Annotated in this window: 51 protein-coding genes (2 of these 51 running past the window's edge); 47 read left to right on the forward strand and 4 right to left on the reverse strand. The window is 47.9% G+C overall.

Features of this window, described 5'->3' with window-relative positions; all coding sequences use genetic code 11:
• From ACLU9Q_RS04765 to ACLU9Q_RS04790, 6 genes are all read left to right on the forward strand, one after another.
• Positions 1–1002, forward strand: partial view of a sugar ABC transporter ATP-binding protein gene (locus tag ACLU9Q_RS04765; RefSeq protein ID WP_296831026.1) — the 3' portion only. Its footprint begins 498 nt before the window's first position; only the last 1002 of its 1500 coding nucleotides appear in the window; its start codon lies off the left edge, out of view; it ends in the stop codon at positions 1000–1002.
• Between the two features lie 12 nt (positions 1003–1014).
• Positions 1015–1983: an ABC transporter permease gene (locus ACLU9Q_RS04770; RefSeq protein WP_296831028.1), complete on the forward strand. Its 969-nt coding sequence runs from the start codon at positions 1015–1017 to the stop codon at positions 1981–1983.
• A gap of 10 nt (positions 1984–1993) precedes the next feature.
• Positions 1994–4669, forward strand: a complete 2676-nt coding sequence (locus ACLU9Q_RS04775; RefSeq protein WP_296831030.1) for an alpha-L-rhamnosidase — start codon at positions 1994–1996, stop codon at positions 4667–4669.
• A complete protein-coding gene (locus ACLU9Q_RS04780) occupies positions 4666–5583 on the forward strand; it encodes a ribokinase (RefSeq protein WP_296831031.1) in 918 nt (305 codons plus the stop codon). Before ACLU9Q_RS04775 ends, ACLU9Q_RS04780 begins: the two co-directional genes overlap by 4 nt.
• Before the next feature lie 167 nt (positions 5584–5750).
• Positions 5751–7478, forward strand: a complete 1728-nt coding sequence (locus tag ACLU9Q_RS04785) for an ABC transporter ATP-binding protein (protein ID WP_296831033.1) — start codon at positions 5751–5753, stop codon at positions 7476–7478.
• 3 nt (positions 7479–7481) lie between these two features.
• Positions 7482–9365: an ABC transporter ATP-binding protein gene (locus ACLU9Q_RS04790; protein ID WP_412624689.1), complete on the forward strand. Its 1884-nt coding sequence runs from the start codon at positions 7482–7484 to the stop codon at positions 9363–9365.
• On the opposite strand, the gene ACLU9Q_RS04795 is transcribed toward ACLU9Q_RS04790, so the two are convergent.
• Positions 9362–10258 (reverse strand): LysR family transcriptional regulator, encoded by an 897-nt coding sequence (locus ACLU9Q_RS04795; protein ID WP_296831037.1) that lies wholly within the window; start codon positions 10256–10258, stop codon positions 9362–9364. The two genes, ACLU9Q_RS04790 and ACLU9Q_RS04795, sit on opposite strands and share 4 nt — an antisense overlap.
• A 248-nt stretch (positions 10259–10506) precedes the next feature.
• Between ACLU9Q_RS04795 and ACLU9Q_RS04800 the strand changes: the two genes are divergently transcribed.
• The 23 genes from ACLU9Q_RS04800 to ACLU9Q_RS04910 all read left to right on the forward strand — a co-directional run bounded on the left by ACLU9Q_RS04800 (position 10507) and on the right by ACLU9Q_RS04910 (position 34025).
• Positions 10507–11547: a LacI family DNA-binding transcriptional regulator gene (locus tag ACLU9Q_RS04800; protein ID WP_296831039.1), complete on the forward strand. Its 1041-nt coding sequence runs from the start codon at positions 10507–10509 to the stop codon at positions 11545–11547.
• A 3-nt stretch (positions 11548–11550) separates the two neighbouring features.
• A complete protein-coding gene (locus ACLU9Q_RS04805; RefSeq protein ID WP_302225668.1) occupies positions 11551–12336 on the forward strand; it encodes an SDR family NAD(P)-dependent oxidoreductase in 786 nt (261 codons plus the stop codon).
• A 15-nt stretch (positions 12337–12351) separates the two neighbouring features.
• Complete coding sequence (locus ACLU9Q_RS04810; RefSeq protein ID WP_302225670.1) at positions 12352–13458, forward strand: aminotransferase class V-fold PLP-dependent enzyme; 1107 nt, start codon at positions 12352–12354, stop codon at positions 13456–13458.
• A gap of 98 nt (positions 13459–13556) precedes the next feature.
• Positions 13557–14801 (forward strand): AGE family epimerase/isomerase, encoded by a 1245-nt coding sequence (locus ACLU9Q_RS04815; protein ID WP_296831045.1) that lies wholly within the window; start codon positions 13557–13559, stop codon positions 14799–14801.
• Between the two features lie 46 nt (positions 14802–14847).
• The gene (locus ACLU9Q_RS04820; protein ID WP_302225672.1) at positions 14848–16089 is read left to right on the forward strand and encodes an ABC transporter substrate-binding protein; all 1242 of its coding nucleotides are present in this window, start codon (positions 14848–14850) and stop codon (positions 16087–16089) included.
• A 75-nt stretch (positions 16090–16164) separates the two neighbouring features.
• Complete coding sequence (locus ACLU9Q_RS04825; protein ID WP_412624690.1) at positions 16165–17034, forward strand: carbohydrate ABC transporter permease; 870 nt, start codon at positions 16165–16167, stop codon at positions 17032–17034.
• Between the two features lie 2 nt (positions 17035–17036).
• The gene (locus tag ACLU9Q_RS04830) at positions 17037–17879 is read left to right on the forward strand and encodes a carbohydrate ABC transporter permease (RefSeq protein ID WP_302225676.1); all 843 of its coding nucleotides are present in this window, start codon (positions 17037–17039) and stop codon (positions 17877–17879) included.
• A 47-nt stretch (positions 17880–17926) separates the two neighbouring features.
• Positions 17927–18394 (forward strand): RidA family protein, encoded by a 468-nt coding sequence (locus ACLU9Q_RS04835; RefSeq protein ID WP_302225678.1) that lies wholly within the window; start codon positions 17927–17929, stop codon positions 18392–18394.
• A 39-nt stretch (positions 18395–18433) separates the two neighbouring features.
• A complete protein-coding gene (locus ACLU9Q_RS04840; RefSeq protein ID WP_296831053.1) occupies positions 18434–18898 on the forward strand; it encodes a RidA family protein in 465 nt (154 codons plus the stop codon).
• Between the two features lie 42 nt (positions 18899–18940).
• Positions 18941–19969: a lactonase family protein gene (locus ACLU9Q_RS04845; RefSeq protein ID WP_302225680.1), complete on the forward strand. Its 1029-nt coding sequence runs from the start codon at positions 18941–18943 to the stop codon at positions 19967–19969.
• Between the two features lie 20 nt (positions 19970–19989).
• Entirely contained in the window at positions 19990–21243 is a 1254-nt protein-coding gene (locus tag ACLU9Q_RS04850) for an amidohydrolase/deacetylase family metallohydrolase (protein ID WP_302225711.1), read from the forward strand.
• Between the two features lie 198 nt (positions 21244–21441).
• The gene (locus ACLU9Q_RS04855; RefSeq protein WP_296831059.1) at positions 21442–22350 is read left to right on the forward strand and encodes an RraA family protein; all 909 of its coding nucleotides are present in this window, start codon (positions 21442–21444) and stop codon (positions 22348–22350) included.
• Between the two features lie 153 nt (positions 22351–22503).
• Entirely contained in the window at positions 22504–23016 is a 513-nt protein-coding gene (locus tag ACLU9Q_RS04860; protein ID WP_298512245.1) for a MarR family winged helix-turn-helix transcriptional regulator, read from the forward strand.
• Positions 23013–23492, forward strand: a complete 480-nt coding sequence (locus tag ACLU9Q_RS04865; protein ID WP_296831063.1) for a hypothetical protein — start codon at positions 23013–23015, stop codon at positions 23490–23492. Before ACLU9Q_RS04860 ends, ACLU9Q_RS04865 begins: the two co-directional genes overlap by 4 nt.
• A 199-nt stretch (positions 23493–23691) precedes the next feature.
• Positions 23692–24240 (forward strand): FUSC family protein, encoded by a 549-nt coding sequence (locus tag ACLU9Q_RS04870; protein ID WP_296831065.1) that lies wholly within the window; start codon positions 23692–23694, stop codon positions 24238–24240.
• Between the two features lie 180 nt (positions 24241–24420).
• Positions 24421–25329 carry an alpha/beta hydrolase gene (locus ACLU9Q_RS04875; RefSeq protein ID WP_296831067.1) on the forward strand — a complete coding sequence of 303 codons (909 nt, stop codon included), beginning with the start codon at positions 24421–24423 and terminating at the stop codon, positions 25327–25329.
• An 81-nt stretch (positions 25330–25410) separates the two neighbouring features.
• Entirely contained in the window at positions 25411–26982 is a 1572-nt protein-coding gene (locus ACLU9Q_RS04880; RefSeq protein WP_296831069.1) for an ABC transporter substrate-binding protein, read from the forward strand.
• 86 nt (positions 26983–27068) lie between these two features.
• A complete protein-coding gene (locus tag ACLU9Q_RS04885; protein WP_296834426.1) occupies positions 27069–28037 on the forward strand; it encodes an ABC transporter permease in 969 nt (322 codons plus the stop codon).
• Positions 28030–28926, forward strand: coding sequence for an ABC transporter permease (locus tag ACLU9Q_RS04890; protein WP_296834424.1), 897 nt, complete (start codon positions 28030–28032; stop codon positions 28924–28926). The genes ACLU9Q_RS04885 and ACLU9Q_RS04890 overlap by 8 nt, the downstream gene beginning before the upstream one ends.
• 12 nt (positions 28927–28938) lie before the next feature.
• Positions 28939–29928, forward strand: coding sequence for an ABC transporter ATP-binding protein (locus ACLU9Q_RS04895; RefSeq protein ID WP_296834422.1), 990 nt, complete (start codon positions 28939–28941; stop codon positions 29926–29928).
• Position 29929: 1 nt separating this feature from the next.
• Complete coding sequence (locus ACLU9Q_RS04900; protein WP_296834419.1) at positions 29930–30886, forward strand: ABC transporter ATP-binding protein; 957 nt, start codon at positions 29930–29932, stop codon at positions 30884–30886.
• Between the two features lie 48 nt (positions 30887–30934).
• Positions 30935–32650, forward strand: a complete 1716-nt coding sequence (locus ACLU9Q_RS04905; protein WP_296834416.1) for an MBL fold metallo-hydrolase — start codon at positions 30935–30937, stop codon at positions 32648–32650.
• A 31-nt stretch (positions 32651–32681) separates the two neighbouring features.
• Complete coding sequence (locus tag ACLU9Q_RS04910; protein WP_296834413.1) at positions 32682–34025, forward strand: hypothetical protein; 1344 nt, start codon at positions 32682–32684, stop codon at positions 34023–34025.
• 59 nt (positions 34026–34084) lie between these two features.
• On the opposite strand, the gene ACLU9Q_RS04915 is transcribed toward ACLU9Q_RS04910, so the two are convergent.
• Complete coding sequence (locus ACLU9Q_RS04915) at positions 34085–34327, reverse strand: hypothetical protein (protein ID WP_296834410.1); 243 nt, start codon at positions 34325–34327, stop codon at positions 34085–34087.
• A 241-nt stretch (positions 34328–34568) separates the two neighbouring features.
• Here ACLU9Q_RS04915 and pepF point away from each other — a divergent pair, with 241 nt between their 5' ends.
• Positions 34569–36362 carry an oligoendopeptidase F gene (gene pepF / locus ACLU9Q_RS04920; protein WP_296834407.1) on the forward strand — a complete coding sequence of 598 codons (1794 nt, stop codon included), beginning with the start codon at positions 34569–34571 and terminating at the stop codon, positions 36360–36362.
• Between the two features lie 506 nt (positions 36363–36868).
• Here pepF and ACLU9Q_RS04925 read toward each other — a convergent pair.
• Both ACLU9Q_RS04925 and ACLU9Q_RS04930 read right to left on the reverse strand, forming a co-directional pair.
• Positions 36869–37108 carry a hypothetical protein gene (locus ACLU9Q_RS04925; RefSeq protein WP_412624486.1) on the reverse strand — a complete coding sequence of 80 codons (240 nt, stop codon included), beginning with the start codon at positions 37106–37108 and terminating at the stop codon, positions 36869–36871.
• Between the two features lie 51 nt (positions 37109–37159).
• Entirely contained in the window at positions 37160–38542 is a 1383-nt protein-coding gene (locus tag ACLU9Q_RS04930; protein WP_412624485.1) for an ISNCY family transposase, read from the reverse strand.
• A gap of 272 nt (positions 38543–38814) precedes the next feature.
• Here ACLU9Q_RS04930 and ACLU9Q_RS04935 point away from each other — a divergent pair, with 272 nt between their 5' ends.
• The 17 genes from ACLU9Q_RS04935 to ACLU9Q_RS05015 all read left to right on the forward strand — a co-directional run.
• The gene (locus tag ACLU9Q_RS04935) at positions 38815–39363 is read left to right on the forward strand and encodes a D-lyxose/D-mannose family sugar isomerase (RefSeq protein WP_296834404.1); all 549 of its coding nucleotides are present in this window, start codon (positions 38815–38817) and stop codon (positions 39361–39363) included.
• 18 nt (positions 39364–39381) lie between these two features.
• Entirely contained in the window at positions 39382–41883 is a 2502-nt protein-coding gene (locus ACLU9Q_RS04940) for a beta-mannosidase (protein ID WP_296834398.1), read from the forward strand.
• 18 nt (positions 41884–41901) lie between these two features.
• The gene (locus ACLU9Q_RS04945) at positions 41902–43230 is read left to right on the forward strand and encodes an ABC transporter substrate-binding protein (RefSeq protein ID WP_296834394.1); all 1329 of its coding nucleotides are present in this window, start codon (positions 41902–41904) and stop codon (positions 43228–43230) included.
• A gap of 207 nt (positions 43231–43437) precedes the next feature.
• Complete coding sequence (locus ACLU9Q_RS04950; protein ID WP_296834389.1) at positions 43438–44187, forward strand: carbohydrate ABC transporter permease; 750 nt, start codon at positions 43438–43440, stop codon at positions 44185–44187.
• Positions 44180–45022, forward strand: coding sequence for a carbohydrate ABC transporter permease (locus ACLU9Q_RS04955; RefSeq protein ID WP_296834386.1), 843 nt, complete (start codon positions 44180–44182; stop codon positions 45020–45022). Before ACLU9Q_RS04950 ends, ACLU9Q_RS04955 begins: the two co-directional genes overlap by 8 nt.
• Before the next feature lie 9 nt (positions 45023–45031).
• Positions 45032–45985, forward strand: coding sequence for a sugar-binding transcriptional regulator (locus ACLU9Q_RS04960; RefSeq protein WP_296834384.1), 954 nt, complete (start codon positions 45032–45034; stop codon positions 45983–45985).
• Between the two features lie 38 nt (positions 45986–46023).
• Positions 46024–46128, forward strand: a complete 105-nt coding sequence (locus tag ACLU9Q_RS04965; protein ID WP_412624714.1) for a glycoside hydrolase family 2 protein — start codon at positions 46024–46026, stop codon at positions 46126–46128.
• A 12-nt stretch (positions 46129–46140) separates the two neighbouring features.
• Positions 46141–48339, forward strand: a complete 2199-nt coding sequence (locus ACLU9Q_RS04970) for a beta-galactosidase (protein ID WP_296834381.1) — start codon at positions 46141–46143, stop codon at positions 48337–48339.
• Between the two features lie 18 nt (positions 48340–48357).
• The gene (locus tag ACLU9Q_RS04975; RefSeq protein WP_296834378.1) at positions 48358–49410 is read left to right on the forward strand and encodes a galactitol-1-phosphate 5-dehydrogenase; all 1053 of its coding nucleotides are present in this window, start codon (positions 48358–48360) and stop codon (positions 49408–49410) included.
• A 20-nt stretch (positions 49411–49430) separates the two neighbouring features.
• A complete protein-coding gene (deoC, locus tag ACLU9Q_RS04980; protein ID WP_334295195.1) occupies positions 49431–50075 on the forward strand; it encodes a deoxyribose-phosphate aldolase in 645 nt (214 codons plus the stop codon).
• Between the two features lie 27 nt (positions 50076–50102).
• Positions 50103–51146 carry an alcohol dehydrogenase catalytic domain-containing protein gene (locus ACLU9Q_RS04985; RefSeq protein WP_296834372.1) on the forward strand — a complete coding sequence of 348 codons (1044 nt, stop codon included), beginning with the start codon at positions 50103–50105 and terminating at the stop codon, positions 51144–51146.
• A gap of 57 nt (positions 51147–51203) precedes the next feature.
• Entirely contained in the window at positions 51204–52721 is a 1518-nt protein-coding gene (locus tag ACLU9Q_RS04990) for a xylulokinase (protein WP_296834370.1), read from the forward strand.
• A gap of 286 nt (positions 52722–53007) precedes the next feature.
• On the forward strand, positions 53008–54318 hold the full coding sequence (locus ACLU9Q_RS04995) for an IS4 family transposase (RefSeq protein ID WP_412624502.1): 1311 nt from the start codon (positions 53008–53010) through the stop codon (positions 54316–54318).
• A gap of 366 nt (positions 54319–54684) precedes the next feature.
• On the forward strand, positions 54685–54840 hold the full coding sequence (locus ACLU9Q_RS05000) for a hypothetical protein (RefSeq protein ID WP_296834366.1): 156 nt from the start codon (positions 54685–54687) through the stop codon (positions 54838–54840).
• Positions 54841–54921: 81 nt separating this feature from the next.
• Positions 54922–55683: a helix-turn-helix domain-containing protein gene (locus ACLU9Q_RS05005; protein WP_296834362.1), complete on the forward strand. Its 762-nt coding sequence runs from the start codon at positions 54922–54924 to the stop codon at positions 55681–55683.
• A gap of 278 nt (positions 55684–55961) precedes the next feature.
• The gene (locus ACLU9Q_RS05010; RefSeq protein ID WP_330490493.1) at positions 55962–56960 is read left to right on the forward strand and encodes an ABC transporter permease; all 999 of its coding nucleotides are present in this window, start codon (positions 55962–55964) and stop codon (positions 56958–56960) included.
• A protein-coding gene (locus tag ACLU9Q_RS05015) for an iron chelate uptake ABC transporter family permease subunit (RefSeq protein ID WP_296834360.1) crosses the window boundary here: on the forward strand, positions 56960–57671 show its 5' portion. The gene runs 263 nt beyond the window's last position; 712 of the gene's 975 nt are visible here — the first part of the coding sequence; it begins with the start codon at positions 56960–56962; its stop codon lies beyond the right edge, outside the window. Before ACLU9Q_RS05010 ends, ACLU9Q_RS05015 begins: the two co-directional genes overlap by 1 nt.

Here is a 57671-nt window from a genome sequence, read left to right on the forward strand (position 1 = left end):
ATCATTATGGATGAACCGACCAGTGCGCTTACTGATGAGGAAGTGGACAAGCTATATGATATTATTTCGTCGCTCTCAAAGTCGGGGAAAGCGGTTATCTATATTTCTCATAAATTTGATGAGGTTTTTCACATATGTGATCGGGCAACAGTCTTCCGTGACGGAGAGTTCATTAGTGAAAAAATGATAGCAGATGTCACGGAAGAGATGTTGGTAAATCAGATGGTTGGCCGGGAAATGAATGATATGTTTCCAAAAGCAAAGGTTGAAATCGGGGAACCCGTTTTAGAAGTAAGTCATTTGCAGAGAGGAAATATTGTAAATGATGTCAGTTTTACTGTGCGGAGAGGAGAAATTCTGGGCTTTGCCGGGCTTCTTGGAGCAGGAAGAACAGAAATTATGGAAACGTTATTTGGGATTACGCCGAAAGAATCGGGGACTGTTAAACTGCACGGAAAAGAGATCAATATTGCAAATGCAAAGCAGGCAATTGAGCAAAAGATGGTTATGATTACAGAGGACAGAAGACATACAGGACTTATCCCCATGCAGTCTGTGCGTGCGAATGAATCACTTGCTTATTTACAGAAAATAACAAAATATGGTTTTTATAACCGCAAAAAAGAAGTAAATGATACAGATGATTATGCGAAACGGCTGTCTATTAAGTTTCCTTCCATGAACAGTGAAATTGCGCTATTGTCGGGAGGAAATCAGCAGAAAGTGATTATAGCAAGATGTCTTCTGACAGAACCGGATGTTTTGATCCTGGATGAACCTACACGCGGAATTGATGTCGGTGCAAAGGCAGAGATATATAAATTGATCGGAGAGCTTGCAAAACAGGGTAAGGCCATTCTGCTGATTTCATCTGAGCTTCCGGAGGTGTGTGGTATTTCAGACCGGATTATGGTAGTGAGACAGGGAGCTATTGCAGGGGAATTTCAGAGAGAGGATTTTAATTCAGATGATATTATGAAATGCGCATTTGGAGTTAAATAGCAGGAGGATGACATGAAAAAGAAAACATATAGAAATACAATGATGTGGGTACTAAATAATAAAGCGGTCATTTTAACAATAATCATGCTGATGGTATCTGTTATCCTGACATCTGGAACGGCGCTTGGCAGCCATAATATTACTGGCGTAATGAGACAGATTTCTGTACTTGCTATTATCAGTATTGGCTATACCATAATTCTGGCGGGCGGTATGATGGATTTGTCTGTTGGAAGCATTGTCGGGTTATGCGGAATCTGCTATGGGCTGGCATCCAGGGTGATGCCGCTCTGGGCGGCATTGCTGTTGTCGCTGCTTATTGGATGTATATGCGAGTTGTTTAACGGGGCGATGGGGCGTATATTTTCTCTTCCCAATTTTGTACTGACACTGGCTTCTGGTGAGATATTTAAAGGAATTGCTTATATTATCACAGATGGAAAATCTGTCGGAGGCTTAAGTGACAGCGTAAAATTCCTTGGCCAGGGAAGAATTTTCGGGTTTTTGCCAATGCCGTTTTTTATTATGATTATTGTGGTAATATTGATGGCGATTCTTCTTGGAAAGACCACCTATGGCAGACATGTACTTGCAGTGGGAGGAAATGCGGCAGCGGCAGAAATATCCGGAATCCGTGTTGGGTTCACTAAGATCAGTACAATGATGATTGGCGGCTTGTGTTTTGGTCTTGGCGCGGCAGTACTGACCGGAAGAGTGGCATCGGCAATTCCGGGGGCAGGAGATAATTATTTGATGGATTCTATTGCAGCGGTGGTAATTGGCGGTACGCCGATGCATGGAGGCAAGGCAAAGGTAGTAGGGACTTTGTTTGGCGTGGCGCTTATTGGAGTCATTAATAATATGCTGAATTTGCTGAATGTTTCTTCTTATTGGCAGTGGGTATGCAAAGGCGTTATCATCATTATTGCAATTATTCTGGATTCTGTGACGGATCGTGTGTTCCAATCACAGAAAGCATAGGGGGCAATGCATGAACAGTCAGACAGAGATTTTATGCTTGTGTGAATTGATGGAAAATCCGGTGGGGATAGACTGTGTGGCGCCAAGGTTTTCCTGGGGGTCAAATGTAATCCGGGGAACACAGCAGGGGTATCGGATCGTGGTCTGTGATTCGGAATGCTTTTGCTCTCCGGTCTGGGATAGCGGTTATGTAGCATCGGAAGAAAGTAATCTGGTGTATTATGACGGACAGAAATTAAAAAGTGGGACAAAATATTATTATTATGTAGAGGTATTTTGTGAAAACAGGCAATATAGGAGTTCCGTGTTTACGTTTTTTACTGGAATACTGGAAGATAGAACGCGAGAGTGGGAGGAGAGCTGGATAGGCGGAGCAGGAATCCGTAACCATTCTTATCTGATTCGTTTTCCGTTTCAGGTAAAAAAAGATATAAAAACTGCGGCAGTATTTGTGGCGAGTCCGAATTATTACCAGCTTACCCTGGATGGAAATGCAGTCAGGGACACGAGGCTGAATAATGCCTGCACAGATTATACGAAAACCATATTGTATGAGACTTATCCGCTGAAGCTTTCTGAAGGAGAGCATGTTCTGGGAATGGAAATCGGAAATGGCTGGTTTGCCATGGAGCTGGGAGAACGTGGGATTGCAAAAAATGAGCATCTTATAGCATTTCAGATCCGTATAGAGTATCTGGATGGGGAAGAGGAATGGCTGTTGGGAAATTGTGATAATTGTTTTTGCTCCGCACTTGCACCTTCTGTCCGGAACAGCATTTATCACGGAGAGACATACGACGCCCGTCTGGAACAACCAGGATTTGATACGGCAGACTTTATCATGCGCACTGATAAGGACTGGAAAAAAGTCTTCTGGCAGGATTCTCCGGGCGGAGATGTCCGTGCGCAGATGATGGAGCCGATCCGGGTCATGGAGGAACGGGAGCCGGTATCCATCTGGCAGTGTGCAGACGGAAGTTTTACAGTGGACTTTGGACAAAACTTTGCAGGCTGGGTTCGACTATGCGTATGCGGGCACATTGGACAGAAGATTACTATGCGATTTGCGGAGCTGATAAATGAAGATCATACAATTAATGACAGTTCTTTAAACGGTCTTCATGCAACGGATACTTTTATTTTAAAAGGGAATGGCACAGAGGTGTTTGAACCCCGGTTTACTTATCATGGATTCCGCTATGTACAGATTGAGGGAATGGAAACGAAACCGGAAAAGAAGGATGTCATTGGCTGCGTGGTACATAGCTCTGTTAAGCAGATCAGCAGTTTTCAGACAGATAACGAACTGCTGAACCGATTTTATCAGTGTATGTTATGGACAGAGCGAAGTAATTTATATGGTTTGCCCACAGACTGTCCGCAGAGAGCTGAGCGGGTGGGGTGGTTGAATGACATGACTGTTCGGAATGAGTGCGCACTCTACAATTATCGCCTGCCGATGCTGTATCGGAAGTGGATGGGCGATATCCGGGACACGCAGGGGAAAACTACCGGAGCAATCAGTGATACAGCTCCGTTTCTGCGGATGGGGCAGAAACCGGCAGATCCGGTCAGCAGCAGTTTTTTGTTGGTGCCGTGGAATGTATATTGTTTTTACGGGGATACAAAGATTTTAGAGGAAAACTATGATAGCTGCAGGCGCTGGGCGGAATATCTTGAACGGCATTCGGAAGGCGGAATCGTCCGGTATTCCCCCATGGGAGACTGGGCGAGCCCTTCGCAATGGTGTGACCATTCCAGCATTGGATCCGGGGCGGTTTCGGCTATTACACCAACGGTATTTATGGCGACCGGATATCAGTATTATAATTATCGTCTTTTAGAAAAGATGGCACATGTCCTGGAAAAGGAAGAGGACAGGATATGTTTTGAAAGGAAGGCTGAAAAGATTAAAGAGGCTTTTCTAACCCGGTATTTTAATAAAGAAAACGGATATTTTTGTGAAAACAGTCAGGCGTGTAATGCGTTTCCGATTTATCTGGGAATGCTTGACGGGAAAGAAAAGGCAGATGTTCTTAGAAATTTGAAGGAAGATATTGAAAAAAAAGAATATCATCTGACTACCGGAAATCTGGGAAGTAAATATGTATTAGAAGTGCTGTTTCAGAATGGCTTTGTACAGGAAGCATATTCCCTTTTGACGCAGGAAACTTATCCAAGCTGGGGCTATATGTTGAAAAATGGCGCAACCACATTGTGGGAACGATGGGAAAAAGTAGAAGATTATCGGGGGATATCACGGATGGCATCTCATAATCATCCGATGTCCGGAGCGGCCGCAGTTTGTTTTCATAAGTATCTGGCAGGCCTGCGGGTGGATGAACGGCGGCCGGGATTTCAAAATGCGATTGTCCGGCCTCTTATTCCGAAAGGTCTTAATAGTGCAGAGGGAAGCATAGAGACAATTTATGGTAAGCTGTTATGTGCGTGGCATGTAGCAGAAGAAAAGCTTGATATGACGGTTCAGATTCCTTTTAATTGCACAGCAGATGTATATCTGCCGGTTATTTGGGAGAATGAAACCAGTGTCTGGTGCAATGGGCAGAAAGGCGTTATGAAAGAATATCAGGAGGAGTTTCTCCCGGAAGGTAAATTTTTACATCGGAAAATGAAGGGAGGGATATGGAAGTTTGAAATGCAAAAAGTCTGGGAGGAAAAAGGATGAGGATACTTAATTTCGGGTCGCTGAATATAGATAAGGTATATAATGTAAAAGATTTTGTGCGGCCGGGAGAAACGGTGCTTGCATTGGAATATCAGGAGTTCCCTGGAGGAAAAGGGTTGAATCAGTCTGTTGCATTAGCAAAAGCAGGGGCAGAAACTTATCATGCGGGAATCATTGGATGCGATGGCGCGGGGTTAAAAGCAGCGCTTGATGCGGCAGGTGTACATACGGAATTGCTGAAGGAATTACCGGAGCCAAGCGGACATGCAATCATTGAAATTAATGAAGAAGGGCAGAACCGGATTATTGTAAACTCCGGGACAAATGCGAGGATAGACGAGGACTATATTTTACAGGTATTAGCGCTTTTTTGCAGAGACGATATTTTATTGATACAAAATGAAATATCGGGCATGGCAAGTATTATGGAACATGCCTGTGAAAAAGGAATGAAGATTATTTTAAATCCTTCGCCAGTGAATGAGGCCTTGTTTACTTATCCGCTGGATAAAGTAGATATATTTGTCTTAAACGAAACGGAAGGATTGGCGCTTGCTGGTATGCAGACGGGTACACCAGAAGATATTTTGCGAAGACTGCGGGAAAAATATCAGAACGCAGAGTTCGTACTCACTCTGGGAGAACAGGGAGCCTGCTATTTGGGAAAAGATACCTGCCCGGATATTTGTTATCAGTCCGCTTTTATAACGAAGACGGTTGACACTACAGCGGCCGGAGATACCTTTTGCGGGTACTTTATACGGGCATACGCTGAAGGAAAAACACCTGGGGAAGCTCTTTATATGGCGGCAAAAGCGAGTGCACTTGCAGTAAGCAGGCATGGGGCTTCGCCGAGTATTCCATTAGCAGAAGAAGTTAGAGCACTGACTAATTTTGCTGAGGCTTTTCAGTAAGCACGCTTATAAAAAACAGAGTAGAAACTGTAAAAAAGGAAGAGGCTGGAAATTCATGAATTTTCAGCCTCTTCCTTAATGCAAAACATTAGGTACCTTGACAAATAAAAAACAAAATGGTATGATAAGGAAAAACAGACGGAGATTTTAAGTGGCAGAGGTAGTACATGAAGAAGTATGGAAATGCAATCCGAAAGAATTTATATTGTTTTATTTTAGGTCCTTTTTTTATGATTATCGAGGCGTGCGGCGAGTTTATTCTGCCGTATCTGAATGCAAATATCATTGATAAGGGAGCGGCGAACGGAGACATTCCGTATATTTTGCGCAATGGCGGCTATATGATCCTGCTGGCGCTTGTGATGCTGGCGGCTGGCGTGCTGGGCGCTCATTTTGCGATCAAGGGGGCGGCGCGCGTCGCCGCGGATGTGCGGATGCAGACGTTTGTGCGCATCCAGAAATTTTCGTTTGCCAACATTGACGATTTTTCCACCGGTTCGCTGATCACGCGCATCACCAACGATATTACGCAGATCCAGAATTTCATTCAGACGCTGATGCGCGGCTGTTTCCGCAGTCCGGTCATGCTGATCGGCGGCGTCTGCATGTCCTTTGCCTTAAATCCGCTTCTGGCAGCCGTGATCTGCGTCGTAATTCCGCTTCTGGCGATCGCTATTTTTGCAATCATCAAAACGGCGTCCCCGCGCTACACGGTCATGCAGAACCGGCTGGACGCTATGAACAACCGGATCAACGAGACGATCACAAACGAGCGGGTAATCAAATCGTTTGTCCGCGAGGAATATGAAAAAGAAAAATTCTCCGGCGTGAACGAAGAGCTGATGGAAAAGAGCATCCGCGCGCTGAAGATGATGATCCTGATGCAGCCGGTTTCCGCACTGGCGGTTAATGTGACGACGCTTGCTGTGGTATGGATCGCGGGCAGGCAGATTATGATCGGGAATATGCAGGTCGGCACGCTGACGGCATTTATCACCTATCTGTCGCAGATTCTGACGGCGCTGAATTTCCTGGCAAATATCATTCTGCAGGGAACGCGTGCGGCGGCGTCTGACCGGCGTATCACGGAGGTGCTGGAGGCGGAAATCACGTTGAATGATGCTCAGGCTTCTCAGAAGGAGAAGACGCTTCAGCGCGGAGACATTGAGTTTCGCGATGTATCGTTCCGCTATTTTAAACAGAACCGTGAGAATGTGCTGAAAAATATAAATCTGAAGATCCGTCATGGGGAACTGGTCGGCATCATCGGTTCCACAGGCAGCGGAAAGACTACATTGATCTCGTTAATTCCGCGTCTATACGATGCGGACAGGGGAAGCGTGCTGGTGGACGGCACGGACGTGCGCGAATGGTCGATGGAAAAGCTGCGCGCGGGCGTAGCGGTGGTGCTGCAGAAAAACACGCTGTTTTCCGGCAGCATTGCGGAAAACCTGCGCTGGGGAAACGAGGACGCCAGCCAGGAGGAGCTTGTGTGGGCGTGCAGAACCGCTCATGCGGAGGAATTTATTAAAATCTTCCCGGAACAATATGAGACGATGCTGGAGCAGGGCGGCAGCAATCTTTCGGGCGGACAGCGGCAGCGCCTCTGCATTGCACGTGCGCTCTTAAAGCATCCGAAAATACTGATACTGGACGATTCCACCAGCGCGGTGGATACGGCGACGGACGCCTGCATCCGCAGATCCTTCCGGGAAGAACTGAGGGATACGACAAAGATCATCATTGCGCAGCGCATCCAATCTGTGATGGACGCAGATAAATTAATTGTCATGGACGACGGAAAAATCGTGGACGCCGGCACGCACAAAGAACTGCTTGCGCGCTGTCGGGAGTATCAGGAAATCTATTATTCACAGGTAAGTAAGGAGGAGTGACGGATGGATGCAGAAAAAGCCGCGCGCTTACAGAAGAAATATGGTCATTCCCAGGCGGAGGGCAATAAAAAAGAACTGAACGTAGGACCGCATGCCGCCCGCGGGCAGGCGCTTGGAGCGGTCGGCAAACCGAAAAATCTGAAAAGCACCGTTGTGCGTCTGTTCCGCTATCTCGGAAAGGAGCGCAGGCAGCTTATACTCGCGATGGTCACGGCGGTTGTTTTCTCTGTCTCGTCGCTGGCGGCGTCGTATCTGCTGCGCCCGGCGATCAATCAGTTCATTTATTACGATCCGGCGGACGCGGACATTTCCATGCGGCTTTCCGGGCTTTTTGGCGCGCTTGCCGTGCTGGGACTGGTCTATGCGATCAATGTTTTCTCACAGTGGGCGCAGCAGCGGCTGATGCTCAATGTTTCGCAGCGCTCGCTCCGCCGTATGCGAGGAGAATTGTACGCAAAGCTGCAGACGCTGCCGATTTCTTATTTTGACAATCATGCGGCGGGAGATGTGATGAGCCGCTTTACAAATGACGTGGATGCGGTCGGGGAAATGCTGAACACGACGCTGATCCAGATCGTTTCCGGGATCATTACGATCATCGGAACGGTTGCGCTGATGCTGTACACCAATGTGCTCCTTGGGATGCTGACGATTATTCTGACGCCGCTTTTGGTATTCGCAAGCAAGTGGATCGTCAAAAGAGGAAGAAAATCTTATGTTGCACAGCAGCAGAATCTCGGCGTTCTGAACGGCTATGCGCAGGAAATGATAACCGGGCAGAAGATCATTAAGGTGTTTAATCACGAGCAGACAGCAGTTGAGGAATTCGGATATCTGAATGAGCAGCTGATGAAGACGCAGATAAGGGCACAGTTCCAGGCGGGCATCATGGGGCCGGTGACGCATCAGCTCTGTAACGTCATCTATGCTGTGACGGCGTGCGTGGGCGCCGTGCTGGTGGTAAAGCGGGGCTTCGACCTTGGCGGACTGACGGTTTCGGTTAATTACACCCGTCATTTTAACCGCCCGATCAATGAGATTTCCATGCAGATGAATAACGTATTTTCTGCGCTTGCAGGCGCAGAGCGCGTGTTCCAGGTGCTTGATGAGGAGCCGGAAAAAGAGGAAACAGAGACGGTGCAGCCTGCATCCATCCGGGGCGATGTGGTGCTTTCGCACGTGAATTTCGGCTATCGTCCGGGAGAGCCGATCCTGCACGATATCTCGCTGTACGCAAAGCCGGGACAGAAGATTGCGTTTGTCGGTTCTACCGGAGCAGGAAAGACGACCGTCACCAATCTGCTTTCGCGATTTTACGATATTGAGGATGGAAGCATTACGATCGATGGGATTCCGATCGAGAAAATCGAGCGCTCCTTTTTGCGGCAAAATATCGCAATGGTGCTGCAGGACACGCATCTTTTTACGGGGACGGTACGGGAAAATATTCGTTATGGACGTCTGGATGCGACGGATGAAGAGGTGGAACAGGCGGCGAAGGTTGCCTCCGCGCATTCTTTTATTATGCATCTGGAAAACGGATATGATACGCTGCTGGAGCATGACGGCGCCAACCTCTCGCAGGGGCAGCGCCAGCTTCTGAACATTGCCAGAGCTGCGATTTCAAAAGCGCCGATCCTGATTCTTGACGAGGCGACCAGCTCTGTCGATACCAGAACGGAGCGCCACATTGAGGAGGGCATGGATGCGATCATGAAAGACCGCACTACCTTTGTGATCGCACATCGGCTTTCCACGGTCCGCAAATCCAACGCAATCATGGTGCTGGAGAAGGGACGGATCCTGGAGCGGGGAACTCACGAAGAACTGCTTGCCCAAAGCGGAAGATACGCCGACCTGTATCATGAAATTGCGCAGCTTGACTAGGCTTCGTCTGTGGACTGCGGGAAAGCAGAGATCATTTCGATAAACTGCTGTGCCGCTTTGTTCAGCCGTTTTTCTTTTAAGTAGGCGAGCATGATGGTGGAGGTGATCGGCGGTTCGATGTCCACGATCCTTACATCGGAGTTTACCAGACGCTGCGCCGGATTTTTCATCAGCATGGCAACGCCGAGGTCGCGCCCGGCGTGATAGACGATATTGTCACCATTGCGGCTGGTGAAAACGACATTTGGCTCCAGACCGGCTTTTTCGAATGCTTTCCGGCAGAGACTGTGCAGATAGGTGTTTTTGGAAAGCCAGAGCAGAGGTTCCTCGGCAAGCTCCTCGATGGTCACGGAGGACTTCTCTGCAGAGGGATGATCCGCACAGAAAATAGCTGCAAGCCGGTCGGTCAGCACCGGAATTTTGCAGAATTCTCCCTTTTCATCCTCAATATTTCGCAGAAATGCGAGGTCACATTCTTTTTTTCGCAGCATTTCATCAAGCTGCAGGGAATCCGCTTCGATCACGTTGATATGATAGGCAGGATGCTTGCGGCGGAAAAGCTCCAGAGCCTCGGCGACCGCTCCCTGCGTCATGCTCGGAATGGTGCCAATGATGAGATTTCTCTGCGAATTGTGCGTCTCCTCGTAGAGAAAATGCTGATATTCGTCCTGCATTGCGGCGATCCTGCGGGCATATGGAAGAAACCCCTCTCCGATCTGCGTGAGCCGGATCTTTCGCGTGGTCCGGTCGAACAGCAGGACGCCCAGCTCCTCCTCCATGGATTTGATGTGGCGGGAGAGCGCGGACTGCGAGATGAAAAGCTTGTCTGCCGCTTCCATGTAATTTCCGTTTTCGCTCAATACGATAAATTCTCTGAAGTAGTTAATATCCATGTATATTCCTCTGCATTATCATGAATGAAAGCTGGTTAGTATCTTTCATAGTATTATAGATAGTTTTGGTAAAAAAGTCAAATTATTCGTCGAAAGGGGGTCAAAAAAAGTCAAAATGTTCACCAAAAGGGTTGACAGACCTTGCAGATATGTGTTATAAGTATAGTGTAAACGTTTGCAGAGATTACGAACGCTTTCTTTTTTCGAAGAAAATGAAAACGTTTACATTTTGGAGAGGAATGAGGAAAGTGAAGAACCGAAAGGGAGTAAGTATTGTGGATGTGGCGCGGGAGGCAAATGTTTCTGCTGCCACTGTATCAAGAGTAGTAAATAACATTGACAAAGTAAAACCAGAGGTACGGCAGAAGGTACTGGATACGATCCGCGACATGGGATACAGTCCGAATCATGCAGCAAGGGCGCTTGTGAAAAAGAAATCAAACTGCATAGGCATTATTGTAAATAATCTGCATGACCCGTTCTTCCATGATCTGATCAAGGGCTTCGAGATGTCTGCACAGCAGACAAGCTATGCGGTGATGTTCTGCAGTGTTCTCGGCGGGGATGTTGCGAGCAAGGAACAGTATGTGCGCTATCTGACAAACGGCGTGGTGGACGCGGTGATCCTTTATGGCTCCTATCTCAGCGACCAGAGTGTGATTCGTTATCTGAAGGATATCCGGGATGTTGATTATGTGATGATAGAGGATGATGTGCCGGAGCTGGAATGCAACAAACTCCTGATAGATAACTTTGGCGGGGCAAAGAAAGCGGTCGAGTATCTTGTGAAGAAGGGACATCGGAGGATCGCTCATATTTGCGGAAGTCCGAATAAAAAAGTTACCAAGGAACGTATGGACGGTTATCAGGAAGCAATGAGAAATGCCGGATTGGAAATAAGCGAGGGTTATGTCCAATATACGTCCACGGATTACCGGAGCGGGTATGCCTGTGCAAATGCGCTTTTGGATCTTCAGCAGCCTCCGACTGCCGTATTCTGTTCGGACGATGCGATTGCCAGCTTTGCCGTCCGCGCAGCGCTGGACAGAGGCCTGCGTGTTCCGGAAGATATTTCTGTGATGGGATTTGATAATCAGACGATTTTACCGGATCATTATCGTGGCCCGGATATTACTTCGGTGAATCAGCCGCTGTATAAAATCGGTATGGATAGTGTGAAGCTTTTAAGTGAGCGCTTGAACAGTGAGGAGCCGATGAAGCCGGTGAGAAAAGTTTACCAGACGGAAATTGTAGAAAAGGAAACGGTCAGTGAATGTAAGGTGGGGTAGCACATGGATTACAACAATATGCTGAAACAAAAGCGGGCGTTTATTACTACCGGGGCACGGGGAATCGGGCGGGAGATCGCGCTGCTGTTTGCAAGACAGGGGGCTGCGGTGGCCGTCGGCGGAAAAAATCTGCCGAAGCTTGCAGAGACAATGGAAGAAATCCGCAGTGTTTCCCCGCAGTCGAAGGGATACGCATGCAATCTGTCGGACGAAAAGGAAATTACCGCTGTCTGCGATCAGATTCTGGAGGATTTTGCCGGCATTGATATTCTGGTAAATACGGTGGGGATAAACCGTCATGGCGAGATTACGGAATACAGTATGGAAATGATCGATACGATGTTCAACACCAATTATAAAAGCGGATTGATCTGTGCGCAGAAATTTTTACCGGGGATGGTTGAACGCGGATATGGAAATATTATCAATATTTCTTCGATCCATGGAAGTATGACAATGCCAGGGTTTGGCATTTATGCAGGAACGAAGGGCGCGGTCAATGCGACGGCACGGGCAATGGCGCTGGATTATGCGAAAAAAGGCATTCGGGTAAATAATATTTCGCCGGGATTGATCCTGAGCGACAATATGCAGGATGAGATTTTAGATTATCCGGAGGGAGAACAGCGCGAGCGTTTTATGGAAATGCTGCGGAACATGCAGCCGCTGCCGCCCGGAAAGATGGAGGATATTGCAAATGCCGCCCTTTTTCTGGCAAGCGATATGTCTGCTTATATTACCGGACAAACAATATTTGCAGACGGCGGAGCAAGCATTAAGGCACACTGAAGGGAGGCAAAAGGGATGGATTTTTTCGAAGAACACGGACTTACCCCGTACATCAATGCTCACGATACATATACGGTATACGGCGGAAGCCGGATGGCAGAAAACACGCTGGAGGCAATGCGGCAGGTTTCGCGTCATTTTGTAGATATGGAGCAGCTGCAAAAAAGGCTTGGGGAAGAGCTGGCGCAGCTGACGAAAAATGAAGGGGCCTATATTACGAACGGTGCGGCGGGAGCATTGCAGCTTGCGGCAAGCGTCTGCATGGTGCGCGGAAGCATGTATCATTACCGAAAGCTTCCGGATACGAAGGGAATAAAGTCGGAGATTATCGTGCTGCGGGCGCAGAGAAATGCATATGACGAAGCAATCTGGGGGACGGGCGCAGAGATGGTGGAAATCGGCGATGCGGATGAGACTCTGGAGTTTGAACTGGAGGGAAGCATCAGCGAAAATACGGCAGCCGTTTTCTATTTCCTGTCGTCGCTGTATGAGAGAGGTTCCATGGAGCTTTCAAAAGTGATCGCGATCGCGCACAGGCATCAGATCCCTGTGGTGGTGGATGCAGCAGCGCAGCTTCCACCGGTGGAGAATTTATGGACGATTACGGGAGCAGGCGCAGATCTTGTGATTTTCAGCGGCGGCAAAACACTTTGCGGACCGGCGGACAGCGGGTTGATCGTCGGGAAGAAAGAATGGATAGAGGATTGCAGACGCTTTGGGGCGCCGGTTCATGGCATCTGCCGCTCCAGTAAAACATCGCGGGAGAGTATGGCGGGATTGTATGTGGCAGTAAAAAATTATCTGGAATTGGATCCGCAAAAAAATGCGGCTGCACTCCGGCACAGAAATGAAATTGTTGCGGGGTATGTAAAGGACGTTCCTGGAATTGCAAAAATAGAGACAGTAGAAAAAGGACCGGTAGGACAGACGTATCCGCGCTTGTTTATCTATCCGGAGAAAAAGGAAAGAGGCGAACATATTGTGCAGAAAATGTATGAGCAGGGAATTTATATCGGCTATGAAAAGAACTGCGGTGCGGTTTATATCAGTCCACTGAATTTGACGGATGAGGAAGCGGATATTGTGGGAAACATGCTCAGAGTCATTCTATTGGCAGAATAAAAATTTTTACCAGAAAATGTAAACGTTTGCACGGGAAAATATGCCGGAAGAAAGTGTTTTGAAATAAATTTGTTATTATAGGCAGAATGGAGAGATACATGGAGAAAAAGTCAGAGTTTTACAGAAGGCATGAAAAACAATTGCGGCAGCTTCTGAAGCAGATCCAGGAGGAGCTTCTGCAGGAAAATATCCCGTTTTGGCAGGAGCGGATATTGGATGAAACGTATCCGGGATATCTGAATTGCTTCGATCGTCGGGGAAGGCTGGAGGATGACAGAAAGCCGGGATGGTTTGTCGGGAGGACGATGTATTTGTTTGCGGCATTGTACAACCATATTGAACCAAAAGAGGAGTGGCGGGAGATTGCAAAGGCCGGACGGGACTTTATGAAAGGCAGTTTTTATCTCGGAGACGGGCGTTTTGCGCATATGATGTCGCGCAGCGGCAAAGTCCTGGAGGGAGCAACGTCCATTTTCACTGATCATTTTGCAGTAAAGGGTTTGTATGAGTACATAGCCTCCTGCAAAGAACAGGCGGCGGAGCAGGACATAGCGTTTGCTCGTTTGCTGAGTGAAACATTATTTGGAAATGTGCGCAGGCCGGACGTATTGCAGGCGGAAGGAATTGAGCCTGGATGGCAGAAGCATGCAATAAATTTTATGACGCTTTTAGCAGCGCTTGAGAGTCGGGCTGTTTTTGGGAATCTGTACGATGATATCCTGCAGGATTGCGTAAAAAAATCATTGTATGAATTCGCGAGCGATGAATATAAAGCACCATTTGAATATATAGGAGCGGATGGAAAACCAAAACCGGAGGGAGAAGGGAGGTTGATTGATGCCGGTCATACGATGGAATCTCTGTGGTTTTCCATGAGAGCAGGCAGGGAGTGCGGACATATGACTTATATAAAACGCGCAGAAACCATACTGGACTGGGTAATTGCCCGCTGCTACGATGAAACGTATGGAGGATTTTATCAGCATGTGGATGTGGAAAAGACAATTCCGCAGCAGAGATTTCTGGTAAATGATTACGCAGGAATTCCGGCGGCATGGGACGATAAGATCTGGTGGGTGCAGGCAGAGGGGCTGAATGCGCTTGCAATGAGTGCTTTATATAATGAAAACGAGAGACACTATACATATTTCCTGAAGCTGTATGATTATGTGCAGAATTATTTCAGGGATCGGGAATTTGGGGAATGGTACAGTATTTTGAAGAGAGATGGAGCAGTACGGTCTGACAAAAAGGGATTTGAATTAAAGGGACCATATCATGTACCGAGGTGTCTGATGCAATTGACGGTAGTGCTAAAGGACTATCTTTCCCAGGCACAGTAAGAGATTTCCGGAAGAAAAGAAGCGGAGTAAAAAGGAGGAAAAACAGATGAAAAACTGGAAATGGACGGCAAAAAAAGCAGCGGCAGGCGTGTTTACGGCGGCAATGCTGACAGGACTTATCGGGATCGGAGCAGCTGCAGAGCAGACAACGATTGAATGGTGGACGCCAAACTGGGATGAGACAGAGAGCCGGGAGATGGCAGCGGAGTTTGAGGCCGAAAATCCGGACATTAAAGTGGAAATCGTTGTGACAGATTGGGATACCTATAAAAGCAAGATCACAACAGCGATCAGTGCGAAGAATGCACCGGAGTTGTTTACGATCCTGCTGACGGATGTGGCGCCGTTCGCAAAAAAGGATCTGCTGGAGACGCTGAAAGAGTCTGGCAGCGCGGCGGGGATTAACTTTGATGATATTCTGGAGCCTGCGCTGGAGATTACGTCGGTGGAGGATGAGATATACGGGGTTCCGTTCCGCTATGATGGATCCGGTATCTATTACAATGTTGATCTGCTGAGTGCAGCAGGGTATGAGGAGTTCCCGACCGACTGGGAGGAAATGGTGGAGATGAGCAAAGCGCTTGCGCAGGATGGTGTGTATGCGTTTGCATGGCCGCTTGGCAATCAGGCAAATGCGGCAACCAGACTGGTGCAGCAGCTTTACACTTATGGCGGCGATATTTTAAATGAAGATGAGACAAAGTGTCTGTTAGACAGCGATGCAGCCAAAAAGGCGCTGAATAATATTGTCAGCTCCATCCAGGAGGGATACGCTTCGCCGAGCAGCGCAGAGATCGACAACACAAAAATGAGAGACATGTTTGGCTCAGGTCAGCTTGCGTTTAACTTTACCGGACCATTTGATGTGGATACCTTAAAGACGGATTATCCGGATCTTAACTTTAAAACGGCAGTTATTCCGGGCGACGGCGGCATGGGCTGTACGACCGCAAACGGATGGTGCGTATCCATGGCAAAGAACAGCGAAAATAAAGAGGCGGCGGCAAAATTCCTTGCCTATATCACAACGCCGGAAAACCAGGCGCGGCTGACAGATTCTTTCCCGGCAAGCAAGACAGCAATGGAATATGAGCAGTTTGCAAGCGAGGAATTAAAACCGTTTACCGAGCAGTTGAATAATTCCAAGGCGGAACCGACTTACGAGAACTGGGCGGAAATGGAACCGATCATTTACGGCTATATTCAGAGCGCTGTTTCAGGAAGTATGACAGTGGATGAGGCATGCGAGGCTATGACAGCGGATATCGACGCGCTGCTTGCATGGTAAAAAGTGCTGCACGGCATTTGCCCTGACGGTAAAGTGTACGAAGCACGGAACTACTCTCGGAAGAGAAAGGAGCATATGATGAAAAGACAGATATTAACCAGAGATGAGAAAAAAGCACTTCCTTTTATTCTTCCGGGAGTAATTGTGACAATGCTGCTGATCGCTTATCCATTGTTTTATATTTTTCGGATGAGCTTTACAGATCAATCCGCGGGAGGGGCATTTGCCGGTTTCTATAATTATCAACGGCTATTCCATAATCCACAGTTTATAAAAGCGGTTTTGAATACTGTAAAGTGGACGCTGAGCACCGTGATCTTTTCATTTGGACTTGGCACATTGTACGCAATGCTGATTCACAGAAAGGGGATCCGTTTTAAAGGCTTCTGGAGAAGCGGGATCTTTATCGCCTGGATCATTCCGGGGGTAGTGAAGGCAACGGCGTGGAAATGGCTGCTGACAACAGACGGCGGAATGGCAAATCATATTCTGCAGAGTCTGGGTTTGATCAAAGAACCGATTCCATGGCTGACGACGCCGCAGTTTGCGCTGCTTTCCCTGATCATCGTTCAGATATGGGCGTGTTCGCCCTATGTAATGCTGATGATGACGGCTGGCCTGCAGCAGCTTCCGGCGGATCTGTATGAGAGCGCCGACCTGGATGGGGCAAGCTGGTGGCAGAAAATGCGGTATATCACGATGCCTCTTTTGAAGGATATCAGTTTTATCTGTATACTGATGCTGCTGGTGTGGGCGATCAATGAATTTTCGCTGATCTGGATCATGACGTCGGGCGGTCAGAATACAACGACATTATCGCTGCTGGTCTATAACCAGTTTAAGATACTGAACCTTAACGGCGCTTCTGCCAGCGCGGTGATGCAGCTGCTTACCACCATGATATTTGCCGTATTATATGTGAAGTTTGTGATAAAGGAGGAGTGAGGATGAGCCGGAAAAGATTCTATGAAAAAGTACTGAATATTTTGGCATATCTTGTATTGATCCTGGCGCTGCTGCTTACGATCCTCCCGATCGGATGGGTGTTGTCCACATCTATAAAGCCGACGACGGAGATTTTTGCAAATCCGCCGCGCTGGATACCGCTGGATCCAACCCTGTCAAATTATCATAATGTACTGTTTGACAGCTCTATTCCAAATGCGTTTAAAAACAGCGTTCTGGTGGGCGTAATGACAACCTTTATCGCTTTGCTTCTGGGCGGCAGTGCGGGTTATGCATTTGCGAGGTTTTCTTTTCGGGGAAACAGAGTGCTTTCCCTGTTTATGCTGATCAGTCAGATGCTGCCGCTGACGGTACTGATGATACCGCTTTACTACATGGAAAATGAAGTGGGATTGGTAGATACAAAGCTGGGGCTGGCGATCGCGCATCTGGTGATCAGCCTTCCGCTGGTCACATGGATGGCGAAGGGATATTTTAAAGGCATCCCAAAAGAAATAGAGGAAGCAGCGATCATGGATGGCTGTTCTACAATGCAGACAATTATCAGGGTCGTGCTTCCGCTTTTGAAACCGGCATTGGCGGCAACCGGGATTTATGCTTTTATCTCTTCCTGGAATGAATTTGCACTTGCAAATGTTCTGACGCGAAGCACGGCAAGCATTACGGTTCCGATAGCCTTAAATGAGTTTTCATCTTTTTTTAAAGTGGACTGGGGCAGCACAATGGCAGCGGCTATGGTGATCACCGTTCCGATCATAGCGATATTTATGATGGTACAAAAGCAATTTGTGGAGGGGTTAGCGGCAGGGGCCGTAAAGGGGTAGGTTACATTTATCAGAAAGCTATTAAATTGACTAGGAGGAAGAAAAACATGGGTGAAACAGGAAAAAGAATAGAACAGCTTGGAATCTCGCTGCCGGTACGCGACCGAAAGGGAAAGGGAGCTGTTGATGCGGTACTCAAGGACGATATGCTGTATTTGTCGGCACATCTGCCGGTGGATGCAGAGGGAAAGCCGGTTTATACGGGAAAGGTTGGAGCAGATGTCGATGTGGATACGGCATATCAGGCGGCGCGTCTCTGCGGGCTGAACATGCTTGCCACTATTAAGGATTACATTGGAGAACTGGATCGGGTGGACTATTTTGTGAAAGCGCTTGGGCTCGTAAACAGCGCCGGAGATTTTTCCAGTCAGCCTGCAGTTATGAACGGATTTTCTGATCTGATGGTAGAGGTTTTTGGAAGACGCGGGCAGCATGCACGCTCGGCTATGGGAGCTTTCGCATTGCCTCAGAATGTTCCGGTCGTGGTGGAAGCGATTGTGCGCATCCGTAAATAGAATTTGTCGATAGAGCGTGAAATATAGGAGGTGCGTAAAGTGGACAGCATTAATAAAATTATCATAGATGGCGCAGAGACAGAGCCGCAGTATCAAAAGAAGCGGGGAATTGTTCTGCTGAGACGGGTGGATGATATGATCTATGTTTCCGGGCACGGGCCGGAAGATCAGATCACCGGAGTGCCGCTGTATCAGGGAAGGATCGGAAAAGATCTGACGCCGGAGGAAGGCTATGCGGCAGCGCGCGAGTGCGCGATCATTATTCTTGGTGCGTTAAAGGATACGCTTGGCTCACTGGATCATGTGAGGATCATCAAGGCCTTTGGACTTGTAAACTGCGCAGAGGGTTTTTGCGATGTGGACGGGGTGTTTGATGGATTTTCGGATACGATCGCAGACGTCCTGGAGGAAAGGGGATATCACGCAAGGACCGTTATGGGAACACATAATTTGCCGAACGGGAATATTCCTGTGGAAATAGAAGTGATCGCGCAGGTGCTTTAGGGTGCCAGGAAGCGCCGGATAATACGTAAAGGGTTATGTGGTATGCAGCAAAAATGGTATGCGGCATCCGGATACGGAGATGGCAGAGCGGCGGATATTTTGCTTTTTACCGCGGATGCGGACGGAAAAATGGAAATACGGGATGCTGCCTCACAGGGGGATTGTCCGTCGTTTTTATGTGCAGCAGATGGAAAACTTTTTGTGGCAAGCGAGCTGAGTGATAAGGCGGCTATCACATCTTTTTGCGTGGAAAACGGAAGGCTGATCCCGGAGAAAAGGATAGAGTTTTCCGGCAGGGGGCTTTGTCATCTGACGGCGGGACGGCAGGTATTGTATGCGGGATGCTATCAGAGCGGAGAGCTGTACGTGACCGATCACGAATTGGAACGGATATCCTGCTGTTATCATGACGGTATCCACATTCATGGAAGTATCTGTATGGGCGGGCATGAGCTGCTTGCAGTGGATCTTGGCGGGGACGCTCTTTTGAAATTTCGTTTGCAGGGGGAAAAACCTGTGGGACAGCCGGAGCAGATCGCATTAAGAGAGGGCAGCGGTCCGCGTCAGGTACTTTATGATGAAAGCTCACGAAAGATGATTGTGATTAACGAGAGGGGAAACAGTGTCGCTTTTGGAAGCGGACCAAACTGGTACCGGAATCTTGTCTGCCGACCGGCAACACAGGCCTGCGGAGCGGGGAACTATCCGGGAGGAGCCTGCATTGACAGAACGGGAAAACTCTTTGTGGCAAACCGCGGAGCAGATACGATAGCGGTATTCGACGTCTCAAAAGAAATGAAATTTCTTGGCGAATGGGACTGTCAGGGACACTGGCCGAGGCACCTGCACTGTGCAGATGGGGGACTTGTATTTGTCGCCTGCGAGAGAAGCAATGAACTTTGCAGCTTTTTGTGGACAGAAGAGCATTTGCCGGATAATAGGGAAAGCCGGTTAAGAGATGTGCAGTCCGCGAAAGAAGAAGCGTATGTGTCAGGAAGATTATGCCCGGCGGATTCTTTGCCGCTTGTGCGGGCGGCATGTGTCACAGAGATAAAAAAACGGCCGGCCTGAAGGAGAATGGAGAGAGACAGATGAGTAAGCAGACAAAAGATATTATTCTGCGGGGCGGGATCGTGCTTGATCCATCGCAGAGCATGAAGAAAAAAGCGGATATTCGTATTTCAAACGGGAAAATTGCGGAAATTTCAGAGCATATGCAGGAGAATCCTGCGGCACGTGCATCAGAAGCCGGAAGCGCCACTGTTGTAAATGTGGAAGGATGCTACGTGACGCCGGGACTGATCGATATGCATTGTCATATCTATCCTGTATTTCCGGTTGCGCGGGATGGTTTGCCGACGATCCAGCCGGAGGCGCATATGTTTCAAAGCGGCGTGACAACGGCTGTGGATGCGGGAACCTGCGGAAGCCGGGATTTTATCCGGTTTAAGGAAGAGGTGATCGATAAGAGCCGCTTAAGAATTCTGGCATTTATCAACATTGCTTCCGGCGGGATGGTGAATCTGGATTCCGAACAGGATATCAGAGAATTTCATCCGGAAATTGCAGCCGCAATGGCGAAAACGTTTGATGAAACGGTTGTCGGGATTAAAACAGCGCATTACTGGGTAGGAAAACCGTTTGATGAAGCGCATCCTGCGTGGGAATCTGTTGATCGCTGCGTACAGGCAGGCGAGCTCTGCCACAAGCCGGTAATGGCGGATTTTCAGCCGACGCTTCCGGGACGGCCATATGAGGAGCTGATTTTAAGTAAGCTCCGTCCGGGCGACATTCACACGCATGTATATGCTCAGCAGTTTCCTGTTCTGGATGAGAGCGGATGTGTGCGCAGGGAGATGTTTGCGGCGCGCGAAAGAGGCGTGATTTTTGATCTGGGGCACGGAGCAGGCAGCTTCTGGTTCCGGAATGCTGTTCCGGCATGGCAGCAGGGATTTGCGCCGGATGTGATTTCAACAGACCTGTATCTTGATAATGTTGCAGGGCCGGTCATTAATCTGACGCATGTAATGTCAAAATATCTGAGCATGGGCATGACGATGGAGGAAGTTATTTTTCGCACGACAAAGCGTCCGGCGGAGGTTATCGGACACACGGAGCTTGGGGATCTGCGTATCAATGGCTGTGCAGATATTGCAGTGCTTAAAGTACAGGAAGGGCAGTTTGGCTATGCGGACAGCGGGCATGCGAGAATGAATGGGAGCAGGCGGCTGGAGTGCGTTATGACGATCCGTGAGGGAACGATCGTGTTTGATCCGATGGCGTTAGCGATGCCGCTCTGGGAGACTGCACCGGAGGCCTACTGGAGGGCGCCGGGGGTTCTGTAGAAGAAAATAACGTTACTGTTCACGTCGTTCACAGTAACATTCGCAAATCCATTTAAAATTCGCTCCGCGAATGGGATTTGCTCACACCTGTGTCACTTTCTTACGGACTTTGCCCACAGGACTAGCTGCGCGTCGCAGTGAATGCAAAGTCCTGACCTGAACAGTAACAAAACAACAAAAACAGTAGGAGAAGAAGACGTGATATTAAATGACAGGAATGAAATAATTGCTTTGACGCAGGAGTGGCACGGAGAGCGCTTTGCAGACGGCAGACCGAAGGTGGAGGAGAAATACCTGGAAAAGCTAAGGACAATGACACTTGAGGAAATCTGGCTTCCACTTTATATCAAGGGTTATCATTTCCAGTTTGAAGGCGGGATGAAGATGCTTCACGGCGGACAGAAGCTGGTAGGACGTGCAGTGACATGCACCTTTATGCCGACAAGACCGGATTTATTTTCTGTTGTAAAATCAACGGGCGAACAGAAAAACTGGAAGGGTATGTGCAATCAGTGGGTAGTAGACGGCCTGGTGGAAGGGGATGTGCTGGTTGCAGACATGTATGATAAGATTTTCAACGGAACCTTTATCGGCGGGAATCTGACTACTGCGATCGCGGCACAGACAAAACGCGGCGGAGCGGTGATCTGGGGCGGCATCCGGGACATTGAACAGATGAAAAAAATAGGAACACAGGTATTTTACCGCGGCGTTGATCCGACACCGATCCGGGAGTGTGTGATCACCGGCTATAATAGCGCCTGCAGAATCGGGCAGGGGGTATGTCTTCCGGGCGATGTGGTTATGGGAACAGACAGCGGAGTTTTGTTTATCCCATGCCATCTGGTGGCAGAAGTGATCAACAGCGCAGAAAAAACGCATGCTAAGGATATTTTTGGCTTTGAAATGATAGAGAGGGGCGTTTATACGACGGCGCAGATAGACAGCAGTGTCTGGAGCATGGACATGCTGGAAAATATGCAAAGATTTTTAAAGGAGGATGCGCGCTGCGAAAAATACCGCGATCTTGACTGGAGTCTGGAAATGCGTGCGTCGCAGGGAGAGCAGGACGCGCTGAAAGAGGTATTGAAAACATGCCTCACATAAAAAGGATGCGTATTATTGCAAAGGGCAGAAACGGGGAATTGGATGATTCTCCGTTTTTTTTTTTGAAAAATGATTAGGCACCTTGACAAATTACGGAGGAAATGATAAGATGATTTCAAGGTACCGAAATAATAAGGAAAAGAGGAATTCCGAATGAGAAAATGTGAGATAAACGATGATTGTGTGCGGGGGGAGCATCACGGCAGACACGGCTATCACGGACGTATGGAAGGATTTCAGATAGAGGAGGCTTCCCTGCAGGAGCTTCTTATCCGCTGCGGATATATTGCGGAGCGCAAAAGCGGGCGACAGAGAGGACAGAACCGGATACTGGGCATTCTGCTGGAAAATCCAGAGATGAGCCAGAGGGCGCTGCAGGAGCGGCTTGGAATCGAACCGGGGTCCTTAAGCGAAATTCTTGCAAAGCTGGAGGAAAAGGGCTTTCTTGTAAAAGAAAAGGACGAGAGTGACCGCCGCAAAATGATTCTTCGTCTCACGGACGCGGGGAAAGCGGCCGCTGAGGCGGAAAAAACAGAAGGATCAAAGCCGCATGCGGAGGAAATTTTCCAGGCTTTATCTCCCGAAGAACAGGGACAGTTAAAAGAAATGCTGCGAAAGCTTCTGACGCAATGGCATATGGAAAGAAAACGGAGGAATGAACGATGAATACAGAAAATAATACAATGACAAAAGATGGAAAAGAAGTCTGCCCGTGCTGCGACCGCCACTGTCCGGTCGACAATCTGCATTGCCCGAAGGGAAAAGAACACTTTGGGCTTCCGGTAGAAGAAGGCGAAAGAGAAGGCCGCGGCGAACATGGTGAGCACAGACACGGCGGCGAGAGAGGATGCGGCCGCGGCGGGCATGGCCACGGCAGAGAAGGAAAACATGGCCGCGGGGAACATGGATACAGCGAACATGGACACAGCGAAGGCAAACCACAGATGCGCCCGATTGACGAGGAAAATATGACGTTATCGGAAGTCACTATGACGCTTCTGCGCCAATGCGGTCATTTCCTGCATCATAACGTGGAGAGCGGCGCAGACTGCAGCGAGATGTTTGCGATGCTTAAGGAGGAAGAACAGATGCAGCTTAACGCGGCGCTGAAAAAATGCCTCGCGGGATGGCAGCAGAGATAGGCGCTGCTTTCAGAATCATTATATAAAGAGAGAAAAAGCTCCGGCACAGTCTGATGTGCCGGAGCTTTTTGTCACTGCTCACTTTGTTCACAGTAACTTTTGTGTCGCTTTCTGCATAAATGCAGACGGAAATCGAATTGCTTTTCATGGTGCGAAAAATCTACAATGATAAAAAATCTTACTTGGGAGGAAGAAGAAAATGAAACCAGAAATAAAAACGGAGAAAGCGGCGATTACCTGTCTGGATATGCGAATCGCGGTGTCGGTGCTGATCTGCTGTCTGACGGCAACGCTGCTGAATCATTTTGGCGTGAAGTTTCCGCTTGGGGAAATGCGCCTGGAGATTATTCAGAAGATGACGGCGTGCATTTCCTGCCTGCTTTGCTGCCAGGATACAACGACGGTCAGCAAAAAAGCGGGCATCAACCGTCTGATCATCACAGCGGTCGGCGGCATTGTGGCAATTTGCGTTGTTGCGCTGGACAATGTGTTTGCGAATGAGTGGCTGATGGTACTGATGGTGACGGCTGGAGTACTGCTCACACTGTACTTCTGCAAGCTGGCGAAGGTGCCGTACATAAACGCGCGGATCGGCGGCGTTACCTTTATCCTGGTGGCATGCACATTTGCAGGAAATGCAAGGATTTACTACGCGGTGTTCCGCTTTATCTCCACATTCTATGCGGTGTTGGTGGTGCTGCTTGTAACATGGGTATTTGAAAAGTTTGCAGGGAAGAAAAGCGCGTGATAATTCCACACAGATTCCGGGGAGGGCAAAGGTGAACAATAACCTTGCTCTCCCTGGTTTTTATATTTATGCACTTTGCGCAATAATTACATCGGAAAGCGGTTTGCTTATAAAGAATAACGGAAGTATAATGTAATCACAAAGCAGATAATTGTAAAAATAACTACAGGAGAGAAGAAAATGAAGCCAGCCTTACCATTTAAGATACCGGAGACGGCGGAGTTTTCGCCGGAACAGATTTTGCAGGCCGGGAAGTGCTATCTTGACATTCCCTATGCCGGGCAGTCTGAGGATCAGGTGTTTGATTTGTATCTACCGAAGAAGGGAGGAGAGCTTTTTCCGCTGATTTTATACATCCACGAGGGGGCGTTTGCATTTGGGAGCAAGCGCGATAAGCGGGCGGAGACATTATTTGCGGCGTTGGAACGCGGATTTGCGATAGCGAGCATGGACTACCGCAAGAGCGATAAAGTCACCTGGCCGGCGCAGATCTATGATGTAAAGGCGGCAATCCGATATTTGCGTGCGAATGCCGGAAAATATCATCTGGACGCTGATAAATTTATCCTATGGGGCATGTCGGCAGGAGGATATCTCGCCTCGATCGTCGGAGTGACGGAAGGAAATCCCGGATTTGAGGATCCGGGTATGGGAAACGCCGGATGCAGCAGCGCGGTGCAGGCAGTGATCGACCTTTGCGGAGCCTGCAGCGGATTTGACGCGATGGATGAGCAGATTTTCCGCAATGGAGTCGGAAGAAGCAACCATAACAACGAAAATTCCCCGGAATCCATTATGATGGGGAATCCGCTCCCCGATATCACGGAGCTGAACCGTATGGCGGCGCCGGTGACCTACGTACATAAAGATATTCCGCCGTTTTTCATTCAGCACTGCGTGACCGATCCGACGGTGCCGGTGCAGCAGTCGGAGGAATTTGCAAAAGTGATCGAGAAAATTGCTGGAGCCGCGAAGGTGCGGACGGTCTTTCTGGAAAAAGAAGCGGACCACGAGAAGCCGGACTACAATACAGAGGAAATTGTAGACACGGCATTGGACTTCCTGGAGGAGGTTTTTGAAATACGATAGTGAATGCGGGAGGCATCGTACGGGCAGATGCCCTGTCCCGGCATCATTATATAAAAAATTATGCAAAGGAGAAGAAAGAACATGAAAAAGAGATTTGTGGCACTTTTATTAACCGGAGCACTGACGATCAGTTCTCTTGGAACCGGTACTGCAGTTTTTGCGGCGGAGGATGGAAGAACGGCTTCTGTAACCGTTGGCGTTACGGCAGATCCGGAAAATATGGGACCGTGGTCTGGAATGTCGGCAGGACGTATTGCAATGCTGTTTACGGTGTATGAGTACATGATCACCAGAGAAGACGGACAGGTGTACGGCGTGCTCGCAAAGAACTGGGAGCAGGTAGATCCGAAGACCTACACGATGGAGATCTATGATTACATTCATGACGCGGCAGGCAACCCGCTGACCGCTTCCGATATCGTATTCAGTTTTGAATCCGCGATCGCGACAAAGAACTACGGCAAGCTTTCTGTTGTAGAGAGCGTGACGGCGGTGGATGATTACAATCTGGAATTCAAGTTTAACAAGGACCTTGAGATTGGTGAATTTGAGAACGTGCTTCTGGAGGTAGCGATCGTTACGCAGGCAGCTTACGAGGCATCCGAAGATCAGATGGCGACGACGCCGGTCGGCACCTCCGCTTATCTGGTAGAAAGCTACGTTCCAGGGTCTGAGCTTGTTTTAAAGGACACCGGAAATTACTGGCAGACGGATGAATCTCTGGTGCACGGAACAAGTATCCACAACGCGGATGAAATCAGATTTTCCGTAATTACAGAGGCTTCCCAGCACACCGTTGCAATGCAGACAGGCGCAGTGGACATTTCAAACGGTATTCCGGATACGGATATTGCGAAGTTTTCAGAGGGCGGAGAGTATGCAGAGGGAAACCAGGTATCGGTTGTTCTGGATAATCTTACCTATGACATAGAGTACAACATGTCCGACAGCTCTGTATTTAAGGATGACGAGAATCTGAGACTTGCGCTTGCCTGTGCGATTGACAAGGAAGGATTGAATCAAGGTGCGTTCAACGGCAATGGTATGGCGGTGAAGGATTTTGCAAACGCGACCTATCCGGACTATAATCCGGAATGGGATAACGAGGATTATTATGATTATGATGTAGAAAAAGCAAAGGAATATCTTGCACAGTCCAATTATGATGGAAGCCCGTTGACTCTGGAATATACCAACAGCGGCATGCAGGAAATGCTGGCGCAGATGCTGCAGGCTTACTGGGGACAGATCGGCGTGACGGTAGAGCTGGTTGGTTACGACCAGATGATGGCACAGCAGGAACAGTATAATGCGGAGGGCTTTGATATTCTTCTGAAGACGGCCGGTTCCACAGACTATATTGTGAACCAGTGGAAGCTCTGCTGGGATGCAAGAGACTACCGTGACATCACCGGCGGAACTGCAAACTTTGTAGTGGACGAAGAGCTGGATAATCTGATGCAGGCATGCCTGAGTGTAGATACCTACGGTCCGGAGAGCATTGAAGCAATGCATGACTACCTTGTAGAGAAATGCTACGGCTACGGAATTGTACAGGGTCCGATCAATATCGTACATTCTGATAAGATCGCAACTGTTGCTCTGGATGCAAGAAACCAGATCCTTCCGGGAGCATGCGTATACGCAGAATAAAGGAAGAACCGGTATAAGCCAAGTTACAATATGCGGCGCTGCACACTCCGTAAAATGCGGCGCCGCATTTTTAGAAAGGAGTCCATATGTGGAAATATATTGTAAAACGTCTGTTATGGATGATACCGGTGCTGCTCGGTATTTCCGTGGTAATTTTTACAATCATGTATTTTTGCCCGGGCGATCCGGCGGCAGCGATCCTCGGCAATGCGGCGACGCCGGCGGCGATAGCGGAAAAGCGGGCGGAGCTGGGGCTGGATGAGCCGTATCTGGTGCGTCTTTTGAGCTATTTAAACCAGGTGTTCCTGCACTTTGATCTGGGAACCTCTTATTTCCAGAATCAGTCGGTAATGTCCGGTATCTTATACCGCTTGCCGTACACCGCTACGATCGCGGTCATCTGTATGCTGCTGCAGATCCTGATCGGCACGCCGCTTGGCATCACTGCAGCCGTTCACCAGAATGGTCTGGCGGATCGTATTTGCATGGTGATCGCACTTGCAGGCGTTTCCGTTCCGGGCTTCTGGCTGGCAATGATGTTGGTGCTGCTGTTTTCTGTAAAGCTTGGCTGGCTGCCGCCCTACGGCGTCGGCGGGATCCAGTATTTTATTTTGCCGTGTATCGCAAACGCGTTCGCGGGCATTGCATCTCAGGCGCGTCAGACGCGTTCGAGTATGCTGGAGGTTATCCGATCTGATTATATTGTGACGGCGCGCGCGAAAGGGCTTTCCGAGCGGGAGATCCTTTACAAGCATGCACTTCCGAACGCACTGATCCCGATCATCACCGTAGTCGGAAACGGTATGGGAATGATGCTCGGCGGTACGGTGGTTATCGAATCTGTATTCTCGATTCCGGGCATCGGCATGTATACAACCTCAGCGATCAATAACCGTGATTACCCTGTCGTTATGGGCGGTGTGCTGTTTCTCGGCGCATTGTTCAGTCTGATCATGCTTCTGGTGGACGTGATTTATGCATTTGTTGATCCGCGTATCAAGGCACAGTACGAGGGACAGCAGAAGAGTTTCAGAAGGAGGAAGAAGAATGGCTAATGGTGCAGCTGCTGCGGCAAATACAACGACAAAGGTACGAAAAAGGAAAGAAAGCCAGTTCAGCCTTGTGATGAAGCGTCTGAGTAAAAACAGACTGGCGATGGCAGGTCTGGTTATCATATTGATTTTATTTTTGCTGGCGATTTTCTCCCCGTGGATCATGCCTTATCCTTACGAGGAGATGAATATGGCGGAGCGTTTTGCAAGCCCGTCCTTAAAGCATCTCTGCGGAACAGATGAGATGGGACGCGATATTTTCAGCCGTCTGCTTTACGGCGCAAGGGCTTCCTTGTCCCTGGGCTTTCTGGCGACGATTATTTCTACTGTGATTGGTATGATTATCGGTTCCATCGTTGGCTATTTCGGCGGAGCGGTGGATACGGTGGTGATGCGTCTTGTGGATATCCTGCAGGCAATTCCCGGAATCCTGCTGGCGATCGCAATCTCGGCATGTCTGGGAAGTGGTTTTACAAATACAATTATTGCGCTTTCCATCGGCGGTATCCCGATGACGGTGCGTCTGCTGCGCGGCTCCATTATGGGTGTGCGCAAGATGGAATACCTGGAGGCGGCGCAGACGATCAACTGCTCGGTTCCGCGTACCATTATGAAACATATCCTGCCGAACAGTATCTCCCCGATCATTGTATCCGTTACGATGGGCATCGGAAATACGATCCTGATGGCAGCGTCACTCAGCTACATTGGACTTGGCGTACAGCCGCCGACGCCGGAGTGGGGCGCAATGCTCTCCGCAGCGAGAACCTACATGAGAGACTATCCGCACATGGTATTATTTCCAGGTCTTGCGATCGCGCTGGTGGTGCTGTCTCTGAATATGCTCGGCGACGGTCTGCGCGATGCGCTGGATCCGAAGCTGAAGAAATAGGAGGACAAAGGAATGGCTGAAAATAAAACGACATCTTCTTTTCTGGAAGTGAAAAATCTGGTTGTTCATTACACCTCCGAGGGAAAAGAAATTCATGCGGTAAACGATGTTTCCTTTTGCTTAAACAAAGGCGAAACGCTCGGTCTGGTGGGTGAGACCGGCGCGGGCAAGACGACGATCGCGAAGTCGATCCTGCGCATCCTTCCGGAGCCGCCCGCGCATGTAGACCGCGGCGAGATTAAGCTGGAGGGGAGAAATCTTCTGGAGCTTGATAATGATGAGATGCGGAAAATCCGCGGAAAACGGATCTCCATGATCTTCCAGGATCCGATGACGGCGCTGAATCCGGTTATGCGCGTGGGAAAACAGATCGCGGAGGGCATCGCGCTTCACGAGAAAGTTTCCAAAAAAGAGGCGGAGGAAAAGGCAAAGAAAATGCTGGAGATGGTCGGTATCCCAGGCTCCCGCTACCGCGATTATCCGCATCAGTTTTCCGGCGGCATGAAGCAGCGGGTTGTCATTGCGATGGCGCTTGCCTGCAGTCCCGATCTGCTGCTTGCGGATGAGCCGACCACCGCGCTGGACGTTACCATCCAGGCGCAGGTGCTCGATATCATTAAGAATCTGCAGACCAGACTGAATACAGCGATGATTATGATCACGCATGATCTTGGCATCGTGGCGGAGGTCTGCGATAATGTGGCGGTCGTATATGCCGGTGAGATCGTGGAGTACGGAAGCAAAAGGGAAATCTTTAAGAATCCGTCGCATCCGTATACGGCAGGACTTTTCGGCTCTCTGCCGGACGTCAACGCCGATACGGAACGGCTTTCCCCGATCGCGGGTATGCCGCCAGATCCGAGCAATCTGCCGCAGGGCTGTGCATTTTCGCCGCGCTGTCCGTATGCCACGGAGGAGTGCCAAAAGGGGAAGGTTTCTATGAAGAATCTGGGCGGAACGCATCAGTGCCGCTGCATCAGAAATAGCGGGAAGGAGGATTGAAATGGCGACGCCGTTAGTAGAAGTAAAACATCTGAAAAAATATTTTGATACCCCGAAGGGGACGCTGCACGCGGTAGACGACGTTACCTTTTCCATCGGGAGAGGAAAAACAATGGGCGTTGTGGGAGAATCCGGCTGCGGAAAATCGACGCTTGGGCGTACCATTATCCACCTTTATGAGAGCACAGACGGACAGATTCTGTTTGACGGCGAGGATGTTACCCGCGTAAATAAGAAAAAAATGCATCAGCTGAGAGAAGAGATGCAGATTATTTTCCAGGATCCGTTTGCTTCCTTAAATCCGCGTATGACGGTGGAGGATACCATCCGTGAGCCGCTGGAGCTGTCCCGCCGTTTTAAGAAAAACGAGCTGCAGGACGAGACGGACCGCATTATGGAGATGGTTGGCATCGATGAGCGCCTGCGCTATGCTTACCCGCATGAGCTGGACGGCGGACGCCGCCAGAGAGTCGGCATCGGGCGCGCGCTGGCGCTGAACCCGAAGTTTATCGTATGCGACGAGCCGGTGTCTGCGCTGGACGTTTCCATTCAGGCGCAGGTACTTAATCTTCTGCAGGATCTGCAGGAAAAATCGGGCGTCACCTACATGTTTGTCACGCATGATCTGTCTGTCGTCAAGCACATTTCCGACGACATCTGTGTAATGTACTTAGGACAGCTTGTGGAGACTGCATCTTCAAAGGAGCTGTTTGCCAGTCCGCTGCATCCGTACACGAAAGCGCTGCTCTCCGCGATTCCGTCGATCGACATCGACAATCCGAAAAAGCGCATCATCCTGGAGGGCGAGATCGTATCTCCGGTGGAGCCGAAGCCGGGCTGCCGCTTTGCGGCGCGCTGTCCGTATGCCTGCGAGAAATGTCATCAGCCGCAGGAGCTGACGAAGGTGAGCGAGGGACATTACGTTTCCTGCTGCCGGGTGAATGAGATAAACGCCTGATGCAGGGAAAATCATAAGGCATCAGGGATATGGTATAGGAGTGAGACTATGGTAAAAGAAATTGATTTTTCCTGTAAACATGACATTTTGATCGAGAATGAGGATGGCAGCAGACAGCCGATGGACGTGCCGTTCTTCCAGTCGGAGAAAATCGCTCCGGGCACATGGAAGAATGTGAGCGACGGAGACTATTTCTATCTGGTGGAGGGCGATGAGGAGGCGCTGGTGATCGATTCCGGCTACGGCTGCGGCAATGTGCGCGAATATTGTCAGAGCCTTACGGAAAAGCCGGTGCGCTATATTGCAAATACGCACGACCACTTTGATCACACGGCAAACAATGTGTATTTTGACTGCGCATTTATGGCGGCGGAGTCAGTGCCGCTGGCGACGCGCCCGTTTCCCAGCTTTGCGGGCATTGATTTTCCGCGTGATTATAAGATAGAAGTGATCGATGAGGGTTATGTGTTCCATCTGGGGAATCGTGACCTGGAGGTTTTTAAAATGCCGGATCACGCTGTGGGCAGCCTTTTGTTTCTGGACCGGAAGGAACGTCTGCTGTTTGCGGGCGACGAGCTGGGAATGCCGATGGGAAAGCCGTTAAACGGCAGTGTGGAGCGTTTTGCGGGCTACCTGGAGACACTGATGGCACACCGCGATGAGTTTGATATAATCTGTGCGGGCGGCGGTCTGGTGGACGGCTCGATCGTGGAAAAATATCTGGAAAATATGAAATATATTCTGGAAGGTAACGAGGGCGCGCCGTTTCCCGGCGAGCATTTCCCGCCGCTGAACGGGGACGAAAAACCGGTGGTATACCGTCGTCGTTTCCCGCGTCCGTGCGATCTGCCGAGAAACAAGGATCAGTCGGAAAATAAGTATAAGCGCGTGATGGAGCATGCTGGCTGCCGCGTGATCTACGATACCCGCAAAATTTTTAAGACGGCGGACGAGAAGGCGACGGAGCGCTTCAAAAAGGGCATGTTTGAACTGTCGGAACCGGGAAAAAGGCTCTGCTACAATCTGTATATCCCGGAAAGCTGTGAGCCGGGACATACGTACCCGCTGGTACTGTTTATGCACGACGCGGGCAACTGCTGCAATGATCTGAATGTACCGCTGACGCAGGGAAAAGGCGCCACTATCTGGGCGTCTGAGGAGGAGCAGAAAAAACGTCCCTGCTTTGTGCTGGCACCGCTCTATCCGGAGAAGACGGCAGAGGATGATTTCACCGTCACTTGGGAGGCGGACGCTACCCTTGAGCTAATAAAGGAGCTTGCGAAGCAGTATCCGATCGATGCTTCCCGGATCTACGGAACAGGTCAGTCGATGGGCTGCATGATGCTTTGCGAGCTGATGATCCGTCATCCGAAATTTTTTGCGGCGTGCTTCCTGGTCGCGGGGCAGTGGAACCCGGACACCATGGCGGCGGTGAAAGACGAAAATATCTGGGCGCTTGTCTCAGAAAAGGACATTAAGGCGTTTCCGATCATGGGTGCCTGCATGAAAAATATCGAGGAGGCAGGAGGAAAGGTAAGCTATGGCTTTGTGGACGGAAACGCATCTGCTGCCAAGCAGAATCGCAGAATGCAGGAGATTGCCGACACCGGGAACCATATCATGTTTACGTGGTTTTCGGGAGACAGCGTCCTGTCGGAAACGAAAGACACGGATACTCCGCCGTGGATGTACCATGTAAAAACATGGGAGAAGGCGTATGATATTGAAGCCATCCGGGAGTGGATTTTTAAAGCGCGGCGCTAGTTATCGGGCAAAACGAAAGTGAGGTTTAAAAATGAGCAGAGAACAGATTCTGGCGGGCGCGGGCAGAGCCGCAGTTGCAATCCCGGAGGAATTTTTCCCGCTGGAGAAATTTGTCGGCATTCATGACTGCCAGCAGGTGAGGGCAGTGCTGTTTGAGCGGGAAGCGCGCATTGCGATCGTGTCGGTGGAGATTACCTCTATCATGGCGGATGCTATAGAGGAAATGAAGGATATTGTCTGCGAGAGCGGGCAGGTGGAGCGGGAGAATATCTGGATCTGTGCGACGCACACCTTTGCGGCGCCGCACCTTCTGGGCGGACCGATGCTGGAGCGCGCTTCGAAGGAAGAAATTATCAGGGGAGCGATGTATAAGACGGCGCTGTATGAAGCGGTGCGCAGGGCAGCCGGAGCGGCGGCGGAAAATATGCGTCCGGCAAGACTCTTATTCGGGCGCGGCGAGTGTGATGTGAACATTAACCGGGATATTCCCTCGGAGGAAGGCTGGTGGATCGGCATGAACCCGGAGGGACCGTCCGATAAGACGCTGCGGGTAATCCGGGTTGAGGATCTGGCGGGAAATGCTATCGCTGTGCTGTATCACTATGGTGTACAATCCTCCATTATGGACAATGTATTTGACAGGGCGGGCGGACGGCTGATTACCTCCGACTTGACAGGCGCGGCATCGCGCGTAGTGGAAGAAAATCTGGCGGACTGCATTTTACATACAGCAGCGCAGAGCCGGGCGGATGGGATGTGCAGCGCAGCGTCAGAAAGCCAGGCTGGCGGGCCAGTGTGTCTGTGCCTTCTGGGCGCATGCGGCGACCAGGTGCCGAAGCAGCGCGCAAGATACTGGACGACGGACGACGAAAACTGCCTTGTGGAAAAGGACCTGGGAGAGGCGAAGGGGTTTGAGATGATCGCTTCCCTTGGCGGACAGCTCGGACAGGTTGTTTTGCAGATTATGAAATACGGACTGACAGAAATCGAGCATCCGATATTGTCCATGAGCAGCCGGAAGATTTCCTGCGCGGCGCAGAAGAAGCAGTTTGAAGGCTTCCCGGTGCCGTCAAAAACCTTTGAGAGTATCCCGGACGGCGAGGCGGAAACGGAAGTATTTTTCATGAAGCTGGCGGAAAATATGCTGGCGGTCGGCGTGAAGCCGGAGCTGAACTGTGTGACGGCCGCAGAGATTGAGAAACAGTCGGCGTATGAGGATACGCTTGTTGTGCAGATGGTGAACGGTGCGCAGAAATATATGGCGGATGAGCAGTCGTTTGCACGGAAAACCTACGAATCCATGAACAGCTTTTTCGGCCGCGGGGCGGCGGAGAAGCTGACAGAGGAAATTGTGAAAGAAAAGATCGCAAAATAAAAGTGACAGAAAAGGGCACACGTAAGGGGATTGATCCGGGGGTGCCCTTTCTGCCAGTATCATAGAATGAGTTTCTGATTTTCCAGCTTTTGCATCAGCTCGGCGATCTTCTGCGTCAGTTGCTGGTTCTTCTCCGTCAGTTGCTGGTTTTTCTGCGTCAGTTGCTGGTTCTTCTGCGATAATTGCTGTTCCTTCTGTGCAAGCTGCTCTTTCTGCTGATTGATTTCTTCCTGCATTTCATCAATCATGTACTGCACCGTGTTGCGGTCGAGCTCCTGCAATTCTTTTGAAAATAATCCCATAATCTTCTCCATATTCTGGCACATATCATAGACATGTCCGTACAGCGGCTTGAATTTTATAATGTAAAACAAATATATCACATAAACCGATATAAATCAACATATAAATAATAGATATTACATAAACTAAAGTAGCGCAGAAAAAATCGGAAAACTGTAAATTTTGACAAAACAGGCATGAAATGCTATGATTATCAGCAAAGCTTACTTTATGATTATTATCAGCGGAGGGTCTTATAAAATGAAGCGATGTGAGCAGAAAATCGAAGATACCTGGAATATGCAGGATATGTATGAAAATGAAGAATTAATGGCGCAGGATGTGGAGAAGCTGCGGGAACTGATGAAGGAGTTTGCGTCCCGGCAGAATAGCCTGGCTGAGAGCGGAGAACAGCTTTTGCGGGCATTGAAGCTGCAGGAAGAAATGAACTGCCTGTATGAAAAGCTCCATGTCTACGCGAATCAGAAATATCATGAGGACACGGCGGAGGCGAAGTACCAGAGACTGAGCGGCGAGATGCAGATTCTTGGAACAGAGCTTTCAGGGTGTACTGCCTGGCTGGAACCGGAGCTGCTTGCGCTGCCGCAGCAGAAACTTGCGGTATTTTTTGCAGAGACGCCGGAGCTTGCGGATTACCGCTGGGTGGTGGAGCAGATCGTCCGTCAGCGGGAGCATGTGCTGGATGTGCAGACGGAGGAGCTGCTGGCGAAGCTTTCGGAGCTTGGACAGGCGCCGGCAAATATCTTCTCCATGTTTAATAATGCGGACATCCGCTTCCCGGACGCGGTGGACAGCGCTGGAAATGCGCATCCGCTCACGCAGGGAAACTACATTCCCATGCTGAAGGACAGCGACCGGGTGCTGCGCAGATCGGCGTTTACGGCGCTTTACGGCGTATATGCGCAGTACTGCAACACGCTTGCGGCAACCTACTACGCAAATGCGAAGCAGGCGGATATTTTTGCGAAGCAGCACAAATTTGCCGGAGCGATGGAGCAGGCGCTTAACGCAAATGCGATTCCGATGGCGGTTTACGAAAATCTTGTAAAAACCATCCGTGAGCATCTGCCCCTGATGCACCGCTATACCGGGCTTCGCAAAAAGATGCTTGGGCTTAATGAACTGCATATGTATGACAATTATGTGCCGATCGTAGAGATGCCGCAGAAAAAATACCCCTTTGCGGAGGCAAAGGAGATTGTGAAAAAGGCGCTCGCTCCGTTGGGAGAGGATTACACGGCGCTCCTGCAGGAGGGCTTTGACAACCGCTGGATCGACGTTTATGAGAACGAAGGAAAGCGCACCGGCGCCTATTCATGGGGCGCTTACGGAACGCATCCGTATGTTCTCCTGAACTACCAGGGGACACTCAATGCGGTGTTTACGCTGGCACATGAAATGGGCCATGCCCTGCATAGCTGGCATTCTGACCACAGGCAGCCATACCGTTACGCCGGATACCGCATTTTTGTGGCGGAGGTGGCTTCCACCTGCAATGAGGCGCTGCTGATCCATTATCTGTTGGAAAACAGCAGCGATGAGACGGAGCGGAATTATCTGATCAATTATTTCCTGGATCAGTTTAAGGGAACGATGTACCGCCAGACGATGTTTGCGGAATTTGAGATGATGACGCACCGCGATATCGTGCAGGAGGGAGGCGTTCTGACTGCCGAAAAGCTCTGCGGCATCTATCATAAGCTGAATAAGGATTATTTTGGCGAACAGATGGTTTCGGATGAGGAGATCCAGTATGAATGGGCGCGGATCCCGCATTTTTACACGCCGTTTTATGTATACCAGTACGCGACCGGTTTTGCGGCGGCAATCGCGATCAGCAGCAAAATACTGGCAGGCGAGCCGGGTATTGTGGAAAAATACAAGGAATTTTTAAGCGGCGGCAGCTCCATGGACCCGATCGACCTCCTGAAGATATGCGGCGTGGATATGTCCTCTCCGGAGCCTGTGGCGGCTGCGCTCAGGGTATTTGAGGAGTACCTGGGGAAGCTGGAGAAGAGCAGTCTGACAAAATAAAGGTCTGATGCTATCGTAATCCTGTTTTAGACAGTTTGGGAAAGATAAAATCGCTACAATGCCTGAAAATATGGGCAGTGTAGCGATTTTTTTCGGAAAGTTACAATGAAGGAAACTGAAATACCGGAATCAAAATTGTCAAATGACACTTCTCTTAAGTAGCAAATATCACTTGAAAAAATGCCCTAAAGAAAGAAATATGCACAAAAAAGTATATAAAATATAGTGTGTCAAGCATTTTTGAAAATGTCCCGAAAAAACTGAAACATTAGCACCGGTTTTCCGGTGCTGATTTCATATGGCTACGTGGCAGATGTCCTCTGGAAGCTTAGGGCTCTGCCCTAAGAACCCGCAAGGGACCTGTCCCTTGACCCATAATCGGGCCCTGCCCGAACCCGCCCCGCAGGGGGCAGGAGAAAGGGCATATATCCTTTCTCCTTAGAAACAGCGTTTTCCGTGAGGCTTATCTCAAGAGACTTTCGCGGCATAACGGGGCCCCAACCCCATTATTCCACGGTTCTCCTGACAACGCCTCCGCTCCCTGTTCCTTCCGCCTTTTTTCGGGCGATCTCCTCACGGATCAGCCGTTTTACGGCTCCCTGTTTTGACGGCTGTTCCCAAAACCAGCGGATGATATCAAGGTCTGTGCGGAGGTTCAGTTTTAAGTAAATTCCCTGTGTATGTTCTTTATCATATTTTTTCTGTGCTTTTGTATGCGCTTCGATGCAGTCGATCCAGTCCCTCATGTGATCTCTCCTTTCGGTAGGTATATACCTATCATCTTTTTCTGCTGCTTTTTATGCTGGAACGTCATCCATTAGATGGTGCTCCTGTGTCTTTACGAATTTCTGGAAAGTTTTGCTGCGCCAGGGATGGCTCATTGGCGGAATATAATGTCTTTTTGCTTTGGGCGGCTGATAGTCTGCATCCAGATCCCGGGATCTTTCCATATGTTCGGGGATCTCCTCCAGTGCATGGACATCCTTGTCATTGACACAGCAGAAAAGGCTTCCGTCAAAAGCCTGGATAACCATTATTTTTGTGCCTTTGCGGTAATGTACCTGTTTCCCTCTGGCGTCCAGCATCCGGTAATGGCGGTGCCGGAACTGGATCGCATGCCCGCAATCCACGGTCCGTTCTGTCAGGACAGCGAGAACCAGGTTGATTTTTTCATTTTCCGGTTGCGTTTCAAACACAGATTTGATACCATTAAGGGGAAGCGCGAACTTCTCATTGAATTCTTTTATGTATGAGTGGAGGAATTCATTGGCAGCATCTATGGTCGTGATCCCTGCTAATCGTAATTCGATTGGCAGGCGCGACTGTAGTGTCTGGTTGAGGCGTTCTACGCGGCCTTTGGCCTGCGGGACACTGCTGGATTCCAGCTGAACACCAAGCTGCTTGCAGGCATAAGCGAATTGGGTATAGGTATCCTCATCAAGAGATGGGGAGTTTTTCTTTTTATAGGTAAATACCGTACGGCGGTCTGTGAAGATCCTGTAAGGGATGCCGTAGGTGGTCAGGATCTGGTGGAATACGTGATAGTAGCCCTTTAAGGTTTCCTGCGTGTCAAACCAGGCTCCGGTGACCCGGCCGGTAGCATCGTCAATAGCCAGGTGGAGGTGCCATACCTGCCCGGGGATCCATTCATAGGGAGTTGCGTCCATCTGCTGCAGTTCCCCAAAATAAGCACATCTTGGACGTCTTGAATGAGCATCTTCAACCGCTACGAGATTGGTTTGGAGCACAGCGGCTTCTTTCAGGCTGCAGGCACTTTTCTTTTTATCCTGAAGCTCCTTTTCCATACGCTTTTTCTTGGCCTTTGTAACTTTCGGAGAAAGAATATATTTACTTTCCAGGATCTTAGCTACAGAAGAAGGTGAGACGCAGATGTGTTCATGGGCCTCAAGGAGTTCTGAATAATGCTGGAAATTAGCATCAAAATATTTTGTAAGGTAGAGATCGATGATGCGATTGCGGGTCTCGTCAGGGATGCTGGTGGACGGTTTACGTCCCCTATTGCCATGGATAAAGAAAGCCTTTCCTTCTTTGCGGTATCCAGCCAGCATACGGTTGATATGGCGTTTGGTGCAGCCAAGGGTGAGGGCAGCCCTGTCCTTATTCCCATCCGGGTGATCTGCCAGAGATTTGATCACTTCGTATTTTTTCTGTTCATCCATTGTAAGTATTACCTTTCTGATAATGATTTCCTCCAATCTAAAATAGATAGAGGATATTTTACCACATCCGGGACATTTTCATATGTGGTATACTAGGACATTATCATAAATGGCTTATAGCACAAAAAAGTATATAAAATATAGTGTTGACAGTGCAAAATAAATATGATAACATGAAATCACCAACTAACAAAATTGATCACGGATGCGCAAATGTGAACAAAAAATCTCAAATAGAAGTGTCAAATGACACTAAAGAAAAGGAGGGCATTATGAAACGCAGTGAGTATAACAAAATTAAAGAAGAAGGTCTGGAACTTATGCGAAAGGCCGGCTTATATCTGACTCCGGAAGAGGAGGAGAGAATGGAGGTTACAGATTTTGGTCTGAATAATCCGTATGAAGAAGGATTGATGCTGCATGTGTATGTGAACACGAAAAGATGCTGCGCAAAAGAACTTCCGATGTTACCGGGTCAGATCTGTGCGGAGCACAGGCATCCGCCGCTTAGCCCGGAAAATCCTGGAAAAGAAGAAACCTTCCGCTGCCGGTATGGAGAAGTGTATGTTCATGTTCCGGGAGAGCCGACTGCAAATCCGAAAGCCAGGATCCCACAGGGAAAAGATGACGTATATACAGTCTGGCATGAAATTGTACTGAAAAAGGGTGAGCAGTATACCTTGGCGCCGAACACAAAACATTGGTTCCAGGCTGGACCGGAGGGAGCGATCGTCTCTGAGTTTTCTTCATACAGTGATGATGGGACGGATGTTTATACGGATCCGGCTATTACAAGGTTTACGACAATAGAAGAAGACTGATTCGGTCGGGGGAGTACTATGGTGATTCAAAATTTGGAGTGTGCCGAATGGAAATTTCATCGTGTTGGTGAGAAACAATGGTATCCTGCTGTGGTGCCGGGAAGTTTGTTTCTGGATATGATGAATAATCATCTGATAAAAGATCCGTATTACAGGTTTAACGAGAGACAGTTTTCCAGGCTGGCTGAGGATGATTATGAATATATTGCCCTGTTCCATGTGCGGGAAGAACTGCTGGAAAAAGAAAGGCTGTTTTTGGTATTTGAAGGTCTGGATACTATTACCAGGATAGAAATAAATGGGGAATTGCTTGCCAATACCGACAATATGCACCGTACATACCGGTTTGATGTGAAAAACAGACTGAAAAAGGGTGAAAATGAAATTCGGATTACTTTTTATTCTCCTGTGCGGTATATTGCAGAACAGCATAAAGCACATCCGATTCCGGAAATGAATACAGCCTCACCGCACGGATTTTCACAAATCAGAAAAATACACAGTTCGTTTGGCTGGGATGCAGAGCCGTGTGTGCCGGATTCCGGCATATGGAGAGATGTGTATCTGGAAGCATATGATGCGGAAAAAATAGATCATATCTATGTAAGACAAAAACACTCCGGTAAAGAGGCAGAGCTTTCTGTAGAAATATGTCTTGAGAAGTACCACAGGGAAGAGAGCCGGGTCCATATTGATTTGTGGAATCCGGATCAGCTTCTGGAAGCAGAAGCGGATCTGCAGATAACAGGCGAAAAAGGAGTATGGACGATCCGGTTGGAAGATCCACGCCTGTGGTGGCCTAACGGCTATGGCGATCAGCCGCTGTACCGTCTTGATGTTATATTAGAAAGTACGTCTGCGTCTGCAGAGATTGACCGGAAATCGCAGAGAATAGGATTGCGTAAGGCGGAAGTGAGGCGTGAAAAGGATCAGTGGGGCGAATCATTTGCTTTTTATGTCAATGATGTTCCTGTTTTTGCCAAGGGAGGATGTTATACCCCGCCGGATAAATTTCTGGCTTTATGCAGGGGAGAACGCCACCGGAAGCTCATTCAATATTGCGCAGAAGCCAATTATAATTGCATTCGCGTCTGGGGAGGAGCAGTTTATCCAGATGATGAATTTTTTGACCTGTGTGATGAATATGGGATCCTTGTCTGGCAGGATTTAATGTTTGCATGTGCCTTGTATCATTTAACAGATGAATTTATAGAAAATATTTGTGCAGAAACGAAAGATAATGTTATTCGTATAAGAAATCATCCGTCCGTGATATTGTGGTGTGGAAACAATGAAAATGAATGGTTTCATGATTTTGAACATGATCTTGAAGGGTTAAATTATAAACTGCGGATGGACAATCTGCGTCAGTATGAAGTATATCTGGCCTCCGTAGTAAAGAAATATGATCCGGATCGTCTGTTCTGGCCGAGTACTCCTTCAAGCGGGGGAGGATATGCTGATCCCAATGGATATGAGAAAGGCGATGTTCACTGCTGGTATGTCTGGTACCTTCCGGCAAAGCCGTATACATTTTATAAGGAATGTCAGGCAAGATTTGTCAGTGAATACGGTCTGGAATCTTTTCAGGATATTAAGACACTCAGACATTATATGGAACCGGAAGATATGACGCCCAATTCTGAAGTTATGGATTTCATGCAGAAATGCAGCGATAATTTTTGCTACATGGGTAATGGGAAGATCATGAGCTATGTTTTCCAGGAAGTGCGGCCGCCGAAAAATTTTGAAGAATATGTTTTTGCGACACAGTATGCGCAGGCAGAAGGAATTAAATACGGTACGGGCTGGTTCAGAAAACAGAAGCCCAGATGCATGGGGAGCCTGTACTGGCAGATCGTAGATTGTTTCCCGGGAACAACGTGGTCGGGAATTGACTATGAATACCGTTGGAAAATGCTGCACTATTATGCAAAACGATTTTTTCAGAAAACCATGATATGGGCTGACGGAAAGGATCAGAAAGCGGAAATATATGTGATACATGATGGGCAGGAGGAAGTCAGTGCAGAAATTCGCTGGAGCTTAAAGAAAAATGACGGTTCCTGTGTTCTGCAGAGAAGCAGAAAGGCTGCTATTGAAAAAAACAGCTCGTCGCTGATCTGTGATATTGATATGACAGAAGCAGTAAATGAGGATAATCGAAATATGCTGTATCTGGATATGGAGCTTGTGGATGAGGACGAGAAGCTTATCAGCAGTGATACATACCTTTTTGTGAAACCCAAACATTTTCAGTTCCTGAAACCGGAGATAGAGCTTTCTGTATCAGAGGAAAAAGAACGGTTTGTCATAAATCTGCAGACATCGGTATACACAAAATGTATCCGGTTGGATTTTACAGAATCAGATGGTATCTTTTCGGATAATTGTTTTGATCTGTCACCAGGACAGACAAAAACAGTATATGTGAAAAAATGTGATTTAAGCAAAGATATGTCAGAAGATGAGTTTAAAAACGAATTATATTATCAAACGTTAAACGCGATAGGGATGTAAGAACGAAAGGAGAAAACTATGAAAAAGAAAATAGCTGTTTTATTGTCTGTATTATTAGCATGTTCGCCGGCTGCAGTGTATGCAGAAGAAGGACTGACAGAAGCGCAGCAGGAAACCGGGTTCACGGAAGAGGTTACATTAGATGTGGCAATGATGTGGTCGCTGGACAGCACAACGGATGCAAAGTCTTATGCATTGAATAATGCACTGGAAAGATTGAAAGAGGACTATCCGAATATCACGATCAACTATGATGGTTCTGTTCACGATGATTATCAGACGATCATGATGACTTATATGGCGTCAGATTCTCTTCCGGATGTTTTTAATGTAAAAGGTTCCTGGATCCCGAATATGGTGGCAAACGGACAGCTTGGAACGATCGATGAGTTCCTGGAGGCAGATGAAGAGTGGGCAAGCGGATTTACAAACAATATTCTTTTCGATATGGAATATGACGGGCATTATTATGGAGCTCCATTCCAGAATCTTTCCTGCTCGTTAATCATATATAATAAAGAAATTTACAGCTCCGTCGGCTATGATACCTTCCCGCAGACCTGGGATGAATTAATCGACTGCTTTACGAAATTGCAGGAGGCAGGATATGTGCCGCTCGGCATGGGCAACAGCGGACAGTGGGTAGCAAATTCCTGTGTATTTGGCGCGCTTGGATATCGCGGAGCAGGGGATAGCTGGTATTCAGATATCATGAATGGGACCGGCGATGGATTCCTGGATGCTAATATGCTGCAGGGCGTAGAAAAAATGGCAGAATTATCACAATTTATGAATGAAAATATGAATAGTCTTGACCAGTTTGAAGTAATGCCGCCGTATCTGAGAGGAGAGTATGCATCTTATGTAGATGGAAGCTGGACATTTGGAACGCTGATCGCAACTGCAGGTGAGGATCAGAGCGTGGTTGAGAAATCTGGTGTAGCAGTATTTCCGGCTTTCGAAGGCGGATTAGGAGCAGGAACCACAACTCCGGGCGGAGCTGGATGGGGACAGGCATATAATGCAAAGCTGACAGGTGCGAAAAAAGAGGCGGCACGTATTTTTATCAAGTATATTTCGGATGAACAGTGGTGTATGGACCTGGCTGAAAAAGGAGATTTTGGAGGAATGAGTGTTGATTATGATTACGGCCAGATTTCTCCGCTGGTAGCAGAATATGTTGCTTTAAAGGAAACGATTACGAATTCACAACAGTATGACTGCCATTTTGATACTTCTGTTATTGACGCGATGAATGTTGGTTTCCAGGAACTTTTACTGGGAGAGATCTCTGCTGAAGAGTGGGGCGGAAATGTGCAGGATGAATATGAGATGACTTTAGAATAAGCAGTACAAATAGGGTTGTCTTCGGACAACCTTATTTTTAAATGAAAGGTGGTATTGGAATTGGAGCAAAGTAAAGCATTGGTTCCCAAACGAAAAATATTGTTTCTATATATGTTCCCGAGTGTTGCATTATTTTTGATATTCAATTTGATACCGGTTGTTATGGCAATATATTATTCATTTTTCAACTGGTCCGGCGGGAAGACTATGAAATTTATCGGAATAACAAACTATATCCGGTTGCTGCAGGACGGAGTATTTGCCAAGGCGATCTGGAACAATTTAATTCTGGCATTTTTCTGCGTGGTTCTCCAGGTGGGAATAGCTTTTGTTATTTCCTCTCTGTTATGTACAAAAATGCTGAAGGGGAAAGCGTTCCATCAATTTGCTATCTTTATGCCGGTGATTCTGGCGCCGGTTGTAGTTGGATTCTTATGGAAAATTATTTATAACGCAGATTACGGTCTGTTAAATTTTTTCTTAAAATTAATTGGCCATGAAGAGCTGATACAGGCATGGCTGGATGATCCGGATATTGTAATGAGATCGATTACGGTTCCCATTGTCTGGCAGTGGATCGGTATGTATGTTGTTATGCTTGTAGGCGCCATGAAAAATATTTCGGAGGAAATTATTGAAAGTGCTGTACTTGACGGTGCCAATGGCATTCAAAGGACGCTTTATATTACCTGGCCGCTGGTTCTCGATACGGTAAAAATATCTATTATTCTTGCGGTATCAGGCTGTATGAAACTGTTTGAGCATATTTACATTATTACAGGCGGCGGTCCAGGAAATGCTTCTATGGTCGGCGCGATGTACGCGTATAAAACATCTTTTATAAAACAGAAGTTTGGATATGGCTCGACAATATCTGTTGGGATCATGCTGACAAGTCTTGTGTTGGTGCTGCTGGTTAATATAATTTTTGGAAAGGGTAAAAAGAGATATGAGTAAAATAGAATCTGGATTAAAAAAACTCGGCTCACTGCTTGTAAATGTGATAATCAGCGCATTTTCTCTTTTTTGTCTGTTTCCGGTTGTATGGATGCTTTATTCTTCTCTGAAAGAAGAATCGGAGTTTAAGCGAAATCTTCTTTCGCTTCCGACACAGCTTCATTTTGAAAATTATCAGACAGCGGTGAAGACAGGAAGAATGGATACAGCATTTGTAAACAGTGTGCTGGTCAGTGTAACGGCAGTAGTCGTTTTATTGCTTATTGCTTTTTTGGCTGGAACAATATTTGGAAGGTACGTTTTTAAAGGGAAAAAACTTCTCTATACGATGTTTTTGATGGGAATGCTGATCCCGGTGCATAGTCTTCTGGTTCCGGTATTTATTGAACTAAAAACATTTTCGTTAAATAACAACCGGTTTGTTCTGGCTTTGATTTATGCAGCATTTGGTTTGCCGAAGGCAATTTTTCTGATGACCACTTATGCATCGACAATACCAAGGGAACTGGAGGAGGCTGCGATTATTGACGGTGGAAATACCCATGATGTTTTTTTCCGGATCTTTCTGCCGATCTCAAAACCGATTTTATCAACGATTACCATACTGAGCTTTCTGGATGCCTGGAATGAATTTCCGTTTTCTCTTGTCCTGATGGGAAAGCCGGAATTAAAAACATTGCCGATAGCATTGACCTATTTTACCGGACAGTATTCTGTAGATTATACTCCCATGATGGCCGGGCTGGCGATCGCAACTTTGCCCGTCGTTATCGTGTACTTTATTTTTCATAAAAAGATTATGGAGGGCATGGTTGCAGGTGCTGTGAAAGGATAGAGGATAACAATGAAAGAAAATTTAAAGATTGCAGTGGCGCGTTTATACTATTTTGAAGATAAAAATCAGAATGAGATTGCGTCGGAACTAAAAATTTCACGTTCCTATGTATCCAAATTGCTGGTCGAAGCAAGAAAAGAGAAATTGATTGAATTCAGAAGCAATAATATATGGCTGATGGAGAATGAGAAGGAAAGAATCCTCAAACGGCATTTCCATCTGGACAAGGTAGTCATTGCCGACGATAAGAGCAGCTATCAGCAGGATACTTATCCGTATACACAGCAGTTGGGGGAGAAGCTTGGCTCTCTTCTGAACAGTATTTTGAAAGATGGAGATGTGATAGGCGTTGCCTGGGGTAAGACGATCTATGATTGTTCAAGATATCTGCGGACAGATAAATCTCTTAAAAATGTGAAGGTCGTACAGATCTGCGGAGGTGTGACCCAAAACCAGAAACGGACGTATGCCGATGAAATTTCTAAAAATTTTGCAGATGTTTACAAGGCAAATGTGTATGCAATGATGGTTCCTGCAATTGTGGAAAGTAAACAATATAAGGAGATTTTTTTCCAGGAACAGTGTATCAGTCAGGTCGTGAAGATGCTGGATAATATTAATGTTGCAGTCTTTACTGTGGGACAATGCAGCATGGAAAGCTCACTGGTTAAATCAGGGTTTATTACAGAAAAGGAGATTAAAACACTGATCTCGGAAGGTGCGGTTGGAGAGGTCTGCACACGATTTATTAATAAGGATGGGCAGTGTGTATCAGAAACACTGGATGACAGGACGATGGCTATTTCATTTCAGCAGCTTCAGCGATGTGATTACCGGATCGCAGTAATTCTTGGAAAACAGAGATTAGAACCGCTAAAGGCAATTTTGCATGCCGGGTATGCCAATATACTATTGATCGATGAGGAAACTGCGGACGTATTGCTGGAAGAGATAAAAATGTAGCCGGAGAAACAATATAGGGAGTGTATATACCGGATCATATGGAATGCTCGGATAATTATTTTGATCTTTTGCCTGGAGAAGAGAAAACGATCAGGATCCGTAATGGAAAGGGCAGGCCATTTCGTATATGTCAGATAAAGTAAAGGAGAAGCAGCATGGATAAAATGAAATTGCAGGAAATATTTCCGATCGGAACAAAATATTCCGCTTACAGGGACAGGACGGATAAGAACTGGGAAAAAGACTTTAGTAATATGCAAAAATGCGGCATGGACACGGTCAGGGTCCATGCTACATGGGGAACCATAGAAGCAAATGAAGGAGAATTTGATTTTACATATTACGACAATATTATATCGGCGGCTGTGAAATATGGTTTAAAGGTGATCTTTACGATGTATCTTGTCTGCGCACCGGAATGGGTATACGAGAAATATCCGGACAGCAGATATGTTTCTGCCGGAGGCAATGTATGGACACCGCATCAGCAGGCGGATGCGGCGACAGGCGGATGGCCGGGACTTTGCCTGGACAGCGAACCGCACAGGGGCGCTATTGCCAGCTTCTTGAAGGCAATTACAGAACACTATAAAGGAAATGCAGATATTATTGCATTTGATATCTGGCATGAACCTACAGAAGAACCGTCGCAGCAATACTATCAGAATGACTGGAGAGAACTGGTCTACTGCTATTGTGATCATACAAAAGAAAAATTCCGGAAATGGCTGGTAAAGAAGTATGGGACGCTGGAAAGCTTAAATGAGGTATGGACAAGACAATATCAGAACTGGTTGCAGGTACAGCCGCCGAAATCAGTTGGAATGTATACGGATTGGCTGGACTGGAAGCATTTCCGCGCAGATGCACAGGCAGATGCCATGAAATTTTTAAGCGAGACGATAAAGAAGTATGATAAAGACCGCTATACGGTAGTACATACCGCAATTTACGAGACGGGACATCCGGTCGTTACATCGAATGATCATTTTAAACTGGCAGATGTAACAGATATGATCGGCAGCTCCATGTACGATTCTGTAAATCCGGAAATAACAGCATTTGTGTGTGATCTGCTGCGGAGTGTCACAAATAATGGACCATACTGGATAGGAGAAACAGGTACAGGCGCCGGTCCGATGTTTGTTTTTGTTGGGGAACGGACGGAAGACAGCTTCTGCTTCTCACTGCCGATCTCCGGTAAGACGATCAAGCGTCAGACCTGGGGACAGATCGCGAGAGGTGCCAAAGGAGTTATATTCTGGGGATGGCGTCCGGAGCTTTCTACGGTAGAGACGATCTCGCTCGGATTTACAGAACGAAATGGAGACTGGACAGAACGCTGTGATGCTCTGAAAGAGTTTACCGATGTCTTCCGTAAATATAAATCAAAGCTTGCCTATGCGATGGCTCCGGAGAGCGAGGCGGCAATTCTTTATAATATGGACAGCATATTTATTGAAGGCCTGGTGTCTCTTGGAACATCGGGAAGCTGCATGATCCGGAAGCAGAATAGATTTTATAAAGATTCCCTTGCATTCATGGGATGCTATAAGCTTTGTATGCAGAATCTGATCCAGCCGGATTTTATAAATGCAGATAAGGTACTGGCGGGAGGACTGGAAAAATATAAGCTTCTGCTGATACCATATGGGATCAGCATCACGCAGGAACTGGCAGCGGCACTGCGTATTTATGTGAAGAACGGCGGAAAGATCATCAGTGACGGTATGCTTGGATATTTTACAGACAAAGCATGGGGAGCAGAAGTTTGCCCGGCGGGTGGTCTTGATGAGGTATTCGGCCTGGATGTTAAGAGCGATTACTGTGTGATCAATGAACAGAATCTGGTAATAGAAGACCATGAATATCATAATGTGGCAAAAGTGATCGCCGAGCATATTAAAGTCCGTGAGAATGCGGAAGTATTTGGTAAATTTGAGAATGGCAGACCGGCGGCAATAGCGCATTCTTATGGGAAAGGAAAGACAGCATATGTCGGTACCTTGTTTTTTGCAAATGCTATGTGGAACTATTCGGGCGATACGAACGAAGTATTTTGTAAGCTGCTGGAAAAAGTGGAATATTCTCCAAAGGCAAAACTGTGCGGCCCGGGAAGTGAACAATTAGTGGAGGTACGTGTACTGGAAGGAAAAGATGAGGCATTCCTGTTTCTTATTAATCATGATGAAAAAGCAGCGTGTGTGGAATTGTCTGTTCCCATGGAAGGATATCAGCAGATCACTGATATCATGACGGATGAGAAGAAGAGCGTACAGGAAGGAAATGTTTCAGTAAAGGATTTCCTGCAGCCGGAAGAGGTTAAGGTATTTATGCTGAACAAAATATCGTGATGAAAAAGGAGGAGCGTAATGAAAGCGGTAGTAATGAAAGCGATTAATAATCTGGAGGTTGTCGAGGTTGAGAGACCGAAACCGAAGGCGGATGAAGTTTTACTGAAAATTATGGCGGTTGGCGTATGCGGTTCTGATATCCCGCGTATTTTAAGATATGGTTCCCACGTGCTTCCGATTATTCCGGGGCATGAGTTTGCCGGTGAGATCGTGGAAGTCGGAACAGATGTAAAGGGATGGGATCCGGGAGATAAAGCGGCAGCAGCTCCGCTGATTCCGTGTAATAAGTGTGAGTGGTGCAAAAAAGGCTTGTATTCTCTCTGTGAGGATTATAAATATTATGGTTCCAGAAACGACGGTGCGTTTGCGCAATTTTTGTCTGTGAAAGCCGATAATCTTATCCGCCTTTCGGATGGGACGCCGTTTGACTGGGGTGCAACGATTGATCCGGCTGCAAACGCTCTGCATGGTTTTTATCGCATCGAGGTGTCCGGGGAAGACAGTGTGTGCGTATTCGGATTGGGCGCGATTGGTTTGTTTGCAATACAATATGCGAAGATTCTGGGCTGCAAAACTATTATTGCAGTGGATGTGAATGATGAAAAGCTGAAGGTTGCAAAAGAATGTGGAGCTACGCATATTATAAATTCCATGAAGCAGGACGCCGTAGAGATGATTTTAAAATATACAGACGGACAGGGCGTTTCGGCAGCGTTTGACATGTCGGGTGTTCCGTCGGCTCAGGAGCAGGCCATACTTTCAGCTGGAAAAATGGGAAGAGTATTGTTTCTGGGCATTTCTCATGCCGCCCTGCATTTATCAGAAAAAGCAGTCGATAGAATTTTGAGGTATCAGCTTACCATAAGAGGAAGCTGGAATTCATTTTCAAATCCGTTCCCGGGAAAGGAATGGACGGATGCAGCAAAACTAATGGATGAGAAAAAGTTTAATCCGGACCTGCTGATTTCGCACAGACTGCTTTTGGATGAGCTGCCGGAGACATTCCGGAAAATTGAGAAAAAAGAAATTGTATTTAATAAGATTATGTTTTATCCGAATGGAATGAGATAAGGAAGGAGATCATGATGAAGATGAATTTGGCGTCTTATATAGATCATACGATTTTGAAACCGCAGGCAACAAGGGCGGATATTGAAAAGCTTTGCCAGGAGGCTTTAAAATACAAATTTGCTTCTGTGTGCATTAATCCCAAACACGTAAGGTATGCTGCAGAATTGCTGGAAGGAAGCAGCGTAAATGTGTGTACGGTGATCGGGTTCCCTCTTGGCGCAAATAAATCGGAAGTTAAGGCGATGGAAGCAAGAATAGCCATGGAAGAGGGCGCCAGGGAAATAGATATGGTAATTGATATTGGCGCCGCAAAGGAGCACGATTTTTCCAGAGTAAAAGAAGATATCTGCAAAGTAAAGGCAGAGGTGGACAGGAACCATGTGTTAAAGGTGATCATTGAAACCTGCCTGCTTACGGATGAAGAGAAGGTGGAAGTCTGCAAAGTCTGCAAAGAGGCCGGAGCAGATTTTGTAAAGACATCAACCGGATTTTCGACAGGCGGGGCTACGGCGGAAGATGTTGCACTTATGTTTAAAACGGTAAGACCGGAGCTTAAAGTAAAGGCGTCGGGCGGAATCCGGACGAGAGCGGATGCAGAAAAAATGATAGAAGCCGGGGCATCGAGGCTTGGCACCAGCGCTGGCATTGCAATTACAGAAGGATAGGCAGAGTATACGAAACGAGGTGGCAATATGAAAGCCTATATCATGAATGAGAAAAGAGAACTGGTGGTTGCAGAAAGACCAGAACCGGCAGAAAAGAAGGATAATATCATCGCAAAAATCTGTTCTGCTTCGATTTGCGGAACGGACATGCGCACTTTTCTGAAAGGAAATCAGAAAATCGATCCTCCCAGAATTATGGGACATGAATTTGCGGGAAAGATCCTCTATGTTGGAGAGGAATTGAAGAAGTATGGATTCGAAAAGGGCGACAGGGTAACGATCGCGCCGGCAATCGGATGCGGGGAGTGTTATTACTGCAAAAACGGACATACCAATATGTGTGATTCTCTGGAAACGATTGGTTTTCAGTATGACGGTGTGTTTACATCCCTGATAGAAATTCCGGCAAAAGCGGTAAAAAACGGAAATCTCATACATTTGCCGGATGAGATCTCTTACGATGATGCGACTTTGATCGAACCGGCTGCGTGCGCGTATAATGGACAGGCTTACCTGAATATACACGAAGGCGATACGGTAGTGATTTATGGAAGCGGAATGATTGGCTGCATACATGCGGAGCTTGCATTTGCGAAAGGGGCCGCACAGGTATTTGTGGTAGAACCGGTGGAAAAAAGAGGAAAGATTGCTTTGGAAAAAGTCCCGGGAGTTCAGTGGATCAATCCACTCACGCAGAATACAGTAGAAGTGGTGAGGGAAAAAACAGGCGGACGCGGTGCGGATGTGGTCATTACCGCAACCTCCGTTCCTTCGGTCCACACAGAAGCGCAGATCATAGCTGCAAAATGCGGCCGGATCTCACTTTTTGGCGGGCTCCCTGTGGATGGAAAGGGCTACCTTGACTCTAATGCGATACATTATAAAGAACTGCAGATCTTCGGCGTCCATGCGACAACGGCGGCATATATGAAGGTGATTATGGATATGATGCTGCACCATAAACTGGATGCAAAAAAATATATAGAAAAGATCGTAACACTGGATAATGTAGAAGAGGGATTTGTATCTATAAGAGATGAAAACACAATGAAAGTAGTGATCCATCCATAAACTGCGAAATTGTCTGCATCTGTATGGAACATATGCTTTCAGACAAGGGAGGTACTTATGGAGAAAGCAATTTTATTAGCAGTAGATTTAGGTACCAGCTTTATCAAAGCCGGTGCATATGATGTACAAAGTACATGTATTGCTTTGGAAACAGAGCCGGTGAAGGACTATCGTCCGGAACCCGGGGTGTTCATCCAGAAAGGGCAGGAGCTGCTTGATTCTGTGATCCGCTGTCTCAGTAAAATTTCGGCGGCGCTGGGGGAGAGAAAACGGGACGTGGCAGCGATGGCATTTACCGGACAGATGTCCGGATTTATGGGAGTCGATGAAAAGTGGGAGGACATTACTACCTGGTCCTGCTCGCTGGACAGCCGTTATATGCCCTGGGCAATGAAACAGATGGAAAGGCTGAAGGAAGATTTTCTGTGTATCGGCGGAACGAATTTTCCGCAGATGGCGCCCAAATTTGAATGGTTCCGGGATGAATTTCCAGGGGAAAATGAAAAAATCCGGAAGTATCTGATGATAAGCGGTTATGTTATCGGAAAACTGGGGGATATTCCGGTAGAAGAAGCAGTGATAGACCGTTCTTATACGCAGTGGACGGGACTGGCCGATGTGCGGCATGACTGCTGGTCGGAAAAGATCTGTAATGCAGTGGGCATAGACCGGAAGAAACTCCCAAAGATCGTGAACTCCAATCATATCTGTGCGCATCTGAATCCGGAGATGGCGAAGATCACAGGACTTCCGGCGGGAATACCATTGGTATCCGGCGCGGGAGATAAGGTGGCGGGATGTCTCGGAGCGGCGATCGTGGAATATGGAGATACAATTTTTGAAGCGTCTTCTTATGGAGAGATAAGCTGCTGTGTTCCGGAGTATCGTCCGGATCTGGAGGAGAAACGGCTGGATGTCATTCCTTCTGCTGTGCCCGGAGATTTTTACGCGACGCATTTTGTGGCGGGTTCCGGTATCACTCTGGACTGGTTTATGGATACTTTTGAAGTGGGAAAACAGGAAAGTGCAGGGGAATGCTTCGCCAGTATGGAGGAAAGGATAAAAACGATCCCGCCGGGATGCAATGGGCTTATGGCCATAGGATTGCTGGGAGGGTCTTCTATGCCGCTGGATGGAGCGCTGAAAGGGATGTGGATGGGGTACGACTGGAGCCATACCTCGGAATATTTTTATAAAGCGCTGCTGGAAAGCTTTACTTATGATTTTACGCTTGCGCTTGACAGAGTAAAAGATCTCTATCCGGAATATCCGATGGATGCTATTAAAATAATCGGAGGAGGAGCGAAGTCCCCGGTCTGGACGCAGATGTGTGCAGATGTGCAGAATATGCGGTACGTTACCTTGAACCGCTCTGATGTTGCTATGTGGGGAGCGGCAATGCTGGCGGGTAATGCGATCGGAATATTTGAAAATCTAAAGGAGACGGCAAAAAAATATGTGAAAACAGAGCTGGAATATCAGCCGGAACCGGAAACGGGGAGAAAATATCAGAAATACCTGAAACGTTATAAGGATTATACAGTTCGTCTCCATGATTTCTATGAAGGGATCTGAGCAAAATGCATGTCGGAGAAAAGGCGGCAGGTAATTGTTACTGCGAACAGAGTGAACAGTACCGCGTAATTGTTACTGTTCACATCCAATGTCATTTAGTTAAGGCAATTGAAAAAGATCAATCTGAAGGTCTAACTTAAATTTTTTAATAAATTTAAGAAAAAGGGTTGACACAGAATCCAAAATGTGCGGCCGCTCTCGCTACTGATTATATTTTAAGAAGTAGCGAGAGCGGCCCTTGAAATTGAAGCTAAAATTATCATTTCAATTTCAAGGAGGTACCCGTATGTCATTCCCGCAAAAAGTTAAATCTACCCTCTGGGCAATCGTCAACTCCATGACCAGCAGCATGGACAAATTTGTCAAAAATCCCGAAAAGGATTTTACTCGTGACCGGAAACTGGGCTTTCTACAACTGGTCCGTTTCTTCCTTTGCATGGAAAGTGGATGCATCAGCCATGAGTTGCTGAAATATTTCTATTTTCTGCCCGATGAAGTTCCGACGGCTTCCGCTTTCATCCAGCAGCGCGCAAAGCTCCGCCCTGATACCTTCCTGCACATCCTCAGACAGCTTAACCTCCGCTTTCCTACACAAAAGCTTTGGGGAAAGTATTCCCTTATTGCCGCAGACGGCTGTGAATTTAACATTGCGCGGAATCCGCAGGACCCTTCCACCTTCCATCCCACAAGCGGCAGGTCAAAGAAGGGGTTCAACTCCATCCATACCATTTCCCTGTATGACCTGCTTTCCAAGCGGTATCTGGATGCCATCATACAGCCGGGCAGACGCAAAAACGAATTTGCTGCCCTCTGCCAGCTTATAGACCGCTATATTTATGGCGGCTCCCCTGTCTTCGTTGCAGACAGGGGCTTTGCCAGCTATAACGTCTTCGCACATGCGCTTGAGAAAGGCTGTTTCTTTGCCATCCGCGCCAAGGATGTCAATATAAAGCGTCTCCTTGCGATTGGCAGCCTCCCCAGCCAGATGGACCGGTGGGCAGAGGTGATACTTACCCGGTCAATGGCCAAAAAGAAAAGGCAGCATCCCGAATTGGAAAGCCTTTACCGCTATATATGCAAGACGGTTTCCTTTGACTTTATCACAGAAAGCAGTCCCGAATACCGCATGCGTCTGCGCGTAGTCCGTTTCCAGATAGCGGAAGGGGTTTATGAAAATGTCATCACGAACCTTCCGGAAGATGAATTCTCATCAGAACAGATCAGGCACATTTATCATCTCCGGTGGAACCAGGAAACTTCCTTCCGTGACTTAAAACATACGATCGGAACCGCAAACTTCCACGCCAAATCCCAGGAATACATTGAGTTTGAGATTCTCTGCCGGATGACGCTGTATAATTTTTGTACCATCATAATCATGGATACCGCTATAAAAAAGGAAACGGGGAAATGGGCGTATCAGGTCAATCTGTCTATGGCGATAAAAATATGTTTTGCATTCCTTTCAGACCATATGGGTCCCGGAAATATAAATGACCTGATCAGCCGTTATATACTGCCGATCAGGCCAGACCGAACCTATGCCCGCCAGCTAAGGTTCCAGGTACCGGCCAGTTTCGCTTACCGTTTCGTGTAAAGCGGAACTGCCATTAGCAGTATACCATTTTTAAGGCAGATATGCAATCTGTCTGTTTGCCATACCCAAAAACTTCCCATTGTACTACATATCCGGTTATAGAGCTTCGTACAGCTGGTAAAATCCCCATATCATTCCAATATAGGGCTGTTTTATGGCAGGGATTCTCTAACATGTCTTGTTTAACTAAATGACATTGGTTCACATCGTTCACAGTAACATTCGCAAATCCATTTAAAATTCGCTCCGCGAATGGGATTTGCTCACACCTGTATCACTTTCTTACGGACTTTGCAGTGAATGCAAAGTCCTGGCCTGAGCAGTAACGCGTAACTGGTTGTGTCTGCAGCATCATGACGGCACAAATTGACAAAAAAGAAATGTAATGTTATTATGACCTGCATGAAGAAGAATTTATGCGAAGGCACCTGCGATCAGGATGCCAGACTCCTTTTTGAAAATGAAGATAGTATTGCTTACCGGGTGGAGAATGAGGAAGGCGAGCTGACGATCACAGAATAGCCCGTATTTCCGGGGATATGGCTGTGTTATAAGGATGCGCACATACAGACATACACCTATCCGCCCTCTTACCCGGCAGGCGTGCTGGAAATCACACACTGCCGGGAGGGGCGGTTTGAATATGACGCCGGAGATCAGTTCTTTTATCTGGCCAAGGGTGATATGGCGGTCTGCAAAAGCGCGGGCAGCGGCACCGCCGTGTATTGTCCTACGGGACACTACCACGGCGTTTCTGTGATCGTCGATCCGGCGCTGACTCCGCGCTGTCTTTCCTGCTTTCTGGCGGATGTGCGGGTGAAGCCCGCTGCGCTTCTGGAGAAATTTTGCGGGGAAAACCGCTATTTTATCATGCGCTCCACTGCGCGTCTGGAGCATATTTTCTCCGAGCTTTACACGGTTCCCGATGATATCCGCAAGGGCTATTTAAAGGTGAAGGTGCTGGAGCTGTTTTTGTTTCTGAGCAGCCTTGATCCTGCGCTTTCACAGTCGGGGCAGCGCTCATGCCGGAAATCCCAGGTGGAGCTTGCGAAGGATGTGTGCCGTTATATCAACGATCATATGGATAGAAAAGTGACGATCGAACAGCTTGCGGCGCAGTTTTATGTTTCTCCTGCGCAGTTAAAGAAGTGTTTTTACAGTGTTTACGGAGAATCCATCCAGGCATATATCCGTGCTTACAAAATGCGCTCGGCGGCGCACTGTTTAAAAACAACAGACATGTCGGTTGCAGAAATTGCATCAGCTTTTGGGTATGACAACAGCAGCAAATTTTCGCGGGCATTCCGGGAGGTGATGGGAGTTTCTCCGACCGAATGCCGGAAAAGTATCTTTTTGGAGCATTGAAAGAACCGTTTGGAGTGGAAACAGCGGAAGAGCTTTTGTTATAATGCGCTCTGTGAATAAGCACAGAGCGCATTTTCTGTTGCCATGCATACGACAAAGATGTCCAGTGGACGTTTTTTAGTTGTCCTGCATCCGAAGGGAGCTGCCGGTGGCAGGTACTGTGGGTCACGGAAAAAGTGCCGGCGATATTCTTTTTTTTACGACAAAAGTTAGCATAGACTAACGATGGGGGGATTTTTATCAAAAAATATCGTCTTACAATTATATTAGCAGCAGCGTTGCTGATATTATCATTTATATCGCTGTTTATCGGGGGGCTGGACGTGGACCCGGCCGGTCTTATAGGTGGAGATGCAAAGCAGTGGGAGGTGTTTTTGATCTCCAGACTGCCGCGCCTGCTGGCGATTCTCTGTACCGGTGTCGGTATGAGTGTGGCGGGACTGATCATGCAGCAGCTCTGCATGAACAAATTTGTTTCCCCGACCACCGGAGCTACGATTTCTTCGGCACAGTTCGGGATTTTGCTGGCGCTTTTATTTATGCCGCAGTCCACGCTGTGGGGAAGAGCGATTTTTGCATTTGTGTTCGCTATCCTCGGCACCTGGATCTTTGTCTGGTTTATCCAGAGCATCCAGTTTAAGGATGTAGTCATGGTACCGTTGGTTGGCATTATGTTTGGCAATGTCATTAATGGAATTACCAATTATCTGGCGTACAAATATGAGATGACACAGGCGCTGTCATCCTGGCTGGTGGGGCATTTTTCACTGGTTCTGCGGGGACGCTATGAGATTGTTTATCTGGTTGTGCCGCTGGTAATACTGGCGTTTATCTTTGCAAACCATTTCAACATTGTTGGTATGGGAAAGGATTTTTCAAAGAATCTTGGCGTTCCCTACAACCTGGTTCTTTTTATGGGGCTGAGCATTGCCGCCATGATAACGGCATCTGTGGTTGTGGTTGTCGGTTCGATTTCCTATATCGGGCTGATCGTTCCCAACGTTGTCGCCATGTTTAAGGGGGACAAAATCCGCGGAACGCTGGTGGACACGGCGCTGTTCGGAGCCATTTTCGTGCTGGTCTGCGATATGATCGGGCGTGTGGTGATTGCCCCCTACGAGCTGCCGATCGAGCTGATTGTCGGTATTCTCGGCAGTATTTTGTTTATCGGGCTGCTGCTGTATCGCCTGAAGCACGGCAGAAAGGCTGTGCGCTTTGATTTTACGAAAAAAACCGGAAAAGGCGCGGCGCAGAATGGAACAGGAGGGAACGCGTGATGAAAACCAGACGTCTCTCAAATAAAAATAAGCTGATTATCATGGCGGTGCTGGTGCTGCTGTGCTCGGCGGCGTACCTGTTTGTTGCCGTAAACTTTCATAATCCGAAGCTGTTTCAGTATTCCATGAAAATCCGCATTCCGAAGCTGATCGTTATGCTGATCACGGCGTTTGCCATCGGCGGCGCATCCATCGTATTTCAGTCGATTATCAACAATACGATTGTGACGCCCTGCCTGCTCGGCATGAATTCGCTTTACACGCTGATTCACACGGCGGTGTACTTCTTTGCCGGCTCCGCAAGCATTTTCGCGGTGAATGCAAACGCCGCGTTTGCAATGGACGTGCTGCTGATGGGCATTATCGCGACATTTATTTACAGCTATCTGTTTAAGAAGACGAATCATAATGTGCTTTATGTGCTGCTGATCGGTACGGTGCTGTCGTCCTTTTTCTCCAGCATCCAGTCGACACTGACGCGCATTATGGACCCGAATGAGTACGACACGCTGCTCGCCACCCTGGTGGCAAGCTTCAACAACATAAATTCAGAGATTATCGTTTTGTCGGTGGTTATACTCGCCGCGCTGATTTTTGTACTGCGCAAAGACCTGGCGCTGCTGGATGTGCTGACGCTGGGGAAGGATCAGGCGATAAATCTCGGCGTAGACTACGACAGGAGCATCCGGCGGCTGCTCCTGGGTGTCACCA

The organism is Marvinbryantia sp., assembly GCF_047017445.1.
GTDB lineage: Bacteria > Bacillota > Clostridia > Lachnospirales > Lachnospiraceae > Marvinbryantia.

Excerpts from the sequence above, each read along its gene's own strand:
- ACLU9Q_RS04925 (WP_412624486.1), bottom strand. The coding sequence starts at position 37,108 with ATGAGGGACTGGATCGACTGCATCGAAGCGCATACAAAAGCACAGAAA.
- ACLU9Q_RS04885 (WP_296834426.1), top strand. The coding sequence starts at position 27,069 with ATGTGGAAATATATTGTAAAACGTCTGTTATGGATGATACCGGTGCTG.
- ACLU9Q_RS04995 (WP_412624502.1), top strand. The coding sequence starts at position 53,008 with ATGTCATTCCCGCAAAAAGTTAAATCTACCCTCTGGGCAATCGTCAAC.
- ACLU9Q_RS04835 (WP_302225678.1), top strand. The coding sequence starts at position 17,927 with ATGGGTGAAACAGGAAAAAGAATAGAACAGCTTGGAATCTCGCTGCCG.
- ACLU9Q_RS04865 (WP_296831063.1), top strand. The coding sequence starts at position 23,013 with ATGAATACAGAAAATAATACAATGACAAAAGATGGAAAAGAAGTCTGC.
- deoC (WP_334295195.1), top strand. The coding sequence starts at position 49,431 with ATGAATTTGGCGTCTTATATAGATCATACGATTTTGAAACCGCAGGCA.
- ACLU9Q_RS04880 (WP_296831069.1), top strand. The coding sequence starts at position 25,411 with ATGAAAAAGAGATTTGTGGCACTTTTATTAACCGGAGCACTGACGATC.
- ACLU9Q_RS04785 (WP_296831033.1), top strand. The coding sequence starts at position 5,751 with ATGAAGAAGTATGGAAATGCAATCCGAAAGAATTTATATTGTTTTATT.
- ACLU9Q_RS04900 (WP_296834419.1), top strand. The coding sequence starts at position 29,930 with ATGGCGACGCCGTTAGTAGAAGTAAAACATCTGAAAAAATATTTTGAT.
- ACLU9Q_RS04955 (WP_296834386.1), top strand. The coding sequence starts at position 44,180 with ATGAGTAAAATAGAATCTGGATTAAAAAAACTCGGCTCACTGCTTGTA.
- ACLU9Q_RS04815 (WP_296831045.1), top strand. The coding sequence starts at position 13,557 with ATGGAGAAAAAGTCAGAGTTTTACAGAAGGCATGAAAAACAATTGCGG.
- ACLU9Q_RS04915 (WP_296834410.1), bottom strand. The coding sequence starts at position 34,327 with ATGGGATTATTTTCAAAAGAATTGCAGGAGCTCGACCGCAACACGGTG.
- ACLU9Q_RS04795 (WP_296831037.1), bottom strand. The coding sequence starts at position 10,258 with ATGGATATTAACTACTTCAGAGAATTTATCGTATTGAGCGAAAACGGA.
- ACLU9Q_RS04875 (WP_296831067.1), top strand. The coding sequence starts at position 24,421 with ATGAAGCCAGCCTTACCATTTAAGATACCGGAGACGGCGGAGTTTTCG.
- ACLU9Q_RS04860 (WP_298512245.1), top strand. The coding sequence starts at position 22,504 with ATGAGAAAATGTGAGATAAACGATGATTGTGTGCGGGGGGAGCATCAC.
- ACLU9Q_RS04825 (WP_412624690.1), top strand. The coding sequence starts at position 16,165 with ATGATGAAAAGACAGATATTAACCAGAGATGAGAAAAAAGCACTTCCT.
- ACLU9Q_RS04775 (WP_296831030.1), top strand. The coding sequence starts at position 1,994 with ATGAACAGTCAGACAGAGATTTTATGCTTGTGTGAATTGATGGAAAAT.
- ACLU9Q_RS04830 (WP_302225676.1), top strand. The coding sequence starts at position 17,037 with ATGAGCCGGAAAAGATTCTATGAAAAAGTACTGAATATTTTGGCATAT.
- ACLU9Q_RS04780 (WP_296831031.1), top strand. The coding sequence starts at position 4,666 with ATGAGGATACTTAATTTCGGGTCGCTGAATATAGATAAGGTATATAAT.
- ACLU9Q_RS04985 (WP_296834372.1), top strand. The coding sequence starts at position 50,103 with ATGAAAGCCTATATCATGAATGAGAAAAGAGAACTGGTGGTTGCAGAA.
- ACLU9Q_RS04845 (WP_302225680.1), top strand. The coding sequence starts at position 18,941 with ATGCAGCAAAAATGGTATGCGGCATCCGGATACGGAGATGGCAGAGCG.
- ACLU9Q_RS04770 (WP_296831028.1), top strand. The coding sequence starts at position 1,015 with ATGAAAAAGAAAACATATAGAAATACAATGATGTGGGTACTAAATAAT.
- pepF (WP_296834407.1), top strand. The coding sequence starts at position 34,569 with ATGAAGCGATGTGAGCAGAAAATCGAAGATACCTGGAATATGCAGGAT.
- ACLU9Q_RS04910 (WP_296834413.1), top strand. The coding sequence starts at position 32,682 with ATGAGCAGAGAACAGATTCTGGCGGGCGCGGGCAGAGCCGCAGTTGCA.
- ACLU9Q_RS04960 (WP_296834384.1), top strand. The coding sequence starts at position 45,032 with ATGAAAGAAAATTTAAAGATTGCAGTGGCGCGTTTATACTATTTTGAA.
- ACLU9Q_RS04890 (WP_296834424.1), top strand. The coding sequence starts at position 28,030 with ATGGCTAATGGTGCAGCTGCTGCGGCAAATACAACGACAAAGGTACGA.
- ACLU9Q_RS04990 (WP_296834370.1), top strand. The coding sequence starts at position 51,204 with ATGGAGAAAGCAATTTTATTAGCAGTAGATTTAGGTACCAGCTTTATC.
- ACLU9Q_RS04810 (WP_302225670.1), top strand. The coding sequence starts at position 12,352 with ATGGATTTTTTCGAAGAACACGGACTTACCCCGTACATCAATGCTCAC.
- ACLU9Q_RS04975 (WP_296834378.1), top strand. The coding sequence starts at position 48,358 with ATGAAAGCGGTAGTAATGAAAGCGATTAATAATCTGGAGGTTGTCGAG.
- ACLU9Q_RS04935 (WP_296834404.1), top strand. The coding sequence starts at position 38,815 with ATGAAACGCAGTGAGTATAACAAAATTAAAGAAGAAGGTCTGGAACTT.
- ACLU9Q_RS04790 (WP_412624689.1), top strand. The coding sequence starts at position 7,482 with ATGGATGCAGAAAAAGCCGCGCGCTTACAGAAGAAATATGGTCATTCC.
- ACLU9Q_RS04950 (WP_296834389.1), top strand. The coding sequence starts at position 43,438 with ATGAAATTTATCGGAATAACAAACTATATCCGGTTGCTGCAGGACGGA.
- ACLU9Q_RS04850 (WP_302225711.1), top strand. The coding sequence starts at position 19,990 with ATGAGTAAGCAGACAAAAGATATTATTCTGCGGGGCGGGATCGTGCTT.
- ACLU9Q_RS04805 (WP_302225668.1), top strand. The coding sequence starts at position 11,551 with ATGGATTACAACAATATGCTGAAACAAAAGCGGGCGTTTATTACTACC.
- ACLU9Q_RS04820 (WP_302225672.1), top strand. The coding sequence starts at position 14,848 with ATGAAAAACTGGAAATGGACGGCAAAAAAAGCAGCGGCAGGCGTGTTT.
- ACLU9Q_RS04945 (WP_296834394.1), top strand. The coding sequence starts at position 41,902 with ATGAAAAAGAAAATAGCTGTTTTATTGTCTGTATTATTAGCATGTTCG.
- ACLU9Q_RS04930 (WP_412624485.1), bottom strand. The coding sequence starts at position 38,542 with ATGGATGAACAGAAAAAATACGAAGTGATCAAATCTCTGGCAGATCAC.
- ACLU9Q_RS04870 (WP_296831065.1), top strand. The coding sequence starts at position 23,692 with ATGAAACCAGAAATAAAAACGGAGAAAGCGGCGATTACCTGTCTGGAT.
- ACLU9Q_RS04895 (WP_296834422.1), top strand. The coding sequence starts at position 28,939 with ATGGCTGAAAATAAAACGACATCTTCTTTTCTGGAAGTGAAAAATCTG.
- ACLU9Q_RS04905 (WP_296834416.1), top strand. The coding sequence starts at position 30,935 with ATGGTAAAAGAAATTGATTTTTCCTGTAAACATGACATTTTGATCGAG.
- ACLU9Q_RS04965 (WP_412624714.1), top strand. The coding sequence starts at position 46,024 with ATGGAATGCTCGGATAATTATTTTGATCTTTTGCCTGGAGAAGAGAAA.
- ACLU9Q_RS04940 (WP_296834398.1), top strand. The coding sequence starts at position 39,382 with ATGGTGATTCAAAATTTGGAGTGTGCCGAATGGAAATTTCATCGTGTT.
- ACLU9Q_RS04970 (WP_296834381.1), top strand. The coding sequence starts at position 46,141 with ATGGATAAAATGAAATTGCAGGAAATATTTCCGATCGGAACAAAATAT.